50 protein-coding genes and 3 pseudogenes (2 of these 53 cut by a window edge) are annotated in these 57,671 nt (G+C 47.7%); 45 read left to right on the forward strand and 8 right to left on the reverse strand.

The genetic code is table 11. From position 1 onward, the window contains the following. The 8 genes and pseudogenes from GCU48_RS22195 to GCU48_RS22230 form a co-directional block, all read left to right on the forward strand. Positions 1-174: the 3' portion of an MFS transporter gene (locus GCU48_RS22195; RefSeq protein ID WP_167518746.1), read on the forward strand. The gene continues 993 nt to the left of window position 1, outside the view; 174 of the gene's 1,167 nt are visible here — the last part of the coding sequence; its start codon lies off the left edge, out of view; its stop codon occupies positions 172-174. Between the two features lie 342 nt (positions 175-516). Further along, on the forward strand, positions 517-861 hold the full coding sequence (locus GCU48_RS22200; RefSeq protein WP_049825018.1) for a PadR family transcriptional regulator: 345 nt from the start codon (positions 517-519) through the stop codon (positions 859-861). Further along, the gene (locus tag GCU48_RS22205; RefSeq protein ID WP_025715754.1) at positions 854-1,408 is read left to right on the forward strand and encodes a DUF1700 domain-containing protein; all 555 of its coding nucleotides are present in this window, start codon (positions 854-856) and stop codon (positions 1,406-1,408) included. The genes GCU48_RS22200 and GCU48_RS22205 overlap by 8 nt, the downstream gene beginning before the upstream one ends. Positions 1,409-1,694: 286 nt before the next feature. Continuing rightward, positions 1,695-2,120: a MarR family winged helix-turn-helix transcriptional regulator gene (locus GCU48_RS22210; RefSeq protein ID WP_152381480.1), complete on the forward strand. Its 426-nt coding sequence runs from the start codon at positions 1,695-1,697 to the stop codon at positions 2,118-2,120. Positions 2,121-2,151: 31 nt separating this feature from the next. Then, positions 2,152-4,080 (forward strand): heparinase II/III domain-containing protein, encoded by a 1,929-nt coding sequence (locus tag GCU48_RS22215; RefSeq protein ID WP_152381481.1) that lies wholly within the window; start codon positions 2,152-2,154, stop codon positions 4,078-4,080. Positions 4,081-4,095: 15 nt separating this feature from the next. After that, positions 4,096-6,005: pseudogene (locus tag GCU48_RS22220) on the forward strand (glycosyl hydrolase). Positions 6,006-6,062: 57 nt separating this feature from the next. Then, complete coding sequence (locus GCU48_RS22225; RefSeq protein ID WP_152381482.1) at positions 6,063-7,199, forward strand: glycoside hydrolase family 88 protein; 1,137 nt, start codon at positions 6,063-6,065, stop codon at positions 7,197-7,199. Positions 7,200-7,208: 9 nt separating this feature from the next. Continuing rightward, positions 7,209-7,529, forward strand: coding sequence for an RDD family protein (locus GCU48_RS22230; RefSeq protein ID WP_244315845.1), 321 nt, complete (start codon positions 7,209-7,211; stop codon positions 7,527-7,529). A 277-nt stretch (positions 7,530-7,806) separates the two neighbouring features. On the opposite strand, the gene GCU48_RS22235 is transcribed toward GCU48_RS22230, so the two are convergent. Beyond that, complete coding sequence (locus GCU48_RS22235; RefSeq protein WP_152381483.1) at positions 7,807-8,289, reverse strand: GNAT family N-acetyltransferase; 483 nt, start codon at positions 8,287-8,289, stop codon at positions 7,807-7,809. A 146-nt stretch (positions 8,290-8,435) separates the two neighbouring features. Between GCU48_RS22235 and GCU48_RS22240 the strand changes: the two genes are divergently transcribed. The 6 genes from GCU48_RS22240 to GCU48_RS22265 all read left to right on the forward strand — a co-directional run bounded on the left by GCU48_RS22240 (position 8,436) and on the right by GCU48_RS22265 (position 17,158). After that, entirely contained in the window at positions 8,436-9,272 is an 837-nt protein-coding gene (locus tag GCU48_RS22240) for a LysR family transcriptional regulator (RefSeq protein ID WP_244316335.1), read from the forward strand. A 252-nt stretch (positions 9,273-9,524) separates the two neighbouring features. Further along, on the forward strand, positions 9,525-11,492 hold the full coding sequence (locus GCU48_RS22245) for an ATP-dependent DNA helicase (protein WP_152381485.1): 1,968 nt from the start codon (positions 9,525-9,527) through the stop codon (positions 11,490-11,492). Continuing rightward, complete coding sequence (locus tag GCU48_RS22250; protein WP_025717304.1) at positions 11,486-11,785, forward strand: DUF6509 family protein; 300 nt, start codon at positions 11,486-11,488, stop codon at positions 11,783-11,785. Before GCU48_RS22245 ends, GCU48_RS22250 begins: the two co-directional genes overlap by 7 nt. A 265-nt stretch (positions 11,786-12,050) precedes the next feature. Then, a complete protein-coding gene (locus tag GCU48_RS22255) occupies positions 12,051-12,974 on the forward strand; it encodes a PLP-dependent cysteine synthase family protein (RefSeq protein WP_152381486.1) in 924 nt (307 codons plus the stop codon). 1 nt (position 12,975) lies between these two features. Beyond that, the gene (locus GCU48_RS22260) at positions 12,976-14,106 is read left to right on the forward strand and encodes a bifunctional cystathionine gamma-lyase/homocysteine desulfhydrase (protein ID WP_152381487.1); all 1,131 of its coding nucleotides are present in this window, start codon (positions 12,976-12,978) and stop codon (positions 14,104-14,106) included. A 301-nt stretch (positions 14,107-14,407) separates the two neighbouring features. Continuing rightward, positions 14,408-17,158 (forward strand): PHB depolymerase family esterase, encoded by a 2,751-nt coding sequence (locus tag GCU48_RS22265; protein ID WP_152381488.1) that lies wholly within the window; start codon positions 14,408-14,410, stop codon positions 17,156-17,158. A gap of 153 nt (positions 17,159-17,311) precedes the next feature. On the opposite strand, the gene GCU48_RS22270 is transcribed toward GCU48_RS22265, so the two are convergent. Further along, entirely contained in the window at positions 17,312-18,229 is a 918-nt protein-coding gene (locus tag GCU48_RS22270) for a hypothetical protein (RefSeq protein ID WP_152381489.1), read from the reverse strand. Then, complete coding sequence (locus tag GCU48_RS27120; RefSeq protein ID WP_167518747.1) at positions 18,222-18,374, reverse strand: phage shock protein B; 153 nt, start codon at positions 18,372-18,374, stop codon at positions 18,222-18,224. Before GCU48_RS27120 ends, GCU48_RS22270 begins: the two co-directional genes overlap by 8 nt. A gap of 317 nt (positions 18,375-18,691) precedes the next feature. Here GCU48_RS27120 and GCU48_RS22275 point away from each other — a divergent pair, with 317 nt between their 5' ends. The 13 genes from GCU48_RS22275 to GCU48_RS22335 all read left to right on the forward strand — a co-directional run bounded on the left by GCU48_RS22275 (position 18,692) and on the right by GCU48_RS22335 (position 36,489). Then, complete coding sequence (locus GCU48_RS22275) at positions 18,692-20,494, forward strand: vWA domain-containing protein (RefSeq protein ID WP_152381490.1); 1,803 nt, start codon at positions 18,692-18,694, stop codon at positions 20,492-20,494. 24 nt (positions 20,495-20,518) lie between these two features. Continuing rightward, positions 20,519-23,908: a tubulin-like doman-containing protein gene (locus GCU48_RS22280; protein WP_152381491.1), complete on the forward strand. Its 3,390-nt coding sequence runs from the start codon at positions 20,519-20,521 to the stop codon at positions 23,906-23,908. A 4-nt stretch (positions 23,909-23,912) separates the two neighbouring features. Next, positions 23,913-26,279: a transcription initiation factor TFIID gene (locus tag GCU48_RS22285; protein WP_152381492.1), complete on the forward strand. Its 2,367-nt coding sequence runs from the start codon at positions 23,913-23,915 to the stop codon at positions 26,277-26,279. Between the two features lie 46 nt (positions 26,280-26,325). Next, complete coding sequence (locus GCU48_RS22290) at positions 26,326-27,615, forward strand: vWA domain-containing protein (RefSeq protein ID WP_152381493.1); 1,290 nt, start codon at positions 26,326-26,328, stop codon at positions 27,613-27,615. 17 nt (positions 27,616-27,632) lie between these two features. After that, positions 27,633-28,286, forward strand: a complete 654-nt coding sequence (locus tag GCU48_RS22295; protein WP_025717313.1) for a hypothetical protein — start codon at positions 27,633-27,635, stop codon at positions 28,284-28,286. A 16-nt stretch (positions 28,287-28,302) separates the two neighbouring features. Then, a complete protein-coding gene (locus GCU48_RS22300; RefSeq protein ID WP_025717314.1) occupies positions 28,303-29,568 on the forward strand; it encodes a TRAFAC clade GTPase domain-containing protein in 1,266 nt (421 codons plus the stop codon). Next, positions 29,565-32,624: a GAP1-N2 domain-containing protein gene (locus GCU48_RS22305; RefSeq protein ID WP_152381494.1), complete on the forward strand. Its 3,060-nt coding sequence runs from the start codon at positions 29,565-29,567 to the stop codon at positions 32,622-32,624. Before GCU48_RS22300 ends, GCU48_RS22305 begins: the two co-directional genes overlap by 4 nt. Before the next feature lie 213 nt (positions 32,625-32,837). Then, the gene (locus GCU48_RS22310; protein WP_025717316.1) at positions 32,838-33,305 is read left to right on the forward strand and encodes a MarR family winged helix-turn-helix transcriptional regulator; all 468 of its coding nucleotides are present in this window, start codon (positions 32,838-32,840) and stop codon (positions 33,303-33,305) included. 101 nt (positions 33,306-33,406) lie between these two features. Then, on the forward strand, positions 33,407-34,789 hold the full coding sequence (locus tag GCU48_RS22315; protein WP_152381495.1) for an MFS transporter: 1,383 nt from the start codon (positions 33,407-33,409) through the stop codon (positions 34,787-34,789). Positions 34,790-34,869: 80 nt separating this feature from the next. Continuing rightward, a complete protein-coding gene (locus tag GCU48_RS22320; protein WP_152381496.1) occupies positions 34,870-35,436 on the forward strand; it encodes a hypothetical protein in 567 nt (188 codons plus the stop codon). A gap of 71 nt (positions 35,437-35,507) precedes the next feature. After that, entirely contained in the window at positions 35,508-35,657 is a 150-nt protein-coding gene (rpmG, locus tag GCU48_RS22325; protein ID WP_013310116.1) for a 50S ribosomal protein L33, read from the forward strand. Between the two features lie 95 nt (positions 35,658-35,752). Continuing rightward, positions 35,753-36,223, forward strand: coding sequence for a hypothetical protein (locus GCU48_RS22330; protein WP_152381497.1), 471 nt, complete (start codon positions 35,753-35,755; stop codon positions 36,221-36,223). 17 nt (positions 36,224-36,240) lie between these two features. Further along, a complete protein-coding gene (locus GCU48_RS22335) occupies positions 36,241-36,489 on the forward strand; it encodes a type B 50S ribosomal protein L31 (RefSeq protein ID WP_010346127.1) in 249 nt (82 codons plus the stop codon). A gap of 130 nt (positions 36,490-36,619) precedes the next feature. Here the strand turns inward: GCU48_RS22335 and GCU48_RS22340 are convergent, their stop codons facing one another. Genes GCU48_RS22340 through GCU48_RS22350 form a run of 3 tightly spaced genes read right to left on the reverse strand, consistent with a single transcriptional unit; the run spans position 36,620 to position 39,729 of the window. Next, positions 36,620-37,720 carry a CobW family GTP-binding protein gene (locus tag GCU48_RS22340; protein ID WP_152381498.1) on the reverse strand — a complete coding sequence of 367 codons (1,101 nt, stop codon included), beginning with the start codon at positions 37,718-37,720 and terminating at the stop codon, positions 36,620-36,622. A gap of 21 nt (positions 37,721-37,741) precedes the next feature. After that, positions 37,742-38,719 (reverse strand): TIGR03943 family putative permease subunit, encoded by a 978-nt coding sequence (locus tag GCU48_RS22345; RefSeq protein WP_152381499.1) that lies wholly within the window; start codon positions 38,717-38,719, stop codon positions 37,742-37,744. An 8-nt stretch (positions 38,720-38,727) separates the two neighbouring features. Beyond that, positions 38,728-39,729: a permease gene (locus tag GCU48_RS22350; RefSeq protein ID WP_152381500.1), complete on the reverse strand. Its 1,002-nt coding sequence runs from the start codon at positions 39,727-39,729 to the stop codon at positions 38,728-38,730. A gap of 253 nt (positions 39,730-39,982) precedes the next feature. Between GCU48_RS22350 and GCU48_RS22355 the strand changes: the two genes are divergently transcribed. The 7 genes from GCU48_RS22355 (at position 39,983) to GCU48_RS22385 (ending at position 46,762) form a co-directional block, all read left to right on the forward strand. Continuing rightward, positions 39,983-41,050: a CobW family GTP-binding protein gene (locus GCU48_RS22355; protein WP_152381501.1), complete on the forward strand. Its 1,068-nt coding sequence runs from the start codon at positions 39,983-39,985 to the stop codon at positions 41,048-41,050. Beyond that, positions 41,047-42,174, forward strand: coding sequence for a FecCD family ABC transporter permease (locus GCU48_RS22360; RefSeq protein WP_152381502.1), 1,128 nt, complete (start codon positions 41,047-41,049; stop codon positions 42,172-42,174). The genes GCU48_RS22355 and GCU48_RS22360 overlap by 4 nt, the downstream gene beginning before the upstream one ends. Then, the gene (locus GCU48_RS22365; RefSeq protein WP_152381503.1) at positions 42,171-42,959 is read left to right on the forward strand and encodes an ABC transporter ATP-binding protein; all 789 of its coding nucleotides are present in this window, start codon (positions 42,171-42,173) and stop codon (positions 42,957-42,959) included. The genes GCU48_RS22360 and GCU48_RS22365 overlap by 4 nt, the downstream gene beginning before the upstream one ends. 42 nt (positions 42,960-43,001) lie before the next feature. After that, complete coding sequence (locus GCU48_RS22370; RefSeq protein WP_152381504.1) at positions 43,002-44,021, forward strand: ABC transporter substrate-binding protein; 1,020 nt, start codon at positions 43,002-43,004, stop codon at positions 44,019-44,021. Positions 44,022-44,233: 212 nt separating this feature from the next. Continuing rightward, the gene (locus tag GCU48_RS22375; RefSeq protein ID WP_025716701.1) at positions 44,234-44,941 is read left to right on the forward strand and encodes a metal ABC transporter ATP-binding protein; all 708 of its coding nucleotides are present in this window, start codon (positions 44,234-44,236) and stop codon (positions 44,939-44,941) included. After that, on the forward strand, positions 44,887-45,744 hold the full coding sequence (locus GCU48_RS22380; RefSeq protein WP_152381505.1) for a metal ABC transporter permease: 858 nt from the start codon (positions 44,887-44,889) through the stop codon (positions 45,742-45,744). Before GCU48_RS22375 ends, GCU48_RS22380 begins: the two co-directional genes overlap by 55 nt. A 40-nt stretch (positions 45,745-45,784) precedes the next feature. Continuing rightward, the gene (locus tag GCU48_RS22385; protein WP_152381506.1) at positions 45,785-46,762 is read left to right on the forward strand and encodes a metal ABC transporter substrate-binding protein; all 978 of its coding nucleotides are present in this window, start codon (positions 45,785-45,787) and stop codon (positions 46,760-46,762) included. A 188-nt stretch (positions 46,763-46,950) separates the two neighbouring features. Here GCU48_RS22385 and GCU48_RS22390 read toward each other — a convergent pair whose 3' ends face one another. Beyond that, the gene (locus tag GCU48_RS22390) at positions 46,951-47,529 is read right to left on the reverse strand and encodes an NAD(P)H oxidoreductase (RefSeq protein WP_152381507.1); all 579 of its coding nucleotides are present in this window, start codon (positions 47,527-47,529) and stop codon (positions 46,951-46,953) included. A gap of 238 nt (positions 47,530-47,767) precedes the next feature. On the opposite strand from GCU48_RS22390, the gene GCU48_RS22395 reads away from it, so the two are divergent. After that, positions 47,768-48,157: a winged helix-turn-helix transcriptional regulator gene (locus GCU48_RS22395; RefSeq protein WP_152381508.1), complete on the forward strand. Its 390-nt coding sequence runs from the start codon at positions 47,768-47,770 to the stop codon at positions 48,155-48,157. Positions 48,158-48,269: 112 nt separating this feature from the next. On the opposite strand, the gene GCU48_RS22400 is transcribed toward GCU48_RS22395, so the two are convergent. Continuing rightward, positions 48,270-48,461: a helix-turn-helix domain-containing protein gene (locus GCU48_RS22400; RefSeq protein WP_152381509.1), complete on the reverse strand. Its 192-nt coding sequence runs from the start codon at positions 48,459-48,461 to the stop codon at positions 48,270-48,272. A gap of 296 nt (positions 48,462-48,757) precedes the next feature. On the opposite strand from GCU48_RS22400, the gene GCU48_RS22405 reads away from it, so the two are divergent. From GCU48_RS22405 to GCU48_RS22450, 10 genes and pseudogenes are all read left to right on the forward strand, one after another. After that, on the forward strand, positions 48,758-49,120 hold the full coding sequence (locus tag GCU48_RS22405) for a response regulator (RefSeq protein WP_152381510.1): 363 nt from the start codon (positions 48,758-48,760) through the stop codon (positions 49,118-49,120). Between the two features lie 84 nt (positions 49,121-49,204). Next, a complete protein-coding gene (locus GCU48_RS22410; protein ID WP_152381511.1) occupies positions 49,205-49,693 on the forward strand; it encodes a hypothetical protein in 489 nt (162 codons plus the stop codon). Between the two features lie 185 nt (positions 49,694-49,878). After that, positions 49,879-50,073, forward strand: a complete 195-nt coding sequence (locus GCU48_RS22415) for a hypothetical protein (protein WP_007430288.1) — start codon at positions 49,879-49,881, stop codon at positions 50,071-50,073. 12 nt (positions 50,074-50,085) lie between these two features. Beyond that, positions 50,086-50,421, forward strand: coding sequence for a YolD-like family protein (locus tag GCU48_RS22420; RefSeq protein ID WP_152381512.1), 336 nt, complete (start codon positions 50,086-50,088; stop codon positions 50,419-50,421). 62 nt (positions 50,422-50,483) lie between these two features. Next, positions 50,484-51,062, forward strand: a complete 579-nt coding sequence (locus GCU48_RS22425; protein ID WP_152382230.1) for a TetR/AcrR family transcriptional regulator — start codon at positions 50,484-50,486, stop codon at positions 51,060-51,062. A gap of 60 nt (positions 51,063-51,122) precedes the next feature. After that, complete coding sequence (locus tag GCU48_RS22430; RefSeq protein ID WP_152381513.1) at positions 51,123-53,006, forward strand: alpha/beta fold hydrolase; 1,884 nt, start codon at positions 51,123-51,125, stop codon at positions 53,004-53,006. A 186-nt stretch (positions 53,007-53,192) separates the two neighbouring features. Beyond that, a complete protein-coding gene (gene folE2 / locus GCU48_RS22435; RefSeq protein ID WP_152381514.1) occupies positions 53,193-54,107 on the forward strand; it encodes a GTP cyclohydrolase FolE2 in 915 nt (304 codons plus the stop codon). A gap of 206 nt (positions 54,108-54,313) precedes the next feature. Further along, positions 54,314-55,686: pseudogene (locus tag GCU48_RS22440) on the forward strand (diaminobutyrate--2-oxoglutarate transaminase). Positions 55,687-55,746: 60 nt separating this feature from the next. Beyond that, positions 55,747-56,658, forward strand: a complete 912-nt coding sequence (locus tag GCU48_RS22445) for an MFS transporter (RefSeq protein WP_244316337.1) — start codon at positions 55,747-55,749, stop codon at positions 56,656-56,658. Positions 56,659-56,730: 72 nt separating this feature from the next. Continuing rightward, positions 56,731-57,671: pseudogene (locus GCU48_RS22450) on the forward strand (rhamnulokinase); it runs 535 nt beyond the window's last position.

Consider the following 57,671-nt stretch of genomic DNA (forward strand, 5'->3'; position numbering starts at 1 on the left):
GACTTCTTGAATCCAAGTCAGTTGCTGTTCGGAGCGGGAAGCTTGAGTTTCGTATGCTGCACCTTATTTTTTATCTTTTCTAAAGTACGCTATGTCGATCAGGAAGTGCCTAATCACGATGTGGACAATGTGAGTAAGCAGGCGACAGAACAGCGCAATGTTCAAGCTAATTAGTTCTAATCATGTTGTTTAGCGGTTAACTGACATTCCCCCCACGTTTGTCGGCAACCAAGCGTGGGGCATATTTGGGGAAAGCAAGCTTATCGAAACGGCATAAGATAAAACATCGGGCAGAAGCTTGAATAAGTATTATGCAGAAGAAGGTACCTTGCATAACACAATAGTGTATGATAAGATGTTAAAAAAGGTTTATTTTATCATCCAATCCAATTAAATACTGAGCTTCGCGTTGCCCTATGCTTAGGTAATGTCTGTTTGAACCAACGATTTCCCGGATGCAAACGACTGTCAAAAAGCAGCAGGTTTACATTGTCGAAAAGAGGTGAACACGGAGTGATGGAGTGGACTTCTCAGATAAGGAGAGGAATTCTCGAGCTATGTATTCTTCACTTAATTGAACAAAAAACAAGGTATGGATACGACATCTTGCATATTTTTCAACAATGGGGATCTCTCACTATTACAGACGGAACGATATATCCACTCTTAAGAAGATTGCAAAAAGAAAATTATATTGAGTCTTATTGGCAGCAGTCTAATTCAGGTCCGCCTAGAAAGTACTATAGGATTACCCCGTATGGAGTAAAATTAATGAATGAAATGACAAATGAGTGGGAATCAATCGTATCAGCCATCAATGATATTAAAAGCGGTAATTATAGGGAGGAAAAAAATGGATAAGAAACTTAGTTCTACAGCAGAAAAATATTTAAGAGAGCTAAATGATTATCTGCATAAACTACCAAGAGATGAACGAGAGGACTCTGTTAACGAAATCCGAAGCCATATTGAGGAAGGTTTACGTAAAGGGTACGAAGAACAGGTTATTTTCAAAAATTTAGGAAAACCCTCCGATTTAGCTAGATCTTTTATTTGGGGGGGGTACCTGAAACGGAATTCATCAAACCCGTTGGCAATATTGGGGAAGATAGGATTCTATTTTTCTGCAAGCTTCATAAGCATGTTTGTCATTCCTATTTTCACTACGTTAAGCATTGGATTTGCAGTTGGTTCTCTGCTAGCAGTTTTCGGAGGTTTAGCACGTACTTTTGGCGCAAATTGGGCGAATATGTCTTGGTTTGGCATGGAAGTTCCTAGACTGCTTAGTTTCCCCGTCTCCTTGCTAGTGGGAATGCCACTCATGTTGTTAGCTTGGGGAAGTTGGTTTTTTCTGATTAATTACATGAAATATTTGACAACAAAACATCGGAGAATACGGTTCCGTTAAAGGAATATGCAAAGAGATCAGAGATAAAATGAAATCCCGAACTAAAGAGTCAGTCAAGGTGAAGCCACACTTCGACACCTTGACTGACTTTTATTCTAATCGTGAGCGTCAAATGGCCCCCGCTACCTCGGTTATGCTGTAGTTTATTTTTCTTCATCTGACAGTCGGCGGGAGGCGAGTCTGACCAGGGCAGGAAGGATTTAATCGCTTCGGCATCAAACGAACCGGAAATCTGCGGAAACTGCTCGAAGACAAACGATATGAGAAAAACGGGTAGGGGAAGTGAATGATATTGCAAGAGAGCGATCAATTTGTAAGTCCGGAACGATCCATGAGATTGTTCTCCACAATGTATAAAACAAACCATTTAATAGTTAAAGAAGTTGAGGAGCAGCTGCAGTTCTTTAATTTAACTCTTGGAAAGTTGTACCTGCTTATATCGCTCAAGCGTCTTGGAAAGACTGCTCAGCCCTCTGAGCTTAGCGATGCTTTATCCTTAACTAGAGCCAATATAAGTGGTTTGCTGAATACGTTAGAAAGTAATTGTCTCGTGAGTCGCAGGGTAGATAGTTCTAACCGCAGACGGATTCTCGTACAGATGACGGATGTAAGTGAGAAGTTGTTGGAGAATGTTTTGCCTGTATATGTGCAAACGCTATCAAAACGCATACAAGCAAGATTATCTGACAAAGAGCAAGACCAACTGATTTGAAACGAATGCTTCTTATGGGGAGGAAATACGAATGAGTCTTCTGAAGGAGGCTTGGCCTGCTTCGCGGCTCGTTATGGTGCTGTCTGACGGGGTGCAGGACACAGCAAGGCAACGGTTAAGGAGTGAATGGACAAAAAGGCTGCGTGCAACTGTCGCTGAACCGGTATACGCCGAGCTTTGGATGGACATCGAACGTGTCTGTAAGAATAGCCGGGAAACACCTTGGCCTGAGCCCTCATTACCCCTGTTTCAACAATTTGCACATATGGGAGAACGCAAGCCGTATGAGGATGTGTACTTTGAACGGCGTGGACGACTGGCTGCCTTGGTGCTGGCAGCTGTTGCCGATTCGGAGCCATGGCGGTTGAAAGAGGTGGAAAACGGCCTGCTGGAAATATGTCAGGAGTACACATGGGCGCTTCCTGCACATGTCAGGGAAGAGGACACGGTGACACCACCTTGGCAGCAGGTGGATTTATTCGCGTCCGAAACAGCGCAGATGCTGGCTGAAATTCTATTGCTGCTTGGCGAGGAACTGAACGGACATGTGGTTGCAGGGGTACGTGAAGAGGTCGAGCGCCGGGTGCTCGAGCCTGTTTTTTGGCAGCCTCGCCATTTCGAATGGGAGACAGCAGAGCATAACTGGGCGGCCGTATGCGCTTCCGGGTGCGGAATCGCTGCATTGCTGCTGGCGGAAGACAGTCAGGGCAAAGCGGTAGCAATCGAGAAAATGCTCGGGACGCTGGATTACTTCCTGGAAGGCTACGGGGAAGATGGGGGGTGCCCTGAGGGCGTTGGCTACTGGGTGTACGGCTTTGGTTATTTCATTTATTTTGCCGATATGCTGCGTGCGTTTAGCGGGGAAGCCGTAAATATTCTAACCTCGGAGAAGATTGGGGAAATCGCCGCCTTTGCGGAACGGGTGCATCTGTCGGATGGCATTTTTGCCAATTATTCGGACAGCAGTGAAACCGAACGCCTGCCCTCTGGTCTTGTCTCTTATTTGAATGATTTGCAAGGGCGACGATCGGCCCTCCCTTTTCATGTATCTGGTCTGCTGGAGGACCCTTGTCGTCGCTGGGCTCACGTATTGCGCAACCTGGTATGGACAAATCCTTTGGCCTTTGGAAGCGGTGAGGCAGCCGTCGATTATTTGCCACAGCTAGGATGGATGATGTGCCGTAGCCGTAGCTCTAGCCATAGTTCTAGCCATGGCAGAGCTGCAAGGACAAAGGCTGGATCAGGCGCAATGCTTGCATTTTCAGCCAAGGGTGGGCATAACAATGGACCTCACAACCATAACGATCTTGGACATTTTATTCTTCATGGCGATGGCGAAAATCTGCTGTGTGATCTGGGAGCGGGCTTGTATACGAAAGCCTATTTTTCACCGGGACGAGAGTCGATCGTCAATATATCCTCGGGCGGTCATTCCGTGCCCGTAGTCAATGGGACCATGCAGCAATCGGGTGCAAGAGCAAAGGCGGTTGTACTCGATATTGCTGTGGATGAACAGAAGGAGGCCCGGACGGGTACAAGGTTAAAGCTTGATTTGACATCTGCGTATCCGGCAGAAGAATTAACGGTTTTCACCCGCTCCTTTGCATGGACTGTGCTGGAGGGAAACGAGGGAGCAAGGCTTACCATCACCGATCATTTTGAGTTTGAATCGTCCGGCGTGAGTATGAAGCCATGGGATGTGGAGGAGCTTTTGATCAGCCGTTTTCAGCCCATGACAGGAGCGGGCTTCGTGGAATGGCAGGGCACGAAGGCTGCGGTCAGGCTGGATTATGATGCCAATATGCTTCGTCCAAGGATAGAGGCTGTGAAGCATGTGGATCATGACGGAGTATCCTTTGTATTTTATAAAACATCGCTGAAATGGTCTTCAGATCGCTGGAACGGTTCTGCAAGCGTAGATTGCAATCTGTTTTTTATCATCTATCAATCTTCATGTTAATGGGAGGCAGACAGGATGAATAAACTGCATACAGGTAGCGTGTATCCTTGGCAGACAGAGCTGGAGAGATTTATAGAGCAACTGGAAACCACACTGAATCGAGTGGAGGACGAATGGACACGCCAACGTAAGCTTGCCATGCTGGAAAAGCTGGTTCGTGCATATACCCCGCATCAGGATGAAACCGGAGCTATCATTGACCCCCATTCTGAAAGTGAACGGTATTACTCTACCCCAGCCTATGCGCTGGCTGCGGCGGTGCTGGTTAAAGAAGGTCGGCATGATTTACTCGAATCTGCTGCTGCAGCTTTGACGCATAGCATCGCTTGTGTAGTGGAGGAAAAAGCGCCGGATCAGCACCCGGACTTTTTTCCCATCATGATGATGGGACGTACCGGCTTCTGAAAAATTTGCTGCCAGAACAAGCCACAGCCTGGAAGCAGCAGCTGAGCAGAATTGAGCCGGAGCAGACTTACATTTTTACGATGAGCAAAATGAAAAATCCGAACCGGATGATCAACTGGAATGCGATTATGATTTCCGGCGAGTTTTTGCGTGCTGCCGAAGGGCTTGCAGCCGATACCGAGTGGATGGAGACGTATATCCGCAGCTACCATTTGCCTCGCTTTACCGGCTTGGGACTGTACCAGGACGGTCCGCTGGACCGACCCAATAGCCCGTTCGCCTACGATATCGTCACTCGCTTTCATTTGGGCGTGATGCTGGAGAACGGATATGATGGCGGCTGCGCTCTGGAGCTTCGTGATCATCTTCGCAGAGGGGCGCTCAGCTCACTGCTGGCGTTATCCCCGCACGGGGAAATTCCGCCGCGTGGTCGAAGCGCGCAGCATCAGTGGAACGAAGCGGCTGCGGCCTTTGTCTTTACGACCCATGCACAGCAGGCTAATGCAGCAGGCGAGCACGGGCTTGCGGGTGCGTTCCGGCGAGCAGCGGACCTGTGCTGGCAGGCGATTAGCCGCTGGCAGGTCGATGACGGCAAGCTGCATATTGTCCGTAATCATTATCCGTCTGAGGCACGACATGGCTTCGAGGTGTACTCGAACCACACCTGCTACAGTCTGTGGACAGCTGCTGCACTGGCGTATACCCTTCTGCATAGTGAAGAGTTGGATGATATTTCTCCAACCTTGATCCCAGCTGAGATTGGTAGCCGGGTGCTGGAAACGGACGGCTGGTTCCAGACAGTTATTGCAGCCGTAGACGGGCAGCAAATGCTTGTGCAGACGTCGGTCAACGACCCGTACAATATTCCTGGTATCGTGCGTATTCAACAGTCTTCACTACCGCCACTGATCGGTCCGTCCTCAGCGGGCCATGCAGACCGCGGCTTTACAGGCTTTACGGAAGGGGACATTTTCCCGCTAAGCTATACTCCGGCCTGGCAAACGGAGGACGGGAAATGGCACAGTCTGTCAGAAGGCATCCCCGGAACGCTGGAATTCGACCGGGATGGAGGGATTGATCCGCAGGATGGTGGCGGGTCCGTACAGGTGGAGCAAAGCTCAGCAACTGATGGAGCAACGGATTTTACACTGCTATGGAGAGGCCCGTTCCCCGGGGTAAGGGAAATCCGGACACATTATCGTCAGGTGCGTGGAAAAATTGAGGTGAGATATGAGCTTCAAGGCAATATTCAGCATGTGGGGGCACTTATTCCCTTAATGGCGTATGACGGCCGGGAGCGCAGCGTAATTCATCATGTTATGTTAGCGGGAGAAGAAACGGAAAGCATTCGGGTGGAATACGCAGGCGCAAGCCTTGAAGTCATCCCGACAACGGAAGGAACGAACGTGGTCTGGCCAGAGGAATTAACTTCCGTAGCCTGCCGGAATGGCTTACTCAAGGGGGCGCGCCTGGAATGCACAGGAAGTCGTATTTCCTTTATCGTACGCCTGCCTGAATAATTAGGGCTGAAGCGATAGACATTTTTTAACTGGTGGAAAAGGGGAGAGGTAAAGTAAATGACAAAAACAGAAGCGTGGCTGGAGCAATCGTGGGAGCTGGCTTTGGACAAAACGCTTGCCTTGGCGGCAAGGCTGGGGGACGCTTTTCCCCATGTTGCGGAGGGCGGACGCTATGACAAGCGTGAGGAAGCGTGGTGGACAGCAGGCTTTTATCCGGGACTGCTATGGCTTGTAAACCGGGCTCGCCCTGACAGCGGAGCCGCCGGGATTGCGCAGCGGTGCGAGAGTCGTTTGGAAAAAGTGCTCTTTAACAGTGAAGCAGTAGACCATGATCTTGGCTTTATTTGGATGCTGAGCGGTGTAGCCGCCTATTGCTTGACCGGAGATGCAGAGTCCAGAAGACGGGGGCTGCTGGCTGCCAATCTGCTGGCCGCTCGTTTTAACGTGAACGGTCGCTTTATTCGCGCGTGGAATTTCCAATCGAAGGACATGGATACACGGGGTGTTGCGATTATAGACAGCATGATGAATCTTCCCTTGCTCTATTGGGCCTCGGAGGAAAGCGGAGATCCTCGCTTTGCTGCCCTGGCTGTGCAGCATGCGGATACCGTGGCCCGTGAATTTGTCCGTGCGGATGGCTCCATCGCACATGTGGTCGAATTTGATCCGGAGATTGGAAAAAGGGTCACCGAGCATGGCGGGCAGGGGTTCGCTCCCGGTTCTGCCTGGGCACGTGGCACGGCATGGGCTCTGTACGGTTTTACGCTTTCGTACGGATACACGCGCGATTCGCGCTATTTAAAGGTAGCTGAGAACACAGCAGACTTTTTCCTGTCCCAACTGGGAGATGCTTGTCTGCCTGTGTGGGATTTTAGAGCCGGAGAGGAACATCGCGAAGCATGGGATTCATCTGCTGCGGCCATTGCGGCAAGCGGTTTGCTGGAACTGGCAAAATATTCGACGCGTGCAGAGCATTTTACCCAAGCGGCAGAGTCCATTCTTATGGGCTTGCATCACACATGCACGGCGTGGGGCGAGGACCGCGAGGGATTGCTGATGAACGGAACGGTACATTATCCTGAGCAAAAATACATCAACGTTCCCATTATCTACGGCGATTATTTCTTTGTTGAGGCATTGGCAAAGCTGCGCGGAGAAGAAGGTTTGTTTAGTGTTGAAAGCAAAACAATATAGTGCGTAAAGTTGGGCAAAATAAAAGCAACACTAGGGAAGCTTGTATTTTCTCTAATTGAAATGAACAGCGAAGGAAAGCGGCTTGGATTCTGGCACGCCTCCGGGCGTAACTGGATTGAAGCTATTTCTTTTGTGACTATTTATATCATTTACATTGTGGTCGCTTTTACTGCGAAAAAACAGGGAGTCTACGATCTTTGTGCCAACACCTTAGTTGTGAATACTTCCAATGCGTCAGAGCAGGCTGCGAATAGCGTGGCCCATAAGGAAGCTGTCTCCACAACACTGACTACCCGAGAATACACTGACGCTCAAAACGTAAAGCTCTGATTTCGGTAAATCCTCAGAGAATCATGTATGTGGGTATTGAGCCGGGGGATTTGCTTACCTTGGGTGTACATCTAGTGGGTGCAAGCCTAAGCGTCATCCAATCCCAAATCGTGTCTGGGACCTCACCAAGTTTCTTCGGAAATAAAGTATTAGGCTAGCCCTGAAAATGAAACAGCGGTGGACCAGGACTTGAAAAAATAAAGTCTAGACTGCCGCTGCTTTTGTTGTGCCATCGTCTCCCGTTAAAGCTGGATCTTCGAAAATTTTGTCTCCCTATTCATTTTAGTTCCAACTCCATAAACACATCCGCTCTTACATAGGGCATGGGCCCGAGTTGCTCAATAGGAACGTGCTTGAACCCAACCGATTCGTAAAGATGAACAGCGTTTGGTAGCCTGGTGCTACTGCCCAAAAAGAGAGAAGTTGCGCCAAGCACGCGTGCGCGGTTAATGGCGGCATGGATGATTCTCCGTCCGTATCCGCGCCCTCGCGACTCGGGTGTAACGCCCATTTTCGAAAGCTCGAACACGCCAGCTCCGGTCGGAACGAGTGCAACGCATCCAACGATTGACTCGCCAGCGCGCGCGATGAGTACGTCTCCTCCTCGGTTCAAGATGTTCACCACCGGGTCATCGAGGATGGCACGGTCCGCTTCTTCGATGGCGAAGAGGCGATCGATCCATTCCTCATTAATTGTTTTGAATGCCCGAGCTTCTTCGGGCGTCTGCATTGAAGTGATCGTGAGCACTGTTTCAAGCATGCTATTACCTCCATTTGTATAGTCTACTTCCACTATAGAAAAAATCGAATAATTGATCAATGTCGATTATTTGATTATGATCATAGATAATATCTATGATTGGACGGTGGCAACTAATGGAACATCGATTATTGACTTATTTCTTAATGGTCTGCGAAGAGCTTCATTTTACGCGAGCGGCCGAACGGTTGTTGATCAGCCAGCCGACGCTCAGCCATCAGATCCAATTGCTAGAGCACCAGCTAGGTATGCCGTTGTTTACCCGCATTGGTAAGAAGATTTATTTGTCCGAGGCGGGATATATTTTGCGAAGCCATGCGTTAAACGCCTTTCACGAGTTGGACCAAGCTCGGGTAGCCATCGAAGAGCTTAGAGGCATGAAGCGAGGCCGCCTGCGGATTGGCTGTGCGGGCAATCATCTACTTTTGCCTGCCATCACTGCGTTTTATCGGCGGTATCCGGAGATTGAGCTGTCTGTTCAAGAATTGGCGACCGAGGAAGTCAAGGAGGGGCTGCTCACCAATCGGGTCGATCTCGGTATTGTCTATCTACCGCTAGAGCACAAGCAGCAAGAGAGCATTGAGCTGTTCGAGGACGAGCTGCAACTTGCCGTCACGGCAGGACACCCACTCGCCGCGGCGGATGTCGTCCCACTCGTCGAGCTTCAAGCACATCCTATCGCCATGCTTCAGCCCAAGTTTCTCGTACGCCAGTTCTTCGACAGGTATTGCGAGAATGCAGGCTTCCAAGCCAAGCCGATCCTGGAACTCTCCACTTTGGAATCATTGCTGCAGGTCGCGATGTCAGGTGTTGGTGCAGCCATACTGCCACGATCTTACCTCCAAACAGTTAACCAGCCTGCTATCAGCAAAATCTGCCTCAAAGATCCTGCTCCCACACGGAAGATTGGTCTGGTTTATCGCAAAACCTCCTATCTCAGTGCTGCAATGAAGACATTTATCACCCAAATGATGGTGCGATAATTCTCGACGCATTCTAAAAATGCATAATCTTGTTGAACTGCTGTTTGGAAAAAGTGACGATGCTGAATCCGGATCTCATTTCTTTTTAGTGATTGGGATGTAAAGACCATTGATTCGTCCTTTATTTTAAAGAGATTCTTATTTCGACATAAAAAAATGCAGCCTGTTCTTACAGTTTACATATTCCTTTTAGGTCGTTTTGGGTTATAATGAAAGGATGCACATTATGAACGAATTGGAGGCACAGCCCGATTGACTACTTACCCTTTTGCCTTTGATCCGTCCAAGCCGTTTATTGAGCAGGCAAGTGACTGGATTGCGGATGTATTTTATGAAGTTTTGCCTGAAGTCGGTTTTGAGGTTCGGGATGAACAAATTTATATGGCATTTCAGCTGGAGCGTGCCTATAAGGAGAAAAAGACCATTTTTGCGGAAGCAGGTGTGGGCACGGGCAAAACGCTGGTATACCTGCTGTACGCGATTGCATATGCACGGTACATGAGAAAACCTGCGATTATCGCCTGTGCGGACGAGTCACTGATCGAACAATTGGTGAAGCCGGAAGGGGATATCGCCAAGCTGGCACGGCATTTGAATCTGACGATTGATGCCAGACTGGGCAAGTCGCCGGATCAGTATATCTGCCTAAACAAGCTGGACGAGGCTCGAAGCGGGCTGGACGAGGATGCGGATGTCTTTCGTGATATTTATCAGGACTTGCCGGATTTTGTCCATTTTCCAGACACGTTGCAGTCCTTCATCCCTTACGGGAACCGCAAAGAATATCCTGAGCTAACAGACAGACAATGGAGCAGACTGGGATGGGATGTTTTTCAAGACTGTCTCGTTTGTCATCAGCGTCATCGCTGCGGGCAGACGTTGTCCCGTGATCATTACCGCAAGGCGGTAGATTTAGTGATCTGCTCACATGATTTTTATATGGAGCATGTATGGACCTATGAGGCGAGAAAACGTGAGGGACAGCTCCCGTTGCTACCGGAGCACAGCTCTGTTGTCTTTGACGAAGGTCATTTGCTGGAGACAGCAGCACAGAATGCGCTCACCTACAAACTGAAGCATACACAATTCGAAGCGATTATTACCCGTCTGCTCGAGGGAGAAATACGGGAATCCCTGGCAATGACGATTGAAGATGCGATATCCCAAAGTGAGGCTTTGTTTGCTGTGCTTCAAAAGAACAGCCAAGCTGTACATGGCTCGGATCGCAAGGAATTTAGTCTGGATGAGTCACTGATTCGAGAGGTGAACCGTTTCAGCGACTTGATCGGTACCATTGAAGAGGAGCTTGTCTTTGAAAGCGGACTATTCTCGTTGGATGAGTACCAGCTCAAGATCGTGGAAGAGCATCTTGAAATGATCCAGACGGCCCTGGCTTTGTTCAAACGCCCTGAACGTTTGATTTCGTGGGTGATTGAGGATCAGGATGGATTAACGCTCGTGGTTATGCCCAAAATGGTAAAAGAGATTCTCAAGGAGCGGGTATTTGCCCAGCATATGCCTATCGTATTCTCGTCAGCTACCCTTTCCGTGGAGAACTCCTTTGACTACATGGCGCAGAGCCTCGGAATTGAAAATCCGCTGACATTTTCCGTGGCTTCACCTTATGAGTATGCTGATCAGATGCAGGCGGCGCTGTATCCGTCACAACCGGGGCATAATCCTGTCGAAAGGGTGCTGGCGCTACTGGAGAAATCGCAAGGCAGAGCACTTATCCTGTTTCCTTCACAGGAGGAACTGGTTATATTTCAAACGGGCCTCACTGCTTATCCGGAGGCATCTGCTTATCGTTTTCTGTACGAAGGTTCGGCTGAAATCAGCCATCTGATCTCGGCTTTTCAGAATGATGAGGAAAGTGTCTTGTGCGCTGTTACTTTATGGGAAGGACTGGATATCCCTGGACCGTCTCTGTCGCATGTCATCATCTGGTCGCTGCCTTTTCCTCCAAATGATCCAGTGTTCACGTCTTTGCGCAAGGATGCGGCGGATCCATTTATGCAGATAGATATGCCTCATATGGCGCTTAGACTTAGACAAGGCATAGGACGTTTAGTTCGCTCGCGCAATGATCGGGGCTGGATCTCAATTATGGGTGAGGATTTAAATCGTCAAGAAGTACGTACTCAAGTTGAACAGCTACTGCCTGCGGGCGTAAAATGCACAGTAGTTGAAGGAAATCCGGAGGGAATAAAGACATGTTAAATTTTACATCGTACACGGTGGAGCAGATTAAAGACGCTTTTGGTATTTTGAGCGGGCAGCGGTATGAATTTATCATTGAGGTTGAAGTTGAAGAGGACGACGAGCTCTACACCGAAAACGGACTGCATATTCGCGCCCTTTATTTAGTAGACGAGGGAAAATCCAAATTGTTGAAGTATGAGCTGATTGAAAAAGCAACGAATCGTTACATTGATCTTGAACTTGAAGAAGATGAGTTGCAGGCCGTTGAGAGCTTTTGTAAAGAGCATGTAGAGGACGGGACTACAAAGTAATAGAATGGAACATTTAGCTGATATAGCTAACCTATAACGATTCATGATGTATAAAGGAGTCCTGGCTTGATCAGGCTCCTTTTTTTCATGACCAGACAAGGGGATATTATTTGACAAATGCTTGAATTACACATAAAATCTTATTGCATCAATACTTACCGTATTACTATGTTTTTACGGAGATGATAGCGAACTTCTCCGACAATGGGTGTTATTTTTGACCATTGATTTATTTTGGATTCGCCATTAAAAGGAGCTTGAAATTATGAATGTATATCACAATACTCTTGAACTTATTGGACGCACGCCACTCGTGGAGCTGAACAGCTATTCTCTACCGAGAGGAATTCGTTTGTTCGCCAAGCTGGAGTTTATGAATCCCGGCGGTAGTGTGAAGGACCGGGTGGGTAAGGCTCTCATTGAAAAAGCATTAAAGACAGGTCAGTTGAAGCCAGGCGGGACTTTAATTGAAGCAACAGCAGGTAATGCAGGTATTGGCCTTGCGATGGCGGCGCTTCATTACAATATCTCGGTTATTTTTGCTGTACCTGAGAAGTTCAGCCAAGAGAAACAGGACCTGATGAAGGCATTGGGAGCACGCATCGTTCATACCCCGACAAGTGAGGGAATGAAGGGAGCCATCGAGAAAACAAAAGAATTGGCTGCTGAAATTAAAGATGCTTACTTGCCACGTCAATTCAGCAATCCGGATAATCCAGAGGCATATTATACGACAATGGGCCCTGAAATTTGGAACGATCTGGATGGAAAAGTCGACGTATTTGTGGCAGGAGCAGGCTCGGGGGGAACATTTATGGGAACCTCGCGTTATCTTAAGGAGCAAAACGCAGCCATTAAAACGGTAATCGTGGAGCCGGAAGGGTCCATTTTGAATGGCGGCGAGTCAGGTCCGCATAAAACAGAAGGAATTGGCATGGAATTGATCCCTGAGTTTGTGGATAAAGGGTATTTTAATGCCATTCATACGATTAGCGATGTTGATGCATTTAACCGTGTCAAGGAACTGGCCGCACGTGAAGGAATTCTCGTTGGCAGTTCTTCAGGGTCTGCTTTGCATGCTGCTTTACTGGAAGCAGAGAGTGCACCGGACGGCGCACATATTGTAACCATTTTCCCGGATAGCAGCGAACGTTATCTGAGCAAAAAAATATATGAAGGCGGGATATAAAATGAAACGCAAAACAAAACTGATTCACGGTGGTCTTCCTACCGATCCCCATACAGGTGCGGTTAACGTTCCTATTTATCAGGTAAGCACTTATGAGCAAGAGGAGATTGGTGTTCACAAGGGCTACGAATATTCGCGTACAGGCAATCCGACCCGGTTTGCACTGGAAGAGCTGATCAAGGAGCTGGAGGAAGGCAAACGTGGTTTTGCATTTGGCTCCGGGATGGCAGCGATCCATGCGGTATTTTCACTGTTCAATGCAGGAGATCATATTCTGCTGACGGATGATGTATACGGGGGCACCTATCGTATCGTAAGCAAGGTGCTCAGTCGGATCGGGATCGAGTCCACATTCGTGGATACGACTGACCTGGAGGCCATCTCCAAAGCAATCCGTCCGAATACGAAGGCACTGTATGTGGAAACGCCAACGAATCCGCTGTTGAAGGTTACAGACATTCGTGCAGTTTCGGAGCTGGTGAAAAAAAATAATCTGTTGTTGATTGTTGACAATACATTTGCCACTCCTTATTGGCAGACACCTATTACACTCGGAGCGGATATCGTCGTTCACTCTGCTACCAAATATTTGGGTGGACACAGCGATGTTGTAGCCGGGCTGGCTGTAGTAAACAGCGACGAGCTGGGAGAGCAGCTTCATTTTGTGCAAAACGCCATTGGCGGTATTCTCGGCCCGCAGGATTCATGGTTATTGATCCGTGGTATCAAAACTTTGGGTCTGCGTATGGAAGCGATCGAGCAAAATGCGAAGGCAATTGCAGCCTTTTTGGAAGAGCATCCGAAGGTTAGCAAAGTATACTACCCTGGACTGGAAAGCCACGCGCAGCATGAGCTGTCCAAAACACAGGCAGATGGCTTTGGCGGCATTATTTCCTTTGATGTAGGCAGCGATGCCAATGCGGTTGCACTCCTGAAAAAGGTGAAATATTTTACGCTGGCTGAGAGCTTGGGGGCGGTTGAAAGTCTGATTAGCGTTCCAGCACGTATGACACATGCCTCCATCCCGGTAGAACGCCGTGCAGAGCTGGGTATTACTGAAGGTTTGGTGCGGATCTCAGTGGGGATTGAAGATATAGAGGATTTGATTGAGGATTTACAGGCAGCATTGTAGGACTAAAAAAGGTATAAAGATCAAAAGAGGCGGCTGAGGCTGTCTCTTTTTCTTTTTTGTTCCGATCTTATTGCTTTCCTCGAAAACCGAGTATAATGCTCGGCGGAGCGAAACTCGTGGAGCGCTCTGCTTTCTTCGGTTTTTTGGTTTATCACAGCTTCTTTTTTTGGAAAAACAGAGGAGTAAATAGAAATGATAACGAATAGTTTTATATAGTTGCTTTTAAGGTTAACGGAAAAATTTCTGGAAGAATATCGTGGTTACGTCTTTCGAGGAAACAAAAACCTGGAGGGGGAATGTTATGAGGTTCACACATCTGGAAAAAGCAACAACTGTGCTGTCGGATCATCCGGTTCGCTTGACGTCTGCTTATGCAATTGGTCCGGTAGAGCTGTCGGAAAATTGCGGTGTGGGCAGGGAATGGTCGAATCATTTCACCCATGAAGACTGGAATTTGGAAAAGGCATGTGAAGAGGGACTAGAGCTCGCAGCCGGGGGAAAGGTAGCCTGCCGATTATTAACCGAGCTTGACCCCCGGAATGTGGAACTGAATTTAGGTGTTTTTCCGCCTTTGGCCGAGCAAGAAAGGCTTTTATTGGTTTCCAACCTTCGTTGTATGACAGCACAGGAAGTCGTTATCAGACCGTTTGAAGGGACAGGACAGATTTGGATAGACGGCATACTGGTATATGCGGAATCCGGTCCTTTTCGCTTGTATATGGAGGAAGGCGATCATACAGTGATCATCATCGCAGCGTTTATTCCCGATGAAGCCCGTTCTATTCGTATTAGCGGAAATCAGATATGCGATCATCCAGATGTGGCAGAACTGCATCGTGAATTTGTAGAGCGTAATATACGTTTTCATATGGCTTGGCTGGAGGTTGAGAACAGTGCGGAGAGGGAGGGGGAGAAAAGCTCGATCTCGTTTTATTTGCTGCGTAAGGATCGTGTGGATCTTCCAGCAGATCAAATGGTATGGGTTGAGGTAACGAATGATGCGGGAACGAAGCTGGATCGGTTTCCAGTAACCTGGGAGCAGGAGCAAAGATACGCCTGGGATAAGGAAATGATCGAGAACACGGGGATGCTGCATTTTACGGTTACATATCAGGATCAAAAGGCAGGAGAGCATCGTTTTGTATACTCGGTACTTGTACGTCCTTTGTCTGACGTTGTGCAAGGTTTGCAAGAAGAATATGACCATTACAAGCAAGCTCATGCCAAGGATACTAATGCTGTACAAAAAATACAGATTGAAGGACTACTAGAGGAATTAAAAAGGTTAACGGCCTTGCCGGAAGATCCTTTTGAAATCTGGGATTATAGGGTTGTACGTGAATATATCCAGCTATTAAAACAAATTTTCACATATGGATTCGCCGAACAGTCTCAGCATCCGTTTTCATTTCAGGAAAACAGCATCTTTTTGTCTCCTGACGGACTTGGTGAAGGCTTTTTTGTCTCCCGTTTGGATAACAGTATACAGCGCTATACCGTACAGCTTCCAAGAAGCTATTCGCCAGAACAGCAGTATCCATTGATTGTCCTGATGCCGGGCAAGCGGTATGAGCTGGGTCTGCCGGACTTCCAGCAACGTAATTTCGGGCGGGACTGGGAGGAGGAGGCGTTATTCGTGACTTTTTCGTGTCGTGGCGTGACATTGGGCAGCTATATTGGCGAGGCTGCTTTTCTGGAGGCGTTAGAGGTCATTCTGCAAGCGTACCCAGTACATGAAGACCGAATCTATCTGACGGGTTATTCTAACGGAGCATATGCTGCCTGGGCAATGGCACAGGCGTATCCTTCGCGTTTTGCGGCTATTGCTGTAATCGCAGGTGCGCCACATCCCAAACAGCTAATGAATCTGTCCAATTTGCCTATATTAAACATCGTTGGCGAGCAAGATTATCTGTTTGCCCAAGCCTATGAGGCTCCTGCGGCCGAACTTGCATCCAGTCATTTCAAAGGTGTGGTGGAGCAGGGCTCTAATCATTGGGATACGCATGAGCTGAGGCTTTTGGACGGCGTGCTGGGCTGGCTTATGCAATGGAAAAGAGATGCCGCACCTCAGCGTATTGCTTACCGGACGGAACGGGACAGACATAATCGTGCTTATTGGCTGGAACTGACACGAATGGATGAACATGAGGAATATGCTGAGCTGTACGGTGAAATGAGCACAACGGGCAAATTGGACGTTACAGCCGTTCATGCTGACGAATTTATCATTCACCTTTCTCATGAGGTCATGGCCTTGGAGCTGGCCCAGGTTCGTATCGGTGCTCGTATTTTCGTGCTGGATCTGCTGGAATACAGTCGTTTTCGCTTTGTTAAAATGGAGTCACAGAAGCGCCCCTCACCTGAATACCGTTTGATTGCTGAACGGGGGAAAGAAAGCGGTGTAAGCTCTACAAAAGAAACAGAGGTCGAGCAGGAAATAAACGGAATAGGCAGCGCAGGAAGAAATGCTCGAAGCCACGGCATGGGCGTGCTTGACGTTTATATGGATCGACTTCATATTGTCCTTCCATCCAGTTACGCTACACCGGAGGAAGAACAGGCGATGAAACGGACAGCGAACGCCTTGGCCAACCCGCGGACAGCGACCTGGAATCCCTATATCGGTGTCCATTATCCTGTAGTGTCTGCTAGTGATATATCGGAGGAGGAGCTCGCTGACAGTAACGTGATCTGTATCGTTTCGGGCTTGGCCAGACATGAGCTGCTTCAGCGACACCAGGGAAATCTGCACCTCGAATGTACGGAGGAAGGATACACACTGGGCGGTGATTTCATAGCAGGGGAATATGGTCTGTCATATATTCAACCCAGCCCTTGGTCTGCATGCCGGCAAATGCTTGTCGTAGCGACCAATTCCCCCCGAATGCTAGGCAAAAACCTGTTTATGCGCAAGCTGATTATGCCCGGTTATTTTAATGGTCTACACCCGTATTTGAATAAGGAGATTATTGTGTATGATAGCAAGGGTGTGCGTGCTTTTAATTTTACTTCCATTCAAGATGCGTGTCACAAGCTACAAGGTCAATAATGAAGACAAGCTAATGAGACACATATATCCTGTTAAAGTCCAGAAATTAAAAACCGTCCGGAGGCACATTGGCGATCCTGACGGTTTTTTTCTGATTTGTTGCAGTGATTTGTGCTCGATATGACGTCATATATAAAAGGGTGTTGTAGCCAATCAGCTTTTATACTGCTCCATCAGATACAGGATCTTCACTTCATCGGCCAAATCTCCGAAGGGTTCTAACGGATATTCCTGAATGATATGATATAATCGTTGGACTCGTTCCTTGGGTAACTTGCGAGCATATCTGGAAATAAATGCGGCATGGGTGACCACGTAACGCTTTTTGCGGACAGCCGCATTGGCTACGCGGACGAGAATATCCTCACCCCCTGCCATTTCCAATATGCGACGCTCATAAAAGACGACGTACCGGAAGGTTCGATCCTTGATCAGCTCACGCTTCAATCTGGCAATCTCTCCGATATATCTGACCATAAGCGGCTCAAAGCTTTTGATCAGGAGAGGGTCTAGTGTCAGCTCCATGTCTTTGCGAAGAACAAAAGATTGCAGCAGGGCGACCTGCTGAAGCCTTATCCGGTCGTTATGAATGAGAACGGCAATCTCACGCAGCATCTCATAGGAGACACGCTCACTGAGCTGTCGCAGAGCAACTGCATTTTTATGATTGACGTTTAGCCCCTCCTGGATCTGTGCTATGCGTCCTCTGAACAGGCGTATAAGCTGTCTGCGCTTTTCAAAAGGGTAAATACGCTGCTGCAGAAGCACCAAGGGCAGCAGGAGAAGTGCACCGACAATACCACACAGAAGCATTTGCTGCGTTGAATGACCAAAAAAGACAGCAGCGGCCAACAGCACAATGCCAACGGCGAGGTCTTTACGGAAATAACGTTTGGCACTAAGCTTGGCGTATTGCTCTACAGGAACCAGCGCATCCCGCCCGCAGGATGTACACTTCTCTTCCCAAAGGGCGGTGAATTGTCCACAACGCTTGCAGATTCTCAGCTTCTGAAAGGCATGCTCTGTGCGGGCAAATGGGCGGAATTGTACTGTCTGTTTGGAACTATTCATTGCGCTCACTTCTCCGGTTCAGCAGTGCCAGAAGCTCAGTGTCGATTTGCGTAATCGACGGTGCACGTTTTTTATGTATATAGTAAATGATTAATTTAATAGCGACAAAAAGAAACAAAATCGCCAGACATCCGTATGAGATCATAGTGTACTTCCTCTTTCTGCTTAGATTTTTAGTGCGAAATTTTACATGGGCAGGTTTCGCTGCTGTTATTTTTGTCGTATAAAGGAGAAGGCTGGTGCCCGATTGCCCTTGTTGGGGTATAATTATATCATTACTGCAGGATATTGGTAAAATCTTGCGGTATAACAGGCTTTTTTGGTGACATCAAGACCCTTCGGGCAGTATTTTCAGCTGGCGTTCATGTAAAACTCATTATAATTTAATAGTAGGGGAGTACAACTGTAACTTAGAATGGGAAGTTTCAAGAATGAGAATTAACCGGCAAAGGGGTACAAGCGATGTTTAGTAGAGACAGAAAATGGTTATTGGTCATCGGAATTATATGTGCAATGATCATGACTTCGATTTCGGCATGGCAGCCGCAGACGGCGAATGCCGCTTCACCCTCTGCCTCTAAGGTAGATGCGGTGCTGGTCGTCGATGTAAGTAATTCCATGAACACCAGTGATCCTGGAAAAATTGGCAATGAAGCCATGAAAATGTTTATTGATATGCTGTCGACGAAAAATGACAAGGTTGGGATCGTAGCGTACACGGATGTTGTACAACGCGAAAAAGCCCTGCTTAATATTACGTCTGAAGCGGATAAGCAGGAATTGAAGGCATTTATTGACGGACTGAACCGGGGGGCGTATACTGACACCTCCGTAGGAGTCAAGGAAGCGATCCGCATTTTGCAGGATGGCAAAACAGCCGGACATGCGCCTATGATCGTTATGTTGGCTGATGGCAATAACGATTTTAATAAAACGACAGGCAGAACCGAAAGCCAGTCCGAACAGGATATGGCGAAGGCTGTAGCCGAAGCTAAAAATAACGGCGTTCCGATCTACACCATCGGTTTGAATGCGGACGGAAAGCTGAATAAAAACAAGCTCGCCGACATTGCGCAGCAAACGGGGGGCAAGTCCTTTATTACAAGCTCGGCGGATGATCTACCGAACATTTTGAGTGAAATTTTCGCCAGCAATTTGAAATTGAAGGTTGTGCCCTTGCAGTCCATTACGGCTAACGGCAACTATCAGGACGTTACGGTAACCGTGCCGAACGATAGCGTGCTGGAGGCTAACATTTCGATTATGTCCTCGAAGCCGGTGGATGCAAGATTGATAGACCCGTCGGGTAACACCAAGCCTATTCCTTCGAGCGATGTACTGTTGTCCAAGTCGAAAAGCTACTCACTGATCAAACTGCTCAAGCCTGTAGCTGGCGACTGGAAGCTTCAGGTCAAGGGAGTCCGGCAGGATCAGATTGATATTAATCTGATATTTAACTATGATTTGGAGTTGAAGATGGACGCTCCGCCTGCCAAATCGTACAAAAAAGGTGACACGGTTCAAATTCGTTCTTATCTGACGAGTAATAACCAGCAGCTTCAGGATCAGGAATTGTATGCGAATATGAATGCTGTTCTGAAAGTCAAGGACCTTGATTCCGGTACAACGAAAGAGGTGCCGCTAACCAATACGGGGGATGCCTTTACCGGCTCCTACACGATTCCGGATGAGCATGATTATGAACTGACCGTCAGAGCAGAGGAAAAGAGCTTTTACCGTGAAACCCAGCCGCTAACCATCAGTGCCAAGGCTGGGGCGGGCAGTGGTACGAATAGAGGCACGGCGGGATCGACAGCACCTGCTGAAAAAACCAAGCTGCTGCCACTCATTCTTGCAGGGCTGGGACTGCTTGTGCTGCTGATTGCTGCATTTTTCATCTGGAAGGCTGTCAAAAAAGCCAATCGTGGCTTTGTCGGCCAAATTGTACTGGAAATCCGGGATGAAAATACCGGAGAAAAAACGTACCCGCAATACAAGAAGCTGAACACCTTTCGGGGCAAATTCAATCTGCACCAGTTGCTGCAACTGGCACCAGAATTTGCCGGAACCGATAAGGTGGTGTTCACGCCAGCCAATCAGGATCGCATCATGGTGCGCAGCACCGCGGAGATTACGATTGAAAAATCCGGGCGAGCTGTAGACACAGGCAGCGGTCTTGAACTGAAAAACGGTGATCGTCTGACGATCCCGCTGGCTAGTGTGGACAAAACCATTTTACTGGAATTCATTTCAGTGAACAGCTAAACGAACCCTTAGGAGGTCAAATCTATGAAACCAGTAGTTAGAGAGCATATCCAACAATTAGACGTATCACTCGGTGGGGGGATCGTAAGCGATAAGATTAGAGTTGATACCATTGATAATCCTATATTAATTATCGGACTTGGAGGTACGGGGATTGATGCCCTCCTCCGCTTGAAATATCAAATTAATCGCAGATTCAAGCTTCCGGCAGATCCGATTTCCAAGAAAAAGAGCGAAAAGCCGGACAATGTGGAATTTCTCGCTTTTGAAACAAACGAGCAAGACCGCAACAAAAAATACAAAGGGATTGGTTTGGACCCGATCAATGAGTTTGTATTGTTGTCCAATGCCGAAATCGGCGGATTACTGCAAAATCGCAGCATCTTGGAGCCTTACATTACCGATTGGCTATCTCCTGAGCTGAGCATTACCGATGGAATGAACGGAGCCGCAGGGGTACGTCAGGCTGGACGCTTGCTGCTGTTTACCAAGATCAATCAGGTCGTACAAAGCATTGACAAAAAAATCAAAACCCTGTCTGAAGGGACCAACAAGAAGCTGATGGTGTTCCTGCTGTCCGGTTTGTCTGGGGGTACTGGAAGTGGTACCTTCCTTGATATCTCATATATCGTCCGGGGAATTATTGAGCGCGACTACGGCTCGGCAGGTGTGGACCGTGTGAACACATTAGGTTATCTGTTTACACCGGATATTAATCTGGCCAACAAAAGCCTGAGCGAGCATACACGTGAATATATTAAAAAGAACGGCTATGCTGCTCTGAAAGAGCTGGACTACTGGATGAATGTGGATAGCCGTGGGGAACGCTTTAAGCAGCAGTACGGTAACATTCTAACCGTAAACTCGCCGCTGCCGCCGTTTAACCTGTGTCACCTTATTTCGGCTACGAATACGGAAGGCAAGCTGCTGGAAAATGCTTATGATTATTGCATGAATGTCACCGCCGAGAACATCACCAACTTTATGGCGAGTGAGGAAAAACAGTCGGGCGAGGAGTTCGCCATTCATGACTATATCAGTAACATTCGTACGAACATTGCACAAATGAATAAGACCTATCCGGCAAACTACGACTACAATATTATCGGGGCCTCCTCGGCAGTATTGCCTATGGAGGAAATGACAACGTATCTGGCTTACCGGATGTTTGGTAAAATGTCCAAGATGTTTGAACAATCGCCGAATCAAGAGGATGTAGAGAAGTTTGCCCGCAAGTTGGGTGTTGATCTGGATAGCATGATCAAAAACTTTGAATCACGCGTACCAGAGCCACTGCCGGGATTTGAAAATAGTGAACGATTAAGCTATAGCAATGTTGTGAAAATGCAAGTTGTCAATATGGACACTGAGCTGGAGCAAACGTTTCTGACACGTGCCCGCGAAGAATATATCAAGGCGAAAAAACAGCTTCCAGGCGAAATTACCGGGCAGTTTACAGATCAGATTCGCCGGATGTTCCTGCATCCCGAGCAAGGACCGTTCTATGTATCTCGCATGATTTATACTGAAAAAGGATTCAGTTTGCTGAAAATGCTGCTTTCTTATATCGAGACGTTACGTGAATCACTGCACCGTATCCCTACGGATATCGAATGGGCGCGGGAGCAGGCAAATGAGAAGCTGGGCGATGCCAAGAGCGCGTTTGTGTCTAAGGATAAGAAGAAAAATGCGTATATTGAAGCAAAAATTAACGAATATTGGCTGCGGGCTGATGTGGAGCGTACAGAGCAGCTTATTGAATTTTATGAAGACCTGTATGACCTGCTTAATAAAGAAAACAACCGCATTTATAATGTATTTACTGAAATTTTGAACGCACTGAGTGCCATTTTCGAAAAGAACGGCGACCTGCTGATCAATGGCGAGGAACAGTCCGATCATAAAGGCAACAAAACATACTACTGGAATTTGGTAAGTGTCCCGGATATTTCTGAAGTCGTGACCAAGCTGCTGGATAAGCGTAACGGTGATGATTTGATTCGTGATTTTGCCCAAGAATTGCTGGAAAATTCAGATCAATGGGTCAAAGATCAGGATATGGACATCATCAGCTCGATTTCCAATTTCTTAACTGATAAGTTCGGTGATCTCATTATCCGTTCCATGGAGGATTTCCTTGTCATGAAATACGGGCAGGATGAAGCGATTGAAAAATTTGTGGAGCGCTACATCGCGAGCAAGCTGGATGAGGAGGCCGTACCTGTCTTCCATCTGAGTAATAGCTCAGGTAATTTGTACTTCCCGTCATGGGGATTTGTATCAGTACCTGTTCAGTCGCCTAACATTTTGAAGGGTGTTCGCAATTATCAAAATAATGCAATTGGCAAATCGCACTTTACGATTAAAGAGAGTGAAGTCCGTAACCGTATTTTCTGGCTCAATACGCGCAATGGTGTCCCGCTGTTTGTATATACACCGCTCAAAGTGTATGAAGAGAGCTATGAAAAAACGATTCTTGACCGCGAAGGTATCGGCCGTCATTTGGTACAGACAGGTCAGAACAACTGGACCAATCTGCCTTCGCCGATTCCTGAAAAATCATGGGGAGAAACCTATGTTAACCCGCGTGTGCAGGCATACAATGCCCGTATCCGTAATGACTTTGACCAAGCGAAGACACTTGGCGTTATCCGTGAGAAGGACGTCGATCAGAATACGAGCAGCCGCTTTACCGTGCTGCGTTCACGCGCGCTGGATTTGAACGCACTGCTGGCAAGCTACGATATGCGTTTGCAGGAATCCAAACCCAATCTGGGTGAGGTGAAGAGAGCATGGTCCGAGCTGAAACGTCTACTGGCAGAGGGACTGGAGCAGACGGGAAGCAAAGACATCTTTGGCAGCATCAATGAAGAGATGGCAAAGGAAAACCTGATCCGTTCACCGGAGTTAACGCAGGTAGTTCGTGAAGAATTGGCGAAGTATACCCAGATCGAAGCGAAGGCTGCGGAGCTGGAAGCTTTGCTGGGCAAATATCAGGATGAGGAAAAATGGCTGGATCAGTTCATTCAGGCTCTTTATACCGACACGATTACGAAAAAAGGCGCTTTGTACGTCTATGACCGTGACGAAGAGGAAGAGGCTTGGGAGCCGTTTGCCAATGTCATGAAGAGCCGAAATTATGTGGAGTTTGAAGTGTTTACAAACTTCCGCGGTCTGGAAGAGAAAAAACTTGCAGCCCTGATGCGTAAGGCGGATCGCCGTGATGCTGTGTTGACTTCATCGGAGGATATCACACCCTTGCTGACGAAGCTGGATGAACTCGCTGCGACTTATACAGAAGCTCGTAACCAATTGGAATATGAAAAGGTGGAGCTGGCCAACGGAGCGGAACTTTATGCGTTTTATGCTCAAATGGCCGGGAAATTAAACGACATCCGCAGAAAGTTGAAGTAAAAGTATGAGAGAGCAGTTGTTACGTTATGCGGCTGACTATGCAGCCGCAGAGGACCAATTAATCGGAAGCGGGGATGGACGCAGCAGCATCCATTTCCCGTCCGTGTTTCTTTTTATCGGTGACGGTATGGGATCGGTGATGAACACCATTGCAGATATCAATCGGACCAAGTGGGATAACAGCACAGGGGTAACGTATATTCAGATTCGTTCGCAGGAAGAGCAGACGGCCGTAGACCATTCTGTGGATGCTATAATGCATACGGTAGCAGTGCCGGAGGATAGCAGCCATCAAACGATACGCCGTGATTTGCATCAGGCTTTTTATACACATGAATCGCAGCTGATTGAACTTAACACCGCATTGCGCCGTGCAAGTGGGCATTTGGCGGATTACGGTCGATTGTATTCCTCGTTCGAGCGTGTCCATTTGTCGATCTTGACGACAGCCGATGATCCGATGAATGTATTGGTTCCCGAGATTACGTTGTTGGCGGAATATATTTTTGCACAATCCTTCAAATCAGTACAAATGGATTTGTATGTGCTGGTGAGTGAAGGCGATCAGGCAGCTCAATTCGGCTACCGTAGTGCAGCATCCGTTGCTTTTATGCGGGAGCTGGACTATATTCAGAGCCCGGAGTTTACGTTTATGGCACCGCTCCATATGACCGAGGACAAATTGACCATCCCGGTATCCCATGCTCCATCGCCGTTGTTCGATCTTGTTTATGTGCTGTCCGACAAGAACGAGCGCGGCATAACGGTGCCAAATAGCCTGCGCGAGAGCTGCGACATCATTTGTCACATTCAGCTTCTCAAAAACCGTTATCAGGCAGGAGATTCCTATCGGTCACAGGATGGGGGCTACAACAATACATCGTTTAAGAACAACATCATGACAGAATCCGGGCGGCAGGGTTATGTGTCGGCCGGATTTTCCCGGGTCAAGCGCCCTAACGAGTCGATCGCGCTTACGGTGCTGTATCACTTTTATGTGAAGCTGCTGGCACGTATGAGAACGGAGCGGGAGTGGGACGTGCGCGATAAGCTGACTTATTTTGGTTTGGATGCAGCCGCACGCAGCCGCACGCGAAATGATCTTGTGCCTGGTAATGAGGCGATCGCGGACATGAGCGCGCTGATGACCAGTGGAGCCAGCTATGGCTTGTTGAAGCGAATGACATTGCGTGAGGCAGAGGAAGCCTTGTTTGGTCAGGGCTGCGAAGCCTTTTTCCGCGATAACTGTGAGCGAATCGTACACAAACATCTGGGCGATTTTCAGGCGGAATTACATCTGCAGTCGGCTGTGAACACAGCTGCCAAGGAGCATCCCGAAATCGGTTTATTCGAGCTGGCGGACTGGACGGATGAGAATAAACCGGGGAATGTGCTCACAGCTATACGGGGACTGATTCGTGATATGACTAATGATTTGCAGATCAGTGCTGCCGAGCTGGATACCCTGTATAGCGGGCGAGTGGAGGATCAGCCCTTTCAACGGCTGCCGCTCTTGGATAAGCATAATGTGCGCAGCTTGATCCGTTACCTGACAGAGACAGTCTACGGACATAAGCTGCATATGCTGCGGATTCAAGCGGATTTGGAGCTATTGCGCCGCTATGAGCTGGCGCTTGAAAAATGGCATGCGCAGGCAAAGCATATTACGGCACAGCTTGCCAGTCTGGAGCGTGAACTGCATCAAGCCGTAACAGACAGTATTCGTCAGGCTGACAGCTACACGGGTCAAAACCTGTTCGAGTATTACGAGCGTGTGACAGAGGATGTAATGCACGAGCTGGAAACCAAACGGGGGAAATCAGTATTCTTTGATCCCCGCCATATGGGTCCTGTGTCCGGATTGCTGGATGGAGGTTTGTCCCTACTCGTGGATCGACTTACACAGACCTGCCGCACCTTAATCCTCAGCTCACAGCCGTTTAATCAGACATTTGAAGAGGAACTGCTACGGCGTGCCAATGTAGCCGCTGCATATGAAAATCGGCTGGTAGTTCCAAAGGATGAGCTGTTTAAAAAGCTGTACCAAACATTAGAGCAGCATGGCGGAATTAATGTGCGCCTGCTCGACTATACCCATGAGCATCGGTATGAGGAAAAGTATTTCTTTGGTGACTACGAAGGCGAATTTCTTCCTTATGCGATGGACGTTGACATTACCTCGCGTATTTACAAGCTGGGCTTTGTACATGAACGTCGCAGCAGCGGGGTGGAAAAGCTGCATTTGATGGGTGGCTTCCATCTGGAGGATCTGATGGTGTATCGCAACGGTAAGACGTATTATGAGACATATACTGCGAACGGTTTCGAGTTTCACGGAATCGCCGCGGATCGGTTGCCGGAATTGCGGTAGCCTTATATTTATCCTACTTTAATGATGGAAGGAAGCAACGATTCTTATGAAGCAGCGTAAATTTAATGTCCTCCTGCTGCTGTTCGGCTTGCTGGGCGCTGTAGTGGGTTTCATTTTAGGAGAGATTATTCTTCACAAATGGATGGGACACTGGCCGCATATCGTCGTAATTGGGCTGTACTTTGGCATCCTGGCGCTGTGCATTGGTCTGGGATGTCTTATCGGCGAATTGGTTTCACCGCAGCTAAACGGACACTCGTGGCGGCAACGTTACTCAGGACTATCCTGGAAGCTGCTGGTGCCTGCTACACTGGTGATGCTATTTGTGGCAGGTCTGCTGCTGGAACTGGGCTATCAGGTAAACCCGGAAGGTCGTAAAAGCGTACAGGACCTTGTGCTTGTGATTGATAATTCCGGGAGTATGCAGCAAACAGATCCTGATAACGAACGGCTATCGGCTGCCAAGAGTCTGATTGGACAAATGGATGGAGACAAGCGGGTGGCCATTGTTTCCTTTGAATCCACCGCGCAATTGGTTCAGCCGTTTACCCCGATTGGCACGGAGGCAGAGAAGCAGGCGGTTTATGCCAAAATTGATAGTATGCAGACCATCATGTCAGGCGGCACAGAGATCGGACTTGCTTTGGACGAAACGATGAAAGAGATCGAGACCCAGGGAAATGCGGAAAAAGGTTCGCTCGTTATCATGCTGTCTGACGGCTTTAGCGAGCTGGATACCCAGACAGCCCTGGCTCCTTTTATTGCCCGCCAGATTCCGATTAATACAATCGGTCTGAAACTGGCTGAATCGGATGGTATAGCTTTATTACAAAATATCGCTCAGCTGACAGGTGGAACTTATTCTAATGTAGCTAATGCTCAGGGTCTTACTCAGGCGTTTGGCCAAATTTATAACAAAATAGGTGACCGTACACTGGTTACAGAGCGGACAGGCGAATATGCGGACAGTTTGTATTTTGCTATTTATCGCGTAACGGCTCTGGTTATTATCGGAGCACTGCTAGGATTGGCTCTCGGATTGATGTTTGATAATCGTTTTCTGGCACGAAATTTTGCGATTGGTGGAGTTCCTGCCGGATTGCTTGCCGGTTTCATTTTGGAAAAGGGACTTTCCGGCTCGTCTATCGGTGATCTGATGATTCGTTTGTTAGCAGCGCTTGTACTGGCGGCTCTTATCGCTGTCTTTTCGCTTGTTCTCCCGATTGCCGAAAATACGCGGAGATCTTCCGGTGGGGGAAGCCCAAGTGGACCGTCAGGGCGGCGAAGAGGCGCACCGGAAGGCCCACAGCGCAATCGACGCAACAGTGGATTTTAGAACGGGGGCTGAAATTTATGCAGTATAGGGATGCACAGCCCGGTGATCCTGTCATTTCGGAGCTGAGCCACAAAATCGACGACAACCGGGTTGTGCTTCGCTGGCAGTGGCCTGAAGACGCAGCCGTGGTATATATTGCGAAGCAAACATCTGATCCGAGTGTAGAGGGGCCAAATGAGATTGGAGGTTTACCGCCTTTTTCAAGCCTGAAACTATTTACACGTGAAGAATATAAGGCAGCAGGCAGCTATCGTGACCGAGTGGAAGGGTTTGGACGCGTGCGCTACACCGTGTATCCGGCTGTACGTGAGGATGGCGATACTTTTGTGATTTGTCAGCAAGATGGAGCCAACCAGCTGGAGCTGAGCACGGGCAGAGCTAAAATCAGATATGCGGTTCACCATAAAAAAGGCTGGTTTCGCAGCCGTAAAACAGTTCAGATTCAGGTGACAGCCGAGGTTCCCGTTCCGCAGGATGCGCTTTGCTACGTGAAGAAACGTGGAGGTTACCCGGCGGACCGCGAGGATGGAACCTTATACCCGTTCACGGCATCTTTTGCCGCGGGACGAAATGTTTTACCCGCTATTGAAGTGGGCGGAGATGAATATGTGCGGTTGTTTTTTACGGACGGCCAGAAATATGGCACGATCTATGAATTAGTTCCTGAATGAAAGGAGGCCGCAACCGATGAGTTTTCTTAGCAATTTATTCAGAAGAAAGCCGCAGGCAGCGCCAAGGCCATTATTTTATGATATTGTGTGCCCGTATTGCTTTAGTAAATTTTCCCCGGAGGAAGTGGTATTCCGTGCTTCTCATCATCGTGAAGATGACGAGGATTATGCTTTGGGTGAAGATGAGCTGTTGAACAAATATCGGGAACGGTTTGGTTTGGATAGCGTGCATGACATGGAGGCGATTCTTCATCCCCATGATGTTCCTGAGGAACATCGATTGTATTCAGATCATGTGCTGACAGGCCTGACGGACCGTTATGGCGAGCTGACACGTCACCGATTGTGCCCGTACTGCCATAACGAACTACCGGTGACTGCAGGTAAAGTACCGAGTAATATCATTTCGATTATCGGAGCTTCGCAGGCGGGAAAATCGGTTTATATGACTTCACTGATTCACACGTTGCAGCATGTTACGGCCGATCATTTTGATGCGGCTTGCATGCCATTGAATGCGGAGATCAGTCGCAAGTTCCGCAGTATGTATGAGGAACCGCTGTTTGAGCGAGGAGACCTGCTTACATCCACACAAAAAGAAAAGATGCAGGAGCCTTTTATCTTCCAATTTGTATTTAAGGATGAGGAAAAGCCGCCACTGACGCTGGTGTTTTTTGATGTTGCCGGTGAGGGGATGGTCGATCAGGACTATCTGGGGCTGCATGGCCAGCATATTAAAAATTCAGCGGGTATTTTGTTTATGGTCGATCCGTTGCAAATTCGCTCGATTCGGGAGCGTATTAAGATCAACCTTGGCGACAAGCCGGGCGAATGGGTTTCGCAGTATGATGAACCGCGTGATGTCGTACTTACGATGTTCGGTGATTTTATTGCATACCAGGATAAAGGGAAGACGGACATTCCGACCGCAGTCGTCCTGACCAAAAGTGACATGCTTACTGCACTGGCAGATGAGGAAGGCACATATATCAAGACGAACAGCAACATTTTTAATCCGATGGAGCACCGCAAGTATCTGGATCTGGATGAGTTCGCGAACATTGACGGCGAAGTCCGACGCTTTATCGAAAAGGTGGATAAGCCGTTCAAGGGCACGATGGATGTGTATTTTACAGATACGGCCTATTTCGCGGTTTCCGCTTTGGGGAGCAATCCGGTCGAGCAAAAGTTGCAAGGGCTGGTTAGTCCGATCCGTGTGGATGAGCCATTCATTTGGCTGCTCTACAAGCTGAAGTACATTGAGGGGAGAGAATCACAGTGAGTCATTCAACCTCTCATTTGATACAGCAGCAGATGTACACACGGGAACGGCGTGGAATTTTCCGTTCCACGGAAGGCTTCGATACGGTGGCTAATTCAAAAGGACTGGATGCTTCTTTTATAAAAAAGGTGCTGCATCCTTTATGCGTATATGATGCTCCTGCTGCCTTGACGGCCCGTGGCGAGAAGCAAGAGAGTGTCTATCCTGAAGCCATACATCTGGTACGGACAGAGTCCGGGGATGTGGTTTTGGGACGGAGCATCTATAAAGCTGCGGATTTTACCGGGCTGCGAAGCGCCTTTTTCACGCATAATTATGTAATTCCGGCCGGACATGGTGAATCTCCGTCTGATTACAAGCAGTGGCTGAATACATCCTTTGTTGATGCCTATGATATTGAGCAGGGAACGGAGCTGCCGGAATTGGAGCGATTACCGGGTGGAAGCGTATTTCCGTCCGTTGATCCTTCTGCGGTGCTGACTCAATTGAAGCTCAGCGAAGAAGTGTTCAAGCAGCTGCTGTATGCAGTTATGATGTCGGCCACAGGTCGCAAAAAAGTATATGTTGCGCTGAATGTCCCTGTAGAAGCGGTAGCATCTTCAGCCAAGTTGCTGCTTGGTGTGTTATATGCGGCATTGCCTTATACATTTCGTAACAGGATCGGATTTCTTACATATGCGCTGGAACCGAACAGCAGGAAAGGCATTCACTTGATGTTCGTGGAGCCTTTCAGTTTGCGGCCCGGTGATCGGAATGTGGATAAGGATTTTGTATTTGACCTGTCGAACAATAGCCGAATACTTAATGTGGATGCAGAGCAGGTAAAACAGCCTTACTTTGACTGGATTGTCCGTACACTGCTTGGTGGCGGGTCGCCGGACGATTTTTTCAAATTTGCCGAGCAGATGTTTACAGGGATGGATGCAGGGCGGGATCTGACATTATCCAGCTATCATGAGCTCATTACACTGTACAGAATTGAGCAGGGAGAGCGTGAATTATACAACGAACGACGAGTCGCTGTGCTGCGAAGCTTGACCGATTATTTATCGTCACCTGATGCGCTGCCACGTAAAATGCAGCTGAATGATCTGCTTCTGTCATTTTTTGATCACGAATTTGACCGGGTGAAGGATGGATATATTCCAGAGGCGGGGCTAGTCAGTTGCTTTAAGGAGTATTATAAAATCCATACTCGCACCAGCGAAAATCGACTGGTAGAATATTTAATCCGCTCGCTGAATAACGCTTATTCTGCCAGAAATACAGAAGCAGTTACGTATATTTATCATACGATTGAAGAAAATCCGTCATTAGGTAAGGCATATTTTACAAAGGTGCTGGGTAATCCTGCGCTTACCAAAATGCTGTTCATTCCCTACATGGACGGTCAGATGAAAAGAACACCGGATGTAAAGGGACTGCTGGCTGTCGTGCATGAATGGGGAAGTCGGTATATCGAAGTGTCTGCCAATGCCGATTTTCAGCTTTTGGCTGAATCCGCATTGATGGGCAGACTACGTGCCGAGCGAAAGCCGGTAGAGGCAGTTGCTGCCATTCATCAGCGCTTGCGCCAATGGGATAGCAGCTCAGCGGGAGGGAAGCTTTCCCCGTTGGAGCAATCCGGATTGACAGAGCGCTTGCAGGAAGCGGCAGATCGGTATTTACTTACCGAAGTAGAGCTAAAAGAAATATCACCTGATCAGCTCGTACAGATTCCGTTCTTCACCCGGCCTGATCTGGTACAGTGGGTTGGCAAGCTGCCTGCTCCTCTCAAGGGACAAGCGGTGCGCTTGATAGCGGCTTACGATTGGTTTAGCACGGAGGACCCGGAACCGTCAGTGCTGGACGGTCTGGAGCCAGGCGAAATAGAGAAAGTGCAGGACTGGGCTTACGGCTGGCTGCCCCAGCAGCTGGCGGAGGGCCATTTTGCTCGTCTGTTGCCTGCGTTTTATCGTTCTGACGGCACGGGCGAAGGAATATTGGATTTTGCCCGTCTCGTTAGCTCTATCCGCAAATGGGCGAAGGATAACGATACGATGTACCGCTTTATCCGATGGTCCGAGGGACAACCTGAATTTGCTACACCACGGGGCGGCTTTGAACCGGCCTACCGACGCGCGCTGCTTTTGTTTTTCCAAAAGGAAGGGCGCGAAGGGCTGCATAAAAAAACGTTGTGGCGTCAATATTTTGAACCTGCAAATTCGGTCTTCAAAAATTTTTATCTGACAGCGAAGCGCGAGACGGATACGTCTTTGGTCAAAACGCTGCGCCGCTTTCGTAAAGGCGGCATCATTTCGGGGATCGTGCTGATTATCATTGCGGGTACGCTGGGCGGCCTGAAAGCTGCCGGGGTGATCGGATCTGGCGACACACCTGCGCCTGCCGCTCAGAAGCCTGTACAACAGCCTGTAGTAGAGCCTACAGTGCCTGTAAAAGAGGAACCAACGACGATAGTGACTCATATACCTAACACCAAGTCGACTACGAAAATGGTCAAGCTGTTGTTTGCGTTTCAAACACCGACGGAGCAGGCGGCGTTTAAGCCTGAACAGCTCGTCCTTGTCGGTGCGGATCAACAGGAGCATTCATACGAAAATTTTACCCTTGCTGAACAGAACGACAAGGGAGCGATCGGTAAGGCCGGCAAAGCCGCTACAGGAAGCACGACACCGGCTGGAGAATCCATAGGTAGTGGCTCAACAACCTCTGATGGTGTATCCAGCGGAAAAAGTACTGATCAGAATGGGACATCGACAGGCAGCACGAGCGGAGGCACAACAACCGAGGCTTCTGTAGAGGGTAACGGTGTAACAGCTAAGAAAGCCACAGGCGGTACAACGCCCGATGCTACTCCTGAAACAACAGCTAACCAAGGTACCGGTTCAGACGTTGAAGCAAACACAGATGCTAACGCGCCAACTGAGTATGATTTGAAAAAGTATCCTTATCGTACGTTGCTGACCATTTGGCAACGGCTGGAGCTGAACGATGCTAGCACCGTTACGGTCGATGGGAAAGAATATCCGTTGGTTCAAGTGAAATCAGCTGATTAAACGATTTTAATCATTTTTCATGAATAAGCAAGCAATTGTATATAGTCTATAAACAAAGAGACGAGTTCCTTTACAGGCTCGTCTTTTTGTTATGCATAGTGGAGAATCATTCATTTAAGTTCAGTAAAGGGATTGACACTAGATAGGCGACTGTTTAAACTTAGTTGGAATTCAAACTATTAAAAATTGACGGATGTGGAGGTTGCTAATGAGATGGGAAGTGAGGTGTATCCCGTTTGTCTTCCGCGTGAGGAAGAAAGTACGATGTATTTAATTAAATGGATCTTTACCACTGTCCGGCGCGAAATTGAAGCGGCACTGCGCCCTTTGGGTCTGACCTCCTCACAATCGCAGACGCTCTATGTACTGGCGATGTCACCTGGAGTGACCAACACCGATTTAGAAAAGCTACTGCTCATTGATAAATCAAGTGTTACCAGCTTGGTTAACGGGATTGTTAAGAAAAGCTGGGCAGTACGCCAAAGTCACCCGGAAGATGCACGAATGAAACAAATTTATTTGACCGAGGAAGGCTTGAAAATTCACAAGGTAGCTGAACACACCATCGAGCAAATTAAAAGCTCGGTAGGCGAAACGCTTTCTACTAGTGAATCAGAGACGCTGCGCGGTTTGTTAAAAAAAATACTTCGTGATTATCGTCCTGCGAACACTGGTGCTTGAGTGGATCCATAGAGAAAATTGCTTGGATAGGGTATTTCAAAAATTTATAGAGCTAAGTGCTTTCAGCATAGAGGGCATTTTACAGGAGAGGAAGAAACCATATGAACCAAGAACAAACTTATCCGAATGCGGATAAGCTTATGCGTGTGCTGGCCTTCACACTTGTTTTTTCAGTGATGAACGCCTTTATGTTTAATGTAGTAATGCCTGTAATTCGCAAGGAATTTCATATTGGTGCTTCCGATGTAAGCTGGCTGCTGACGGGCTATATGATCGTATATGCGGTTGGCTCGGTGACCTACGGCAAGCTGGCAGATAAATATCGTCTCAAGGATTTGCTTACGTTTGGGATTATCTTTTTTGCGCTAGGCTCGTTTATAGGTCTGTTGGCACATCAATTTTGGATGCTAATTATAGCTCGTTTGCTTCAGGCTACCGGGGCTGCCGTCATTCCGGCAACGGCTATGATCGTGCCTGCCCGCTATTTCTCGGCTGAAAAAAGAGGACAGGCCTTGGGCGTCATGGCAATCGGTCTGGCATTAGGTACTGCGCTGGCTCCGATTATTTCCGGTTTGATTACAGGCTTTGCAAGCTGGCGCTTTTTGTTCATTATTTCCATGCTGCCCCTTATCGCCTTGCCATTCTTTCGCAAATACCTGGACGACCAGCGTGGAGCGGATCAGAAGTTCGATTTTCTGGGAGGGTTATTGCTAGGCGGAACAGTTGCCTTCCTATTACTTTCGATTTCGCAAGCGAACATGATGTTTTTGGGGCTTGGTGTTGTGTTATTTGCATTATTTATATGGCGCATAAACACCGCAAATGATCCATTTATCCAGCCGAAGCTGTTCCGTAACAAGCAATATTCGTACGGGCTGCTTATCGCCTTTTTGGGGGCGGGGATTAGCTTTGGGCTGCCGTACCTGGCACCGCAGTTCTTGAACAGTCTCAATCAGCTTATGCCGGCAACGATTGGACTGATCATGTTTCCGGCTGCTATTGCGTCGGCTCTGTTGGGCAAAAGTGGTGGGCGTTTGGCGGATAGCAAAGGCAATTCATTCCTCGTCTATACGGCGGTTACGCTAATGTTCATCTGCTTTATCAGCTTATCCACATTTGTGGGTGCGTCTCCTTACCTGATCTTATTTTTGCTGATTTTCGGAAATGTAGGTCAGACCTTCATGCAAATCGCCATGTCCAACACGATTTCCCGTACCTTGGCGAGAGAGCAGGTAGGGGTTGGCATGGGGCTGTTGTCTCTGCTGAACTTTATCTCCGGGGCGATGACCACCAGCATTTTGGGCAAAACACTCGATAGCTCATCTACTTTTCATTTGAATCCTGTCGTATCCAACGTACAGGTATTTAATTTTAGCAATATATTTACGGTTCTTGCGCTGATTGCACTTGTGACGATGGGACTTTATGCGTTGCAGTTCCAGCGGGGTTCACGTCGTAATACGCCTGCTGTTGAACAAGGATAATCATTTTATGTAAACTCATGCCAAAACAAGGGTATAATATAGAAAGAAAAGTTCATCTACGGAAGGACGGAGTGTGCGGTATGACAAGAAACCTTCAATATGTACCCTATGGCTATGAGCCTCCGATTGAGACGCATAAAGGGACCATGGTCTACTATGATACGTTTGAGCAGACTACAGTGAGAGAACTGGAGCTTTTTGCCGAAACGGGGGCAACACTATCTTTTACAAAACTGGTGCTGTATCCGCTGCACGAAGAAACAGCCAGAAGAATGTGGAAGCAGCCGGTACGCTCGTATTACAAGCGGGTGGACGAGCTGGGTGAGTGGCAACGGGAGCAGGCTATGAGCGCTGTTGTGATTGAAAACTGGGAAGGCAAGCGTAAAAAATATACACCGATTGAGGCAGCTATCCGTTTTTTGATGGAAAAATATACGACTCCGCTTTTTTTATACATGAGTCCTGAAATTGCAAATCTGTGCGCTACCTATGCATCGTTTGAGGAATGGATCCGAAACGTCAGATTGGTGCTTTCAAGCGAACCAATAGAGCTGCATCCGAGGCTCGAACAGTATCGCAATCGCTGGAACACGATAGAAGAAGCGGTAAGCCGTCACGCTAAGGTTGACAAAGAGCAGCGTGAATAATAGAATAGAACTAATCGTAAAAATTACTATTGTAATTGTATACCATGTATTCCAATTAAGGAGGAAGAGAAATGCGCGTAATTGTTACCCTGGCATGCACCGAATCCGGTGATCGCAACTATACAACAACCAAGAACAAAAGAAATCATCCGGACCGTCTTGAAATGAAAAAATACTCTCCGCGTCTGAAAAAGTACACGATCCATCGTGAAACTAGATAATTTGAGGTCTGCTATATAGCAACCTGAATTATCCTGCAGCCTGAACGGAGCCTGTAATTCTAATGAGTATAGGGCTTCATGAAAGGAGCAGCGGCATGATCTCTCTGGTTAATGATGAAGAAATCGTGTTAAGTTTGCAAAAGCCTGCGTTATGGAACCGGCGAAAACTTGAATTAGTCCAGTGGATAGAGCGTCCAAAGTTAAAGTTTGCACCTAAGAGGACGGCTTTTTTTCATGGCTGTGTGATAGATGCTGAGCTATATGGCACGCTTTGCCTTTTGAATCGAAAGCACGTGGCTACCGAGTTCTCCTGTGCTGGTGTCAGCATTTGGGACGAGCCGGAGGGCCATTCACTATATGCTTATATAACGATGAAGGCTGACGAAAGATCTGGGGCGTTCGTACAATGGGCGATGCGATATATGGAGCATCGTTTGCTTGTCGTTTACGAGCCTGAGCGCAACCATTACGATCTATCGTCTTTTTTTCTGGGACATAACCGTTCCTTTTGCCAACTGATGGAGTATTGCGCCTGTTCGTTTGAGTTTGAAACTAAAACTACATGAAAGATTAGGTGAAACAAATGAAAAAAGATATTCATCCAACATTGAACAAAGTTATCTTTTTGGACCCTAGCTGTGGCTTCACTTTCCTGAGTGCTTCCACTAAACATTCGCAAGAAACGATGGAATGGGAAGATGGCAACACATACCCGGTTATCCGTGTAGATACTAGCTCCGCTTCCCACCCGTTCTTCACTGGTAAACAAAGAAACGTGGATATCGGTGGTCGTGTGGATCGCTTTAACAAAAAATATAACCTTAAGAACTAGTCGAGCGTTGTGTTCGCGGATTATGCCAATAATTCGCGAACAACGCTTTTTTTATTATCTACAGATAAAATCCTCCGCAAAAAGGCTGTTCCATGACTTTTAAAGGCCAAAGGAACAGCTTTTTTAACGGTTACAGCGAAACGAAGCATTGCTCCCATTGATCGGCAATAGATACCTTGTCCAGTTCCTCCCCAATAAGCGTGACATACCCCTGACTTATCGGAAGGGCTGTAGGCTGCCATTCGAAGTGATTTCCCGCAAATTGCAAAAGCATTGTACCTTCCTCTGGAAGCACGCAATATCCTTTCGCCCGAAGCAGTGAGGAGCCAAGCCCAGTCAGGAAATTTTCCAAGCGCTGTTTTTCCAGCTGCTGTGGAGAATGTTGATGCAGGGTTAAGCTCTCCAGACGGGAAAACGAAGGCGACTGATGAAGATCATGGCTATGGCTGTGCGCAGAAATAACTTTGAATGCCGTACTTCTGGAAATATGGGCAGGTCGTCCAATCTCTTTGATCGTAGTGGGAATGAACGTTGCGACTGCATCGGTTGGCTGTGCCTGTACGGGGGCGGGTTGAGGCACCTGCTTAGGTTTGGGAGCAACGGATAAAGGGGCCAGGACAGGCTCCAGCAGTGGCTCAAGGTCAACCCGGCTATATGCAGTCGTTTGCAGCTTGGCGGTATCGTTGTGCTTGCGAATACTCTTGATGACCTTCGTCACTTCACGGCTACTTGCGGCATCCGTCTTGTTCACCACAATGAAGTCTGCGGTGCGAAGCTGCCCGTGCAGCGTTCGTACCAGCTCCTTGTCAGCGGTGAAGCGGCTGTTGTATTCATGAAAAAGCTCTGCGTCCACAACACTGATGCTATGAACCAGATAGAGACGATTGGCCAGCAGCGGGGAGCGCAGCTCTTCCAGCACTTGCTCAGGGTTAGCTACTCCTGTCGTTTCCATAAAAATCAAATCTGGCTCCTGACTGAGAAGGTTATGCAGAGCACCTGCCAGCTCGCTTTTTCTGCTGCAACAAATGCAGCCCTCCAGCAATCCTTCCACAGTTACGTCAGGCATTTCTTCTGAAATGATGGCACCGTCTACGTCAACTTCACCCATTTCATTCATTAATACCGCAGCACGAAGCGGAATTTGGCGGGTATAGGCCAGCAGGCGCAGAAGCAGGGTCGTTTTGCCGCTGCCGAGAAAACCGCTGATTAAAATCACAGGAACCTTGTTCATCCTTTATCCTCCTTGCTAGGGTTAGTGTGCTGCATTCAAGCGATCAAAAGCAGCTACCGAGTCTGCTTGGGTGTAGACATAAGGAGATTTCGGCTGCCTGACTTCGGTTATCTTGTCGGATCGAATTTCAAGTATAGGAGCATTGTCCTTTTGCGTGGCATGTAAGGTTCCTTCAATGGTCACCCAGGTATCCTTGTCAAAGGATGAGGGCTTGTGGGATTGAACAATGATCCCGAAGGGCATGGCATCAGCAGTACAACACATGACGAGGAACCTTCCTACCGCAAATAGACCTCTACCCCGCAGACTACTGTCTTTATAGACAAAGCCGGTCACCTGTACCTTTTTTCCTTCAAAAGCGTGCTTGTATAATTCGATGGCTCCGATGGTTTCAGAGAAAATTTCCGGCTTGATCTGTATGATGGGCTGCTGATATAGACGTTTTGCCAGCTCGGCGAATTCAGTATTGTACTTGTCAGGCGGAACGAACAGCTTATCCAGCATTTCTTGATTCCACTTGCTCTTTGCTGGATGCGAAGCGGACACAGAAGACGATGTTGATAAAATACGGGATGCGGGGACTTGGGTGGGCTGTAAATCTGTTTTGCGCCGGATATCCGGGTTAGGGTAGGTGAAGGACATTCCCTTTTTGGCCGCCATATCACTACCAAGCGCCTGGTTGGGCAGTAGAGCGCCGAACAGCAGCGGAATGAGCAGCATTCCATATACCAGCATTTTTTTGAACCCGCTTTGAGGTAATGGATGCTTGCAATCACACATATCCTCACCGTCTCGCTCCCCAACTATTCCATGCCATGCCATTGCCAAAGCGATGAACAACAATGGCACAGGGCAGAGCAGAAGCAGCTTTTGCATGTGTGGCGCCAAGTAGTAATGAAGTGCGTTTGTGCGGCTTAATAGGATAATATGCAGCGCCAATCCGATCATGAGCAAGGAACGCATACCATACTGCCAGCGGATGCTAAAGGCTGTATTCACGCCAGTATTCACCTCCCGAATAACCATTCAGCAGCTATAGAGCCAACCAGGACAAGCGAAATAATGAGCAGACACAAGACAGCGACAAATTTGGTACGGAAGGTGCTTAGCAGCATAAGTGTACCTTTGAAATCAAGCATCGGACCGAGCACAAGAAAGGCTGCCAGCGGACCTAATGTAAAGGTATGCGAAAAAGCAGTAGCGACAAAGGCATCGGAGGTTGAGCACAGCGAAAGTACATAGGCAAAGCCCATCATGAAGGCATAGGAGCCAGCCGCTCCACCGCTTAACGAAAGCATTTCATCGCGCGGGATGAATGTTTGAATAGAGGATGTCAATAATGCGCCAATAATAAGATATTTGCTCATGTCCAAAAATTCATCGCCAGCATGCACAAAAAAGCCTCGCATGGTGCGCTGATGCCGATGAGTTTGGTCGTTCTGCTTCTGCTGATTAAAAGACAGTAATGATCGTTTGAGCGGGTGTACACGTACAAAGGTATATACGATTAGCCCAATAATTGCGGAAACAACGAAGGCCAGCCCCATGCGAACGGCCGTTATTTCGGGATGGGATGGGAACGCCATCATCGTTGCAGCCAGCACGACGGGATTGATAATGGGCCCGCTTAATATAAAGGTGATGCCCATATAGGCAGGCATTCCCTTGAGCATCAATTGGCGAACGACAGGGATCATGCCGCATTCACAGATCGGAAACATCAGCCCCAGCAAGGAGGCCAGCAGGACACCTGGTACAGGATGCGCAGGTGCCATTTTACGTATCCATGCTTCTGGTACAAGCCATTGTAAAAGGGAAGAGACAAGGACGCCGATAAGAAGAAACGGCATGGCTTCCAGGAAAATGCCCATAAATACTGTTTTTAACGACTGCATCTGACTCATATCCATCAAGCGAAGCCACCGGGGAGACAGCATAATAAGCACTGGGATTAGAAAGGCGAATGGAATCATAAAAGGCAGCATCTTCAACAGCGTACTGTTTTTCATTACACGTCTCCTCGGAAATAAGGGTTGTTGTCTACATCCTATGCCTGCTACAGGACAAACATGCCCGCTGAATAGCGTTTGGATTCCCCCTTTTGGACAAGTCAAGCGTGTCATTTATATAATTGTTTTGTTCATTGGATAAAAAAATTTGTATAAATTCGTAATTATTACGATTAAAATTCGATAAATGATTGCAAGAAGGAAATTTTTACGGTACGATCCATATTAATGTTGTAAAGACAAGGAGGGTTATATGATACCGATTGTTGTTTTATCCGGGTTTTTGGGCAGTGGTAAAACAACTCTTCTTCAGCATGCACTGGCTTACTATAAAGGGCAGGGCCTCAAGCCGGCTATTTTGATGAATGAGTTGGGCGATGTTAATCTGGACGGCAGTTTGGTGAACGGTCAAGCTCCCATGAAGGAAATGCTCAGTGGTTGTATCTGCTGTACGATTCGCGAGGACCTGGGCGTTGAATTAATGAATCTTGCCGAAGAATATAAACCGGACGTGATTATCGTCGAATGTACCGGAGTAGCCAATCCAATGGAAATTGTAGATGCCGTGACAGATGCTTCTATGTATTCCGCTATGGTTTTACAATCCGTTATTACAGTGATGGATGCGCGTCAATTTTTGGATTTTGCCTCAGGTAACGTGAGAAGCAAGTCGTTTCGTTTGATGCAGGATCAGCTTCGATGCGCTTCCAAGCTGATTATTAATAAGACTGATTTACTGGCTGCGGGAGAGTTGCAGAAAGTACAAGTCCTTGTCAAGGAATTAAATCCTTATGCCCTGACTGTGAGTACACAACGGAGCGACGTAGAGGCGGATGTATTTTTCTCCATTCAAAGAGAGGATCGTATAGATGTCTTGCATTCAAAGGAGTCCATAGCCGATAACGGGAATGATCATCATTCGGAAAGTCATCTGCACGCTCATGATGACCCTGCAGATCATGACCATCATAATCACGACCTCGACCATGACCACGGCCACAGGGAGCATTATCATTCCTACGACCATGTTGTCGTACATACGCATTTCTTCGGGCAACCTGTCCCGCGTTCCAGGTTTGAACAGCTGTTTCGCAGCTTGCCCGCTGAAATTTACCGTGCCAAAGGAATTGTACGTTTTCTTGAAACAGAGGGTCAGATGATGTTCCAGTTTGCTTACCGAGAGTTGGAAATTATTCCGATTCGCCCGCAAAAGCCGGTGAACGATGTTGCGGTCCTTATGGGCGAAAATTTCTCCGCTTCTGAGATCGAAGAACGATTGAGAACGCTGGAAACGGCCGAAAAGCCATGGATTAGTTCATGACCTCAGGAACGAGTAGTTTTTATCCATCAAAAAATAGCCCGTCAAAACATAATTCTCACGCCCATATAGCTGGAAAATCGACTATGGGATTTACCACCATTCTGCTGTTACTGGTGGCAGGGTTGGTGCTGTCGATTACAGTCGCAGTCATGCTTGGTCCTGTGGCTGTCGCACCGGGAACGGTATGGCGAATTGCTCTGTCCCATCTTCCCGGGCTGGACCAGTGGATACCTGTGACATGGACCAGGCCGGAGCAATATATCGTCTGGGAAATCCGTTTTCCACGCGTGCTGCTGGGCGTTATCGTAGGGGGAGGGTTAGCCGTTACAGGGGCCGCTATTCAGGCATTAATTCGTAATTCGTTAGCAGACCCCTATATTTTAGGAGTCTCGTCCGGGGCTTCAGTTACAGCGACCCTGGTTATTGTGTTTGGAGCCTTTGGTATCCTTGGACGGTTCGCGCTGCCTTTGTCTGCTTTTTTAGGTTCGCTGGCAGCGATGCTTATGGTGTTCGCATTAGCCCGTGTGGCCGGACGAATTTCGACGACCCGATTACTGCTGGCAGGCGTGGCGGTGTCCATGATGCTGTCGGCTGTGACCAGCTTTATCGTTACGATGGCTCCTAATGAAAAGGGTATCCGTGACGCGATGTATTGGATGATGGGCAGTCTGGCAGGCGCACAGTGGGATACGCTTCTTATTCCGACCCTTATTATAGCTGGCGGGACGATGATCCTGCTGACTCAATACCGCTCACTGAACGCTCTGCTGACAGGCGAAGAGGCAGCAGTAACGCTCGGTGTGAACGTACAGACGTTTCGCATGCTTATCGTCATTATAGCCTCGCTTCTAACCGGGACGGTTGTGGCCGTTAGTGGCTCCATTGGCTTTGTCGGGCTGATGATTCCGCATATCGTAAGACTGATGGTCGGATCGGATCATCGACGTGTTTTGCCGGTCAGTCTGTTGGCGGGAGCTATTTTTGTTGTGTGGGCAGACGTTTGTGCCCGGCTCGTACTGGCTCCGCAAGAGCTGCCGATCGGCATTGTGACAGCCGTTTGCGGAGGTCCCTTTTTTGTGTGGCTGCTGCGGCGTAGTTCCTATTCATTTGGAGGCGAAAAATGAATATAGAAGTCAAGCACATCACCTTCAGTATTCACGATAAGCGGCTGATTGAAGACATCTGCCTTCAGGTCAAAATGGGAGAGCTGGTCGGTCTGATTGGTCCAAATGGCAGCGGCAAATCAACGCTGCTCAAAAATATGTACCGTGTACTTAAGCCTGACAACGGATGGATAACACTGGATGGCCGGGATATGCTGCGCATGAAGTATAAGGAAACGGCCCGGCACATGGCGGTGGTGAGTCAGGATGCACCTCAGACGTTTGATTTTTCAGTACGGGACATCGTTTTGATGGGCCGCCATCCGCATAAAAAACTGTTCGAAGCGGATACCACTGTCGATTATGAATTGGTAGAACAGGCGTTGGAACGGGTAGGCATGGACATTCAGGCCGATCAGAGCTTTGCTACCTTGTCCGGTGGTGAAAAACAACGGGTGCTGATTGCCAGAGCGCTTGCCGGACAGGCGAAATTTCTTATGCTGGATGAGCCAACGAATCATTTGGATATCCGGTATCAGCTGCAAATTCTTGATTTGGTCAAAGCGCTTCAGGTAACTACGCTCGCTGCACTGCATGATTTGAATTTGGCGGCTTTGTATTGTGATCGAATATATGTATTACAAGAGGGCAAGGTGGTTGCCTGCGGTAGAACAGAGGATATACTTCAGCCGAATCTGCTGCGCAGTGTCTTCGGAGTGAAGACGGAAGTCTGCATCCATCCGAGAACCGGAAAGCCGAACATTACCTTTTTACCAGATTCTCTTAGAGAAGATGACGATTTATGACGTAAACAGAATGCACCTATTTATGAAAGAGGAGCGGTACATATGAAAAAATATAGCAACCGCGCAATATCATGGCTTATGCTTGCTTTGGCGACGGTGCTGCTATCAGCTTGCGGTTCAGGGAACACAGCTCAAACAACCGATTCAGCCACAAACGGACAGCAGCCTGCCGCATCGCAATCGGCGACCAAGGAGACGCAGGTAGAACTTGAGAATATGGGCGTTACGATAATATTTCCCGAAGCTCCCAAACGCGCAGTTACACTGAACCAGCACGCAACAGAGGTGATGCTGGCCCTTGGACTGGAGTCCTCCATGGTAGGAACTGCGTATTTGGATGATCAGATTTTGCCAGAATATAAGGCTCAATATGATAAAATCCCGGTACTGGCCAAGCAGTATCCGTCTAAAGAGGTATTTATGGCTGCTGCGCCGGATTTTGCTTATGCAGGCTGGAAGAGCGCCTTTAATGATAAAAATCTTGGTTCCCGTGAGGAGCTTGCCGAGCAGGGAGTGGCGACCTATGTACAGGAATCATCCAATATGCCGGGTTCAACGTTAGAAGATGTATATCTGGATATACTAAATATTGGACGCATTTTCCGGGTTGAAGACCGGGCAGACAAGCTGGTAGGTGACATTCGTGGACAAGTGCAGTCCATTCAGACTCAAATTGGTACTGTCGAGAAGGCACCGAAGGTGTTTGTTTATGATAGCGGCGAAGATAAGCCTTTTACGGCTGCCAACAATTATCTGACCTCGTTGATTAAAAGTGTAAAGGCGAAAAATATTTTTGATGATATTAACAAAAGTTTTGCTGAGGTAAGCTGGGAAGAGGTTGTGAGCCGTAACCCTGACGTCATTGTAATTCTGGACTACGGAGACACCTCGCTGGAGGATAAAGAGAAGCTGCTTTTGAGCAAGCCTGCACTGGCAGGTGTGGAAGCGATCAAAAACAAACGATTTGTGGTGCTGCCCCTGTCCGCAGCGGCTGAAGGCATACGCGCACCAATTGCATTGAAAACCTTGGCTGTAGGTCTGTACCCGGACAAAGTGAAGTAAACAAAAGAGTTGTCAAAGCATTGACGAACCTTACCTAAACTGTTAAACTTGCTAATGCGTAAAGGTTACGTTTATCGAACGCTTCTTTTTTTAATGCCAAATCGTAATAATTACGGTAGATGGTTTAATGATCATAAACGACCTGGAGGATCTGCGCAATGAGGATTGCTCGGATGGCTCCAGGCTTTTTAAAGGAAAGGGAGATTTGCGTCATGTTATTGGCCTCATTGGAACAAGTCACTTTTGGCTACGGAGATGTTCCTAACTTGGTGGATGCCAATGTTGAAATTTTTTCCGGAGAATTTGTGGCAATTACCGGACCGAATGGTGCTTCCAAATCAACCATGCTTAAGCTGTTGCTGGGTTTGCTTCAGCCTTGGCGGGGCAAGGTGTTTATGTCTGATCGCACAGGTGAAGGCAAAAAGCTTGTTGTTGGATTTGTATCGCAACAAATCGCTGCCTTCAATGGTGGATTTCCAAGTACGATTCTGGAATTTGTCCGTTCAGGAAGATACACGCATGGCTCCTGGCTGCGCCGGATGCGGCCTGAGGATCATGCATTGACGGAGCAGGCGCTTCGTCAGGTAGGGATGTGGGATTTGCGCCATCGCAAGATTGGCGAATTGTCCGGTGGACAGAAGCAGCGCATTTGTGTTGCACGCGCGCTTGCGCAGGAATCGGATTTGCTTATTTTGGATGAGCCTACCACAGGTATGGATCAGGAAAGCCGCCATCATTTCTATGACTTGATGAATCAGCAGGTCAAGGAATATGGAAGAACGGTAGTCATGGTCACGCATGGACTATCGGAAGTGCAACATTATTTGGATCGTATTATTGAGCTTGAGAGAAAGGAAGATGGCGGATGGAAATGCTGCACTACGACTTCATGCAGCGGGCATTTTGTGCCGGTGGGGTAATTGCACTGCTGGCCTCGGTGCTTGGAGTGTACCTGATGCTGCGGCGTCAGGCTCTGATGGCGGACATGCTTTCGCATGTATCGCTGGCAGGGGTGGCAGCGGGCGCCTATTTGGGCATGAACCCGACAATCACCGGTTTTATTGTAGCTGTGATCGGTGCGATTATCGTTGAATATGTCCGCAGATCGTATAAAACGTATAGTGAGATTTCTGTGGCTATTATTATGGTCGGCGGCTTATCGACGGCTGTTATTTTAATGAATCTGAATCAGAGCATTAATAAAGGGTTTTCTGCTTATTTGTTCGGTTCGGTGGTAGCGGTCAATCAGACAGAATTGATGTTGATGATCGTTGTGGCTGTGATCGGAGGTATTTTCTTTTTTGTCTTCCGACGCCCTTTGTACCAAATTACCTTTGATGAAGAAACGGCGAAGACAAACGGCCTTCCCGTCAAGTCTATTTCATTTGCGTTTAGTATTTTGACGGGGATGATTGTTGCCGCTGCAATGCCGATTGTTGGCGTGCTGCTGGTCTCTTCACTAATCGTACTCCCTGCTGCGCTGGCCATACGAATTGCACCGAGCTTCGCGGCAGCCATTTGGATATCTATGGTAACCGCTCTGATCGGTGTATTTACGGGTTTAACTGCCTCGTATGAGCTGAGCACGCCCCCAGGGGGAACCATTGCCATGGTGCTATTATTATGCCTGATCTTGGGAGTGGTTATTCAAAAGCTGGTACGCAAGCTGAGTAAACAGCAGACTTCCGGGCGGAAAAATGCGGTACGCAGTGAGAACAATTAAAAATAGTAATTAAAAATAAACAGTTAAAGGAGTTATGAACATGAATACATGGTTCAAAAAATCATTCGTATTGTCTGCGGGACTGGCACTTATTTTGTCCGGCTGTGGTGCCAAATCCGATAATGCGGCTACAAATGCTTCCCCAACCGAGCCGAATACGGCAAAAAAGCTGAACGTGGTCACCACTTTTTATCCGATGTATGAATTTACAAGGCAAGTCGCCGGAGATCATGCGAACGTAACAGCCTTGATTCCAGCCGGTGCCGAGCCACATGACTGGGAACCAAGCGCCAAGGATATGGCACAGGTCAAGGACGCTGACGTTTTTGTATATAACGGTATCGTCGAAGGCTGGGCAGAGCAGGCTTTGAGCAGCGCGTCTAATGACAAGCGTGTTGTGGTCGAAGCAAGCAAAGGGCTGAACCTGATGGAAGGTACTGCTGAGGAGGAAGAAGGCGAGGCACACGCAGAGGAAGGTCATAGTCATGATCATGTGCTGGACCCTCATGTATGGCTTGATCCCGTATTGGCGCAAAAGGAAGTAGAGTCTATTGAAGCGGGTCTTGCACAAGCCGATCCTGCCAACAAAGCCGATTATGAAAAAAATGCAGATGCTTATATCGCCAAGCTGAAAGATCTGGATACAGCGTTCAAAACAGGTCTGAAGGATGTAAAACGCAAAGACTTTATTACACAGCATGCTGCTTTTAGCTATTTGGCCAAGCAATACGGTCTGACTCAAGTACCGATTGCCGGACTTTCTCCGGAGCAAGAGCCTACACCGGACAAACTGGCGGATATTATCAAATTTTCCAAAGCAAACAATGTAAAGACCATTTTCTTTGAAACCCTCGTAGATCCGAAGGTTGCTCAGACCGTAGCCACTGAAATCGGTGCAAAAACGGATGTTCTGAATCCGCTCGAAGGATTGACGGATGAAGACAAGCAAAACAACCTGGACTACCTTGGTGTGATGAAAAACAATCTGGAGGCTTTGAAGAAAGCTCTGAATGAATAAAGTCTGTAAACTGACATCGGTATGACCACGGTGTCAGTTTTTTATGTCTATATAAACTGGACTTAAAAGTTACTTATCGTGCCACTGCGCACCCGGATGGTGCTTCCCATCGCCACCGCCCCCGGGTTTCTTGAATAAAGCCTTTAGTCAGGGTAGAAATCCGGGGAAGTAATGCTTCCGAAGCGAGCTTAATGATCCTTGCCATAATTCAAACCTAAGCGATAAGCTTGATTCAGCAGCATTTCGTAATGACCGGGATTTGAATCTAGGGTCTCATATAAGAATTCAACCTTGGAATTGGAAACACCGCAATAATCTGCAATTCCCACATTCAGCAGATGAGTAATCATTTCATCATAGTTACGCTTTTTCATCTGTTCTTTCGAAACGCCAGCCAAACCAATCCACAAGACATGCTGATGATGAAGATGGTTCGAACCGTACGCAAACCCATTGTTCCATACACGGTCAATATACCCCTTTAGCATAGCTGGCAAATGCCACCACCAAAGTGGAAAAATAAATGCCAAAGCATCATGTTCCTTCATCCGCCTTATTTCCATTTCTACTTCAGGGGAAAAGGACTGTTCCGCAACGGACCAATCGGGTTCATCTGCTCCTTTTAAAACAGGATCAAAACCAATCCCGTGCAAATCCAATATCTCATAGTCGTGGCCAGCCTCGGCAAGACCTTGTACGAAACGACCGGCCACCTCAAAGGTCAAGGAATCTTTTCTCGGGTGTGAAACAACGCTTAATACTTTCATGCTTGTATCTTCACTACCTTTCTCAACAGCTAATTTCTAGCCATGATCAATGGCTGATGCTATTATAAACAGTAGGAAAATGATCTGGAAGTACGCACTTTTAAGTTCTATAGGATGATACAGGTGCCATAGGAACATGGAAGTACCCTAGGTAGATTCCCTAGAAACTGACCTGAGTAACGGATTGAAGTGATGGGTTGTTCTAAGCAAACGTAGCCTTTTAACGGAGGTTTAAGAGATGACTGAACAGATGAAAAATAGCGTTCAAAAAAAGTATCAAGTTGGAGTGGAGGCGGCTTTAGAAGTAATGGGAGGAAAATGGAAGCCTTTAATTATCTACCATTTGATGACAGGGCGGAAACGAACGTCTGAGCTTCGTCGGTTAATGCCTGGCATTACTCAAAAAATGCTGACCACTCAGCTCAGAGGCCTGGAAAAGGATGAGATCGTTACACGAAAGGTTTATAATGAGATCCCTCCTAAAGTGGAGTATGGGTTAACGCACTACGGCTGGGGATTAAAACCCGCGCTAGACCATTTATGCTATTGGGGAGAGGACCACCTGGAAAAGATTCATGGAGACAAATCCAAGGTTTTGGAAGAATTCCAAGGCTGCTGTTTAGAGTAAATATCACAATTTGTACACTTGTTAGTCGTGTTTTACAACTTTATGATTATATTTGCTTATTACTGTAAGCATTTTTTCTATATGCAGAGCATAAAAAAACGATCTATCTCCATTAGACAGGAGAATGATCGTTTTTTTCATTGCGTGGGATATATTCCAGAACATCGCTCAGATCTATGCGTTTGGTCTTACCATCGCACATATCGTAAATTAAGTTCGATCGAACTTTTGCTTTGCGAGCCAAGGCATTTTTTGTGATTCCTGCTTTGCCCAATGTTTCTTCTAACTTTATGTTTATCGCCAAAGATCATCACCTCCTGCGGAGTAGCACGATTGATGACTTTTAAATTCAACTTACATAGTGCTAAGGTTTCAGTGGATACCTAGTACTTTGTGATCTTCATACTACAGGAATGAATTACGTCATTGTGAAACGTTTTTTTGAAAACTAATTCTGTAGTAGCTAGTTTCAAATTGCTTTTATAATTCATTGGTAGCGTTTTTATTTTTACAGATTTTTTCTATTAATATTGTTTGTTTTTTCACCGATATTGAAACTTGAGTGTGGCATATAATCTACAACGGATTGGGGCGATTATTTTGGCAACAGTTATAATAGTGGATGATTCTTTATTTATGCGTTCTGTGCTTAAAGATATCTTTTTGGATTTAGGTCACTCTGTGATTGCAGAGGCAGAAAATGGGTATGATGCAGTCTTGAAATACGCGCACTTTCGTCCGGACTTAATTACCATGGATATCAATATGCCTAAGATGGATGGACTTGAGGCCGTTAAAAAGATTGTCGAGCTTGATCCACAGGCCAACATTTTAATGTGTTCTGCTTTGGGCCAGCACGAAGCGATTATCAAAGCATTTCAGGCAGGCGCAAAAGACTTTATTGTTAAGCCATTTGAGATGGAAAGGGTCGTAAATGCAGTCTCAAAAATGCTTGGTAGTTAATGAATACAGATTTTAATACATAAAAATTGAACAATTTGAAATAAGAAATCCATGGATATTTTCACGAATATGGAGATGAAGAGGATGAGCAATCGGGTATTGTCTCAAAAGGTATTTATAGATGAACTGATCACTACGATCAGGAATGGTGGGCTTGTTCCTGTAAATTATGAACAGCTCATAAATGAACATAGAGAAAGAATGGATGCTCTTAACAATGAGCTTACGATGCGTATAGAGGGATTAGAGACAGATTTGGTTTCTGCCTCGACGCATTCCATTCCTTTTTCCAATGGTGAAATTGTATTTCTGGCACGTTATATTGTACTTATGGGCGATCATACCGAGGGTTATTTTGTGTTCTACCGAGCAGAGGACTGTGAAAGTCCGGAAGAGGTTCAGTTTATAACAAGCTCTTATCAGCTTCCTCATTTGTTGCTTGAGCTGGCGCTTACTTTAAAAAAACATGGCACGAGTGAGCCCGTTGATATTTTGACTTATTGGAATGGACCTGTTTATCCGTTAAAAGATTTGAATAAAGAGGATATCAAGCTGTCCACCTATGAATTTTAAAGCTATAGTAAGGATGAGGAGCAGCGAGTTTGGCAATGCCTTTCGATAGGTAACTTTTAAGTTCAGCTTATATAGGTATGAAATCCCTTGAGAGAGTCAAATCCCTCAGGGGATTTTTTACATTGATAATCAAACGCATGTTCGCATATAATACAAACAAACGTTCGAATAAGGAGTGAAGGATCATGCTGGAAAAATACGTGGGGCAGATCGTGGAAATCGTGTATATGGACCGGAAGGGCAAACTGTCTCATCGGCGCATTGAGGTGCATCGTGTGCAAAATGGTTTGATACGGGCTGCCTGTTTACTGACAGGCCAGCCGCGCGTTTTTCGATTAGATCATGTACTGGCATGGCATCCTGTAACCCAAACAGCATAGGAGGCGTTTACGATGGGGAAAAAGCTTGAAGGGAATGGCATATGGGAAAGCTCGCGCATGATCTTGCCTGAGCATCGGGATGCGTATCTGAGACTAATGAAGGAGCAGGGCAGACGTGACAAGCCGACACTGGACGATCAGGAGATGTGGCAGATTGAACAGGCCCTTATTATTTCCTATAATAAACGGAAGTCTATTACGCTGCGGGTATTTAATCCGTTTGATGACGAGGAGTTGTGTGGGCTTGTAACGGTGATTAACACGAGTCGGCGAGAAGTGAAGCTGTCCCGTGGAGAAGAGGACTTTAGCTGGATTAAGCTGGAGGAAATTATCGAGGCGAATATATAGCAACAATAGGATTGTAGTGAAGTTTGACAAGTATGTTTTAGTACTGTATAGTGCTAATTATGATGAAAAAAAATAAAACAACCAATCGGGATGTTATTCTGAGCATTGCGACTTCATTGTTTCTTACTAAAGGCTATCATACAACAAGCATGGACGAAATTGTGGCTGTCAGCAATGTATCCAAAACGAACATTTACTATTATTTTAAAAGCAAAGAAGAGCTGCTGTCAGCTATTCTGGACCAACTGATTCGAACGTATAACGAGCTGATTTTTGAGGTGGTTTCACGTAAGGATCAATCCGTGCAGGAACGTCTGGAGACCCTTCTTCTGTTGCTGACTCAACAAGAGACAGATTATTTAGGCGGCTGTCCCTTTGTTACTCTGTACACGCAAATGCCTCAGGATATTCCCTTGTTTCGAGAGAAAGTGAGCCGATTTTTTCAAGACCAAATCACCACGATGGAAGCGTTGTTGAACGAGGGGATGGAGAGTTTGGAGATTCGGGCTGAACTTCCTGCCAGATCGACGGCTGAATTCATTGTCTCAGCTATCGAAGGCGCACTCTTTTTACAACATGCAGGTCAAGACCCGGGCATACTTGTAAATTTAAAAATGACTTTAGCGTTTCTGCTAAAGTGATTTTTTTAATCATGATTAGCACTATATAGTACTAAAAAATATAGAAAGCAGGTTATATTTATGGCACATATCTTGATCACGGGCGGTACAGGTTTTATCGGCATGCATACGCTACAGCAACTTTCCCGGGAGGAGCATACCGTTACCGTTCTTGTTCGCTCGCTGAAGAAGTGGGAACAAATATGCAGGCAAATGAATCTGGAGACCGCATGGCATACAGGGAAGTTAACACCGGTTATCGGTGACTTAAGTGCACCCGCTCTGGGGCTGAGTCCTTCTGACAGGAAGCGGGTTGAGACAGCAGATGTGGTGATTCACGCAGGAGGACCGATGGATATATTGCTGGGAGAGGAGGAGGCCAGAGGCGCTTTTTTACAAGCAGCAGAAGAGATGCTGACGTTGGCTGCACATATTCATGCAAGCAAGGGGTTACGACATTTTATCCATTTGGTTGGATTCAAAAGCCCTTTTAATCATCATAACTGGAACGCCCCGGAGCCTGTCATTGCTCATTCGGAACAGGCTCCTCCTTATGAACGTATGAAATTCCTGGCTGATCTGCGTATCCGTCAGGGAGCGCACAAAGAAGGATTTCCGCTGTCGGTTATCCATTTGAGCGTGGTCATTGGTGACTCAGCGCACGGGGATACACCTCAAACCGTTGGGCTTGGCATTCTTGTGGCTTCTACAGCGCGCAAGCTCACGGGTCTCATTCCGGGCGGCAAGTCTCATTGGCTTCCGATGGTTCACGTAGATCATGCAGCCGAATTCATCAGTGTGCTTGCCAAGGAAACACACCCTGTCAGTGAAACATACTACCTAATGGATGAAAGGCAGCAGAGCCCAACGATGATGGAACTGGGAACGAATATGGCGAAGGAGCTTCGAGTTCGGAAACCGTGGGGCTCCATTTCACCCGCTTGGCTATCCAGCATCCTGGGCACTCCAATAGGGCGAAAGCTGGGGATTCCAAAGGAGTCACTCGATTTTATTGTGGATGTGGACTACCCACTGGATACGACGCGAGCAATTCAGCATAAACACGGATTGACACAGGCGGTAAATACGGACGTTCTCCCATTTGTTATTACGGACCTTGATTACAGAATTGCACATTCCCGCATGGATACAGATGGATTTGTCCGCAGCAGGCGCGGGCCTTTGGCTACGCTAGAACGAAGAGTGGACAATGTAAATCCTCCGATAGTGTTTGTTCACGGTACTTTGAGTGGGGCAGATTGCCTGATACCGCTGGCCGAGCAGTTTCCGGAATCCTCCGTTTGCCTGGTGGATCTCCCCGGGTTTGGGCGCTCTCCTTACCATCATCAGGAGGATATACTGGAGGGGCACATCGAATCGTTAGTACAAGCTATTCAAACTTTTAAAACACCGATCCGCCTTGTTGGTCATTCCTTCGGCGGATTATTGACTGCCAAAGTGTGGGAACGCCTACCTGAACGCATTAGCAGCTTGCATCTGTTGCAGCCAGTATTCCACCCCGCTCCGCGCAGATATCGGAGTGCACGAATTACGGAGAGCGTGCTGGGCAGACTCAGCGAGTCAGGCTTGCGCAAGCAATTGCTGTCGCAGACTTGTTTTGAAAGTATGGAGGCCATTCCGCCAGCATACATCACGTATGTCCTTGAGGAATTGCGTTCTCCCCGCGTAAAAAAGACGACTGCGGAAGCGTTGGCCATGTTAACAAGGTCGGATAGCTTCCGGTTTGCATCCGAGATCCCCGGGTTACCGTCCAAGGAGAAGGTTTCGATTGTATGGGGAATGAAGGATCAAATTTATACGCTGCCTGAACAATTTCATGGCTTGCACACGCTGCATATTCCGGCAGCACATCATTTTCCGATCTCGCAGCCGAAGCAAACAGCGCACTGGCTAAAGCAGCACATTGAGCAGATTACCGATGTTCTTTCCGGGTCCGTTAAATAAAATCATAGAGTGCATAGAGGAGGTCGCCATATTGGCGGCTTTTTTCGTTGGAGAGAGGATTATGAAGGTTTACCGTGTGTTTATTTTGTAGTAATATAGACTAATCGTAATAATTACAATTAAAAGACGGAATGATGAGAACAGCTTCCGGGAGCCTTGGCAATCATAATTGAAGGAGTCATTAGCGTGAGAGAAAACAGAGTAACCTCGAAACTGCCTTCCAAGGCAGAGCGTCATCGGCTGTTCGGTTCGGTGGACCCTACTCCGGGAGATAAACCCACATCGAAAGAGTATATGTCCGATTTGCAAAATGAGCAGCGCAACTATTTGTTCGACATTGAACAGGTGGGTATCGCCAGAGTAAAGCACCCCATTACCGTGGAGGCGGGTTTAGCCCCTGCTTCACAGGTAAGCATCGGAACCTTTAAGCTAACAACCTCATTGAATCGTGAGGCCAAAGGAATTAACATGAGCCGCCTGACAGAGCACTTGGAGGAGTATCGGCAGCAGGGTGGAACAACGGATTTGGCACAGCTCGTCCGTTTTGCAAAAGGTTTGACTGCGCGGATGAATCAGGAACGGGCTGAGCTGGAGCTTTCGTTCCCGTGGTTCTACGAACGGCGTTCCCCTATGCTGGGGAAAACGGGGCTAAACCATGCTGAGGGGCTAATCCGAATCAGCTATGAGGAAGGACGGGAAAGCCGTGTCGTGGTTGGCCTGACAGTGGTGGTAACAACCTTGTGTCCGTGCTCCAAGGAAATCAGCGAGTACAGCGCCCACAATCAGCGTGGCGTGGTAACGATGGAAGCGCACATAGATGAACTGGACATGGAGAAGGACTGGAAGGTCATGCTGCTGAATGCAGCAGAATCCAATGCCAGCGCTCCGCTACATCCGATTCTTAAGCGCCCGGACGAGAAGGCGGTAACTGAAAAAGCGTATGAAAATCCGCGTTTTGTTGAGGATATGGTGAGGCTAATCGCTGCTGATTTGGTCGAGCTGAAGGCCGTTCGTGCCTTCACGGTGGAGTGTCGAAATGAAGAATCCATTCATCTGCATGATGCCATAGCGAAAATCTCATATAAAAAACCACGTTCCTGATTTTTCAGGAAGGAAAGCCAGGGAACCACAGTATTAAATGGTCGAAATGACTATTTTTACTATGGTTTTTTATTCTATTTTAGGAATTAAAAATAGTCTTTGTCCAAATTTTGGTATGAAATGTCCATGGAATCAGGATATTTATTCCATATAATAAGGAGTGAATTAATTGAAAATGATTATCAATATCAAAGGAATGATTTGAGTTGTCCAAAGCCGCCACTGCTATCTCGCAAAACACCCGTTACCTGGAAAGCCAGGCTGCGCGGGAATCCAATGCCAGATCCTACCCCCGCCGCATCCCGATTGCCATCGCCGAAGCAGAAGGCATCTATGTCAAGGACATGGATGGAAAAAACTATATCGACTGTCTGGCCGGGGCCGGAACTTTGGCACTCGGTCATAATCATCCAGTAGTCTTGGAAGCGATCAGAGAGCTGCTGGATCAAAAACGCCCCCTGCATACGCTGGATTTGACCACGCCAGTGAAGGAGCAATTTGTAGAAGAGCTATTCGCCAGTCTGCCTCCTGAATTTGCCCGTCAGGCCAAAATCCAATTTTGTGGTCCGACCGGAGGCGATGCGGTGGAAGCTGCGATCAAGCTGGTCAAAACGGCCACGGGTCGTCGAAGCATTTTTTCCTTCCAAGGCGGTTATCATGGTTCGACCCACGCTACGATGAGTCTCAGCGGTACTTTAGGAAAAAAGAGCGGGTGCAGGGGTTGATACCGGATGTTCATTTTATGCCTTATCCCTATGCGTATCGGTGCCCATTTGGTGTAGGTGGAGAGCAGACGCATGCGCTTAGCAGTCGTTATATTGAGAACCTGCTGGATGATCCTGAGAGCGGAATTGTTACGCCATGTGCTTTTATTCTGGAGGTTGTTCAAGGGGAGGGTGGCTCGATTCCCGCACCGGTCGAGTGGATTCGCGAAATCCGCCGTATCACGCAGGAACGGAACATCCCGTTAATTATTGATGAGGTGCAGACCGGACTTGGACGCACAGGCAAGCTGTTTGCTTTTGAGCATGCGGATATTATCCCCGATGTGCTGATCTTGTCCAAAGCGATTGGCGGCAGTCTGCCGCTGTCGGTTGTGATTTATAACGAAGCGCTGGATGTCTGGAATCCGGGGGCGCATATTGGTACATTTCGTGGTAATCAAATGGCCATGGCCGCCGGGCTTGCGACCCTGAAATATATAAAGCACAACCATATACCCGAACATGCCGCAGCCCGAGGCGAACAATTCATGAGCCGTCTGAATGTATTGAAGCAGCAAGCAGGCTGCATCGGTGATGTACGTGGCCGTGGGCTTATGATCGGAGTAGAGATTGTGGACGACAGGCAGCCGGTGGATCAATTGGGACATCATCCTGCCCACAAGAAGCTGGCTGCTCGAATACAGCAGGAATGCCTGCAACGCGGACTCATTTTGGAAGTTGGAGGAAGACATTCTGCGGTGATTCGCTTTTTGCCGCCGCTAATTATAACGGAGCGTCAGATCGACGACATATTCCTTATTTTCAGTGAAGCGGTGCATGCAGCTTATGCCGGATTGCAGCACGAACACGACTAAGCAGGCTGCGGGATGAAAAACCATGCTGTGGCTGATCAATGGAAGGTCGTCATCACTGTGATGCTCGGCACCTTTACGGTTTTACTGAATAACAGTTCGCTGAATCCGGCGATTCCGTCCTTCATTAAGGTGTTCGATACAAACGCTGCTACGGCGAGCTGGCTCATCACCATTTTTCTAATCACGATGGGGATGACTATGCCTTTAACCGGGTATTTGGCGGATCGCTTTGGAAAAAAGAAAATCTACCTGAGTGGACTTGCACTTTTTGTTACAGGCTCCTTGCTCGGTTCGATATCAAGCGGGCTTACCGCTGTAATCATTTGTCGTGGACTGCAAGGGATAGCGGGCGGACTGATGATTCCGTTGTCGCTGGCGCTGATTTTTGAAGCCTTCCCTAAGGAGGAACGAGGCAGGGTTACGGGAATATGGGGGATTGCGATTATGGCCGCTCCGATGCTCGGGCCTACAGTGGGCGGAGTTGTTCTGTCGTTCAGCAGCTGGCAGGTACTTTTCCTTATGAATGTGCCAACTGGATTGCTGGGATTGCTGCTGGGAATACGCTACTTGACCGCCACGCGTGGCAATCTGTCTCGCACCTTTGATCGCAGCGGATTTATAACGACCACCTTGGGGGTGGGATTCATTCTGTTTGCGCTGGGCAGAACAACGACGGCGGCAGATGTAGTTGACCCGCTGCATATGTTGCTGTTCCTTGCTGGAGCGATTTTGCTGGTGGTGTTTGTACGAATGGAGCTGATCAAGGAACAGCCCTTGCTGAATGTACACATTTTTAAAATACCTACCTACAGCCTCAGCGTGATCGTGGCGAGTGTACAGGCGATTGCGATGTTTGGCAGCATTTTTCTGGTTCCGATGCTGGTTCAACAAGTATATGGCTATGACGCCATGATGACAGGACTTGTGTTTTTGCCTTCTGCTATATGCACAGGCTGGTTCGTCACTCCCTGATCCGATGAAGGCCTACCTGGCGTCTGATTATAGTACGCAGATTTTGCAAAGAGGCAAGGGCGGTGCAAGCTGGTGAGCATCCTCGCGTATGATTTGGGGGCAAGCAGCGGCAGGGTCCTGCTCGGACGACTGACAGATTCACGTATAGAGGTGGAGGAAATCCATCGCTTTTCGAATGATCCGGTCAAGGTTGGCGAACGCCTGCACTGGGATATGTTGCGTCTATATCACGAGGTTCAGCAAGGGCTGCTCAAAGCCAAGCATATGGGGGGGAATCCGTCCAGCCTGGCGATTGACTCCTGGGCGGTCGATTTTGGATTGATCGGAGGAAACGGAGAACTGCTGGGCAGCCCTTATCATTATCGCGATTGGCATACTCACGGGGTGATGGAGGAAGTATAGGAACGGCTGGGAAAAGCGTTTATTTTTCAACGCACAGGCATTCAGTTTTTGACGTTTAACACCATTTATCAATTGGCTGCAATGCGCAAAATGAGCTCACCCTTGCTGGAGCAGGCAGAGCATTTCCTGATGATTCCTGATCTGCTGCGGTATTTTCTAACAGGTGAAATGTATAGCGAGTTTTCTAATGCGACCAGCACGCAATTATATCATCCGTTCCAGCAAGATTGGGATCATGAGCTTCTGGCTGGAATCGACATTCCACGTTCCTGGTTTGGCAAGGTATTGGAGCCGGGAAGTGTCGCGGGAACCGTCCGCTCATCAGTCATGACCGATTTGGGCATCGAAGCGATTCCTGTGATTGCAGTAGCAGAGCATGATACAGGATCTGCTGTGGCTGCCGTACCTGCGCTGGAGCGCTCATTTGCGTACTTGAGCTGCGGAACATGGTCCTTGATGGGGACGGAAACATCACAGCTTGTAATCAATGACGATACGCTTCGATACAATTTTACGAACGAAGGCGGAGTAGGGCGGACCTACAGGCTGCTGAAAAATATCATGGGACTGTGGATTTTACAGGAGGCGTGCAGAGAGTGGGAGCGGCAGGG

This window comes from Paenibacillus brasilensis (assembly GCF_009363115.1).
Lineage (GTDB): Bacteria > Bacillota > Bacilli > Paenibacillales > Paenibacillaceae > Paenibacillus > Paenibacillus brasilensis.

What these genes read in the sequence shown, in the direction of transcription:
- GCU48_RS22200 (WP_049825018.1), top strand. Translation starts at nt 517, where the DNA reads ATGGAGTGGACTTCTCAGATAAGGAGAGGAATTCTCGAGCTATGTATT.
- GCU48_RS22205 (WP_025715754.1), top strand. Translation starts at nt 854, where the DNA reads ATGGATAAGAAACTTAGTTCTACAGCAGAAAAATATTTAAGAGAGCTA.
- GCU48_RS22210 (WP_152381480.1), top strand. Translation starts at nt 1,695, where the DNA reads ATGATATTGCAAGAGAGCGATCAATTTGTAAGTCCGGAACGATCCATG.
- GCU48_RS22215 (WP_152381481.1), top strand. Translation starts at nt 2,152, where the DNA reads ATGAGTCTTCTGAAGGAGGCTTGGCCTGCTTCGCGGCTCGTTATGGTG.
- GCU48_RS22225 (WP_152381482.1), top strand. Translation starts at nt 6,063, where the DNA reads ATGACAAAAACAGAAGCGTGGCTGGAGCAATCGTGGGAGCTGGCTTTG.
- GCU48_RS22235 (WP_152381483.1), bottom strand. Translation starts at nt 8,289, where the DNA reads ATGCTTGAAACAGTGCTCACGATCACTTCAATGCAGACGCCCGAAGAA.
- GCU48_RS22240 (WP_244316335.1), top strand. Translation starts at nt 8,436, where the DNA reads ATGGTCTGCGAAGAGCTTCATTTTACGCGAGCGGCCGAACGGTTGTTG.
- GCU48_RS22250 (WP_025717304.1), top strand. Translation starts at nt 11,486, where the DNA reads ATGTTAAATTTTACATCGTACACGGTGGAGCAGATTAAAGACGCTTTT.
- GCU48_RS22255 (WP_152381486.1), top strand. Translation starts at nt 12,051, where the DNA reads ATGAATGTATATCACAATACTCTTGAACTTATTGGACGCACGCCACTC.
- GCU48_RS22260 (WP_152381487.1), top strand. Translation starts at nt 12,976, where the DNA reads ATGAAACGCAAAACAAAACTGATTCACGGTGGTCTTCCTACCGATCCC.
- GCU48_RS22265 (WP_152381488.1), top strand. Translation starts at nt 14,408, where the DNA reads ATGAGGTTCACACATCTGGAAAAAGCAACAACTGTGCTGTCGGATCAT.
- GCU48_RS22270 (WP_152381489.1), bottom strand. Translation starts at nt 18,229, where the DNA reads ATGAATAGTTCCAAACAGACAGTACAATTCCGCCCATTTGCCCGCACA.
- GCU48_RS27120 (WP_167518747.1), bottom strand. Translation starts at nt 18,374, where the DNA reads ATGATCTCATACGGATGTCTGGCGATTTTGTTTCTTTTTGTCGCTATT.
- GCU48_RS22275 (WP_152381490.1), top strand. Translation starts at nt 18,692, where the DNA reads ATGTTTAGTAGAGACAGAAAATGGTTATTGGTCATCGGAATTATATGT.
- GCU48_RS22280 (WP_152381491.1), top strand. Translation starts at nt 20,519, where the DNA reads ATGAAACCAGTAGTTAGAGAGCATATCCAACAATTAGACGTATCACTC.
- GCU48_RS22285 (WP_152381492.1), top strand. Translation starts at nt 23,913, where the DNA reads ATGAGAGAGCAGTTGTTACGTTATGCGGCTGACTATGCAGCCGCAGAG.
- GCU48_RS22290 (WP_152381493.1), top strand. Translation starts at nt 26,326, where the DNA reads ATGAAGCAGCGTAAATTTAATGTCCTCCTGCTGCTGTTCGGCTTGCTG.
- GCU48_RS22295 (WP_025717313.1), top strand. Translation starts at nt 27,633, where the DNA reads ATGCAGTATAGGGATGCACAGCCCGGTGATCCTGTCATTTCGGAGCTG.
- GCU48_RS22300 (WP_025717314.1), top strand. Translation starts at nt 28,303, where the DNA reads ATGAGTTTTCTTAGCAATTTATTCAGAAGAAAGCCGCAGGCAGCGCCA.
- GCU48_RS22310 (WP_025717316.1), top strand. Translation starts at nt 32,838, where the DNA reads ATGGGAAGTGAGGTGTATCCCGTTTGTCTTCCGCGTGAGGAAGAAAGT.
- GCU48_RS22315 (WP_152381495.1), top strand. Translation starts at nt 33,407, where the DNA reads ATGAACCAAGAACAAACTTATCCGAATGCGGATAAGCTTATGCGTGTG.
- GCU48_RS22320 (WP_152381496.1), top strand. Translation starts at nt 34,870, where the DNA reads ATGACAAGAAACCTTCAATATGTACCCTATGGCTATGAGCCTCCGATT.
- rpmG (WP_013310116.1), top strand. Translation starts at nt 35,508, where the DNA reads ATGCGCGTAATTGTTACCCTGGCATGCACCGAATCCGGTGATCGCAAC.
- GCU48_RS22330 (WP_152381497.1), top strand. Translation starts at nt 35,753, where the DNA reads ATGATCTCTCTGGTTAATGATGAAGAAATCGTGTTAAGTTTGCAAAAG.
- GCU48_RS22335 (WP_010346127.1), top strand. Translation starts at nt 36,241, where the DNA reads ATGAAAAAAGATATTCATCCAACATTGAACAAAGTTATCTTTTTGGAC.
- GCU48_RS22340 (WP_152381498.1), bottom strand. Translation starts at nt 37,720, where the DNA reads ATGAACAAGGTTCCTGTGATTTTAATCAGCGGTTTTCTCGGCAGCGGC.
- GCU48_RS22350 (WP_152381500.1), bottom strand. Translation starts at nt 39,729, where the DNA reads ATGAAAAACAGTACGCTGTTGAAGATGCTGCCTTTTATGATTCCATTC.
- GCU48_RS22355 (WP_152381501.1), top strand. Translation starts at nt 39,983, where the DNA reads ATGATACCGATTGTTGTTTTATCCGGGTTTTTGGGCAGTGGTAAAACA.
- GCU48_RS22360 (WP_152381502.1), top strand. Translation starts at nt 41,047, where the DNA reads ATGACCTCAGGAACGAGTAGTTTTTATCCATCAAAAAATAGCCCGTCA.
- GCU48_RS22365 (WP_152381503.1), top strand. Translation starts at nt 42,171, where the DNA reads ATGAATATAGAAGTCAAGCACATCACCTTCAGTATTCACGATAAGCGG.
- GCU48_RS22370 (WP_152381504.1), top strand. Translation starts at nt 43,002, where the DNA reads ATGAAAAAATATAGCAACCGCGCAATATCATGGCTTATGCTTGCTTTG.
- GCU48_RS22375 (WP_025716701.1), top strand. Translation starts at nt 44,234, where the DNA reads ATGTTATTGGCCTCATTGGAACAAGTCACTTTTGGCTACGGAGATGTT.
- GCU48_RS22380 (WP_152381505.1), top strand. Translation starts at nt 44,887, where the DNA reads ATGGAAATGCTGCACTACGACTTCATGCAGCGGGCATTTTGTGCCGGT.
- GCU48_RS22385 (WP_152381506.1), top strand. Translation starts at nt 45,785, where the DNA reads ATGAATACATGGTTCAAAAAATCATTCGTATTGTCTGCGGGACTGGCA.
- GCU48_RS22390 (WP_152381507.1), bottom strand. Translation starts at nt 47,529, where the DNA reads ATGAAAGTATTAAGCGTTGTTTCACACCCGAGAAAAGATTCCTTGACC.
- GCU48_RS22395 (WP_152381508.1), top strand. Translation starts at nt 47,768, where the DNA reads ATGACTGAACAGATGAAAAATAGCGTTCAAAAAAAGTATCAAGTTGGA.
- GCU48_RS22410 (WP_152381511.1), top strand. Translation starts at nt 49,205, where the DNA reads ATGAGCAATCGGGTATTGTCTCAAAAGGTATTTATAGATGAACTGATC.
- GCU48_RS22415 (WP_007430288.1), top strand. Translation starts at nt 49,879, where the DNA reads ATGCTGGAAAAATACGTGGGGCAGATCGTGGAAATCGTGTATATGGAC.
- GCU48_RS22420 (WP_152381512.1), top strand. Translation starts at nt 50,086, where the DNA reads ATGGGGAAAAAGCTTGAAGGGAATGGCATATGGGAAAGCTCGCGCATG.
- GCU48_RS22425 (WP_152382230.1), top strand. Translation starts at nt 50,484, where the DNA reads ATGAAAAAAAATAAAACAACCAATCGGGATGTTATTCTGAGCATTGCG.
- GCU48_RS22430 (WP_152381513.1), top strand. Translation starts at nt 51,123, where the DNA reads ATGGCACATATCTTGATCACGGGCGGTACAGGTTTTATCGGCATGCAT.
- GCU48_RS22445 (WP_244316337.1), top strand. Translation starts at nt 55,747, where the DNA reads ATGCTCGGCACCTTTACGGTTTTACTGAATAACAGTTCGCTGAATCCG.